The organism is Citrobacter amalonaticus (assembly GCF_037053465.1).
Lineage (GTDB): Bacteria > Pseudomonadota > Gammaproteobacteria > Enterobacterales > Enterobacteriaceae > Citrobacter_A > Citrobacter_A amalonaticus_H.
This window is the reverse complement of the sequence record NZ_JBALIF010000004.1, coordinates 288358-346028: the sequence shown is the minus strand read 5'-3', so window position 1 is coordinate 346028 and position 57671 is coordinate 288358. Positions and strand designations below refer to the sequence as shown.

Below are 57671 nucleotides of genomic sequence, written 5' to 3'. Positions count from 1 at the left end.
ACTGGCGCAGTGTGAAGAGAAGGTCTTTACCACCGCCAACCTGAAACTGTTGCGCCAGATTGCCGAGCGCGTAGCTATCGCCGTGGATAACGCGCTCGCCTATCAGGAAATTCATCGCCTGAAAGAACGGCTGGTGGATGAAAACCTGGCGCTCACCGAGCAACTCAATAATGTCGACAGTGAGTTTGGTGAAATCATTGGCCGCAGCGACGCCATGTACAGCGTGCTCAAACAGGTCGAGATGGTCGCGCAAAGCGACAGTACCGTGCTGATCCTCGGTGAAACCGGTACCGGAAAGGAACTGATTGCCCGCGCAATTCACAATCTGAGCGGGCGTAATGCACGGCGGATGGTGAAAATGAACTGTGCGGCGATGCCCGCCGGACTTCTGGAAAGCGACCTGTTCGGTCACGAGCGCGGGGCCTTTACCGGAGCCAGCGCACAGCGCATTGGCCGTTTCGAGCTGGCGGATAAAAGCTCATTATTCCTTGATGAAGTTGGCGATATGCCGCTGGAATTACAACCGAAACTTCTTCGTGTTTTACAGGAACAAGAGTTTGAACGTCTGGGTAGCAATAAACTGATCCAGACCGACGTACGGCTGATTGCCGCCACCAACCGCAACCTGAAAAAAATGGTTGAAGACCGCGAATTTCGCAGCGACCTCTATTATCGCCTCAACGTCTTCCCTATCCAGCTTCCCCCCTTGCGTGAGCGCCCGGAAGATATTCCGCTGCTGGTCAAAGCGTTCACCTTCAAAATTGCCCGACGCCTGGGACGCAACATCGACAGCATCCCGGCCGAAACCCTGCGTACCCTCAGTAATATGGAGTGGCCGGGCAATGTCCGCGAACTGGAGAACGTGATCGAGCGCGCCGTGCTGTTGACGCGGGGAAGTGTGCTGCAACTTTCATTGCCGGATATCGGCATACTCTCCCCCGTTGAACCGTCTGTTGCCACTGAAGTCGCGCAGGAGGGTGAAGATGAATATCAGCTTATTATGCGGGTGTTGAAAGAGACTAACGGCGTGGTGGCGGGCCCGAAAGGGGCGGCTCAGCGTCTGGGGCTTAAACGTACAACGCTGCTGTCGCGCATGAAACGATTAGGGATCGATAAAGACGCGCTGGTTTAAGCTGCTTTGCCTGATGGCGTCTTATTAGTCCGGGATCGGCTAAAGCAACCGCACTCTTCCAGGCCGGATAAGGCGCAAGCCGTCATCCGGCACGTCACTTCTTACGCTGATATTTTTCCGGCAGTTCCGGGACGGGACGTTTATCGTCGATAAGATGACGAACCGTCAGGACCGGATGCCGCCAGAGCATTCTCGGCCCCGCCCAGCGCATGATCTGCTTCATCTCTTCCCGTTTTGCAGGCTGATAGCAGTGAACCGGGCACTGCTTGCAGGCTGGTTTTTCCTCACCAAATACGCACTTATCCAGGCGTTTTTGCGCATAGGCATACAGCGCATCGTAATGTCCCGGCTCGTCAACAGCCTGCGGGCACTGACGCTCATACAGCGCGATCATCTTTTTAATCGTCAGTTTTTCGCGGGCGATACGCTTACCGGACATTCTGCGCCTCCACAACGTTAAAGTGCATTTATTCTACAACTTAAATTCCCCCGGCACTATCACCCGAAGGTGACACTTTTCAGCCTTCAAATAAGAATAATTTTCATTTAACCCTATCTTTATGTATACCTTGTGCTATATAACATAGCAAAGGCTATATTCGATGAATAATTAACCATTTCTTTATGAGGGATACTATGTCTCACCTGCCCCGCCTGAGGTCATCGCTGCTGCTTGTCCTGCTGAGCGTGTTCGCATTATCACCAGCGTATGCCGACAAGAAATTTAAAGTCGTTACCACTTTCACGGTCATCGCTGACATGGCGCAAAACGTGGCGGGTGATGCCGCAGAGGTCAGTTCCATCACCAAACCCGGCGCTGAAATTCATGAATACCAGCCCACGCCTGGTGACATCAAACGAGCTCAGGGCGCACAACTCATTCTCTCTAACGGGCTGAATCTGGAACTGTGGTTTGCCCGTTTCTATCAGAATTTGTCGGGCGTACCGGAGGTAACCGTTTCCGACGGCATTAAACCGATGGGCATCAGCGAGGGTCCGTACCGCGGTAAACCCAACCCTCACGCCTGGATGTCGGAAGAAAATGCGCTGATTTACGTCGACAATATCCGCGATGCGCTGACGAAGTACGATCCGGCGAACGCTGAAACCTATCAGAAGAATGCGGAACGTTATAAAACACAGATCCGCCAGACGATGGAACCCTTACGCGCGGCGCTGGCGGCCATTCCTGCCGATAAGCGTTGGCTGGTGACCAGTGAAGGGGCGTTTTCTTATCTCGCCCGTGATAACGGCCTGAAAGAGCTTTACCTCTGGCCGATCAATGCCGATCAGCAGGGAACGCCAAAACAGGTCCGTAACGTTATCGATGCGATCAGAACGCATCAGATCCCGACCGTATTCAGCGAAAGTACGGTGTCCGATAAACCAGCCCGTCAGGTTGCACGGGAATCTGGCGCACACTACGGCGGCGTGCTGTATGTCGATTCACTGAGTGCCGCTGATGGCCCCGTCCCCACCTGGCTCGACCTGCTACGTGTGACGACCGAAACCATCGTGAGCGGCATCAATGACGGTCTGAGGAGTCAACAATGAATCAATCCGCGATTACCGTGAATCAGGTAACGGTGACGTATCGCAATGGTCATACCGCGCTACGCGATGCAAGCTTTCAGGTGCCGGGCGGTTCTATCGCCGCGCTGGTGGGGGTGAATGGTTCAGGAAAATCGACGTTGTTCAAAGCACTGATGGGCTTTGTCCGTCTTGCGGGTGGGGAAATATCCATCCTGCAACAACCGGTGAACAATGCGCTGAAGCAAAACCGCATTGCTTATGTTCCACAATCCGAAGAGGTGGACTGGTCGTTTCCGGTGCTGGTGGAAGATGTGGTGATGATGGGCCGCTATGGACATATGGGCTGGCTGCGTCGCCCGAAAGCGCAGGATCATGCCAGTGTAGATGCGGCGCTGGCGCGCGTGGATATGCTGGAGTATCGTCATCGCCAGATTGGTGAGCTTTCTGGCGGGCAAAAAAAACGCGTCTTTCTCGCCAGAGCTATCGCCCAGGATGGTCAGGTCATTCTGTTAGATGAACCCTTTACCGGCGTGGACGTCAAAACCGAGGCCCGCATTATCGCACTGTTACGGGAACTGCGTGACGAGGGGCGTACAATGCTGGTCTCCACCCATAATCTCGGTTCCGTCACCGAGTTTTGCGATTATACGGTGATGATCAAAGGCACCGTACTGGCAAGCGGGCCGACGGAAACCACCTTTACCGCCGCCAACCTCGAATTAGCCTTCAGCGGCGTGCTGCGTCATGTTGCGCTCCGCGGTGGCGAAGAACACATCATTACCGACGACGAGCGTCCGTTTATCTCCCGCCGCGCCACGGGAAGTGGAGAGTCATCATGAACTGGCTGACAGAACCCTTTGGTTATCAGTACATGCTCAATGCAATGTGGGTTTCCGCGATGGTTGGCGGCCTGTGCGCCTTTCTCTCCTGCTATTTAATGCTGAAAGGCTGGTCGCTGATTGGCGATGCGCTCTCGCACTCCATAGTGCCGGGCGTCGCGGGTGCTTATATGCTCGGTATCCCCTTCTCGCTTGGAGCTTTTCTCTCCGGTGGCCTGGCGGCAGGCAGCATGCTGTTTCTGAACCAGCGCTCGCGACTAAAGGAAGACGCCATTATTGGCCTGATCTTCTCGTCATTTTTTGGTATTGGGCTGTTTATGGTGTCACTCAACCCAATGTCGGTAAATATTCAGACCATCATTCTCGGCAATGTTCTGGCCATTGCGCCGGAAGATATCGTGCAACTGGCTATTATCGGAGTGGTTTCCCTGCTCATTTTGTTGCTGAAGTGGAAGGATTTAATGGTGACCTTCTTCGATGAAAACCATGCCCGATCCATTGGCCTGAATCCGGGGCGTCTGAAGCTGCTCTTTTTCACCCTGCTGTCAGTCTCTACTGTTGCCGCGCTACAAACCGTAGGCGCATTTCTGGTTATCTGCCTGGTGGTGACGCCTGGAGCCACCGCCTGGCTGTTGACCGACCGCTTTCCGCGTTTACTTATCCTCGCCGTCGCAATAGGCAGCTTGACCAGCTTCTTCGGTGCCTGGCTCAGCTATTGGCTCGACGGGGCCACCGGCGGGATTATCGTGGTCCTGCAAACGTTATTGTTCCTGCTGACATTCGTTTTCGCCCCCAAACACGGTTTGCTGGCGAATCGTCGTCGAGCACGCAGTAAGGAGCCGTCATGTCCTTAAACACGTTACTGGAACCTTTCCAGTTCGACTTTATGGTGAACGCGCTTACCATTTCTGCCATCGTGGCGATTCCTTGCGCCTTACTGTCGGTATTTCTGGTCCTGAAAGGCTGGGCATTAATGGGGGATGCCATGAGCCATGCGGTCTTTCCGGGCATTGTGCTGGCGTATATCGTCGGTATTCCGCTGGCGATCGGTGCATTTATCGCAGGCCTGTTCTCCGCCATCGCGACCGGCTATCTCGACGACAATAGCCGGATCAAACGCGACACCATCATGGGGATCGTCTTCTCCGGGATGTTTGGCGCCGGGCTGGTGCTTTATGTCTCCATCCAGTCAGAGGTTCATCTCGACCACATCCTGTTCGGCGACATGCTGGGCATCTCGCTCAACGACATTCTGCAAACGGCGCTGATCGCCCTCGCAATCGCGCTCATCATCACCCTGAAATGGAAAGATCTGCTGCTCCACGCCTTCGATCCGCACCAGGCGAAAGCCAGTGGGCTTAACACGACGTTGTTACATTATGGATTACTGTGCATGATTGCATTAACCATCGTAGCCACGCTGAAATCGGTTGGGATCATTTTGTCGATCTCATTGCTGATAGCCCCAGGTGCGATTGCTGTGTTGCTCACCCGACGCTTTGCCCGGGCGCTGCTACTGGCGACAGGACTCGCGGTGCTCACCTCATTTTTGGGCGTTTATCTCTCTTTTTTCCTCGACAGCGCCCCCGCCCCTACGATCGTCGTGTTGTTTACGCTTTTCTTTATCGCAGCGTTTGTTTATGCCGTATTACACGATCGGCGTTCAGAAATGCGACAATCACAATCCGTGTAACATTCTGAAATGCAAAGAGGATCGAGAAGTCGACGATCCTCACTTTCCTTGAAATGCGTATCTCCGTTATCATGTGCCCCTTATGTGATAACAACGAAAACGAAAAAGATCGCAATCCATTTACATTCAGGGAACTGGACACAACTCCATGAGTACAATCGATAACCTCGACTCCCACACTCCGATGATGCAGCAGTATCTCAAGCTGAAAGCTCAGCACCCGGAGATCCTGCTTTTCTACCGCATGGGCGACTTCTATGAACTCTTTTATGACGATGCGAAACGTGCGTCGCAATTGCTTGATATTTCACTGACGAAGCGGGGCGCCTCCGCAGGCGAACCTATCCCGATGGCGGGCATTCCCCATCATGCGGTTGAAAACTATCTCGCCAAACTGGTCAATCAGGGAGAATCTGTCGCCATTTGCGAACAGATTGGCGATCCGGCGACCAGTAAAGGCCCGGTTGAGCGTAAGGTCGTGCGCATCGTCACGCCAGGTACCATCAGCGATGAAGCGCTGTTACAGGAGCGTCAGGACAATCTTCTGGCTGCCATCTGGCAGGACAGTAAAGGTTACGGTTATGCCACCCTGGACATCAGTTCCGGTCGTTTTCGCCTGAGCGAACCGGCCGATCGCGAAACGATGGCTGCCGAACTGCAGCGCACCAATCCGGCCGAATTGCTGTATGCAGAAGATTTCGCCGAAATGGCGCTCATTGAAGGTCGTCGCGGATTACGCCGCCGCCCGCTATGGGAATTTGAAATTGATACCGCGCGTCAGCAACTGAACCTACAGTTCGGGACCCGCGATCTGATTGGCTTCGGCGTTGAAAATGCCCCACGCGGACTGTGCGCCGCGGGCTGCCTGTTGCAGTACGTTAAAGATACGCAGCGCACATCCCTGCCGCATATTCGCTCTATCACCATGGAGCGTCAGCAGGACAGCATCATTATGGATGCCGCGACGCGCCGCAATCTGGAGATCACCCAGAATCTGGCAGGCGGTGTGGAAAATACGCTGGCCTCGGTGCTCGACTGCACCGTAACGCCGATGGGCAGCCGTATGCTTAAACGCTGGTTACACATGCCGGTGCGTGACACGAAAATCCTGACTGAACGCCAACAGACCATAGGATCGTTACAGGACGCCACCAGCGAACTGCAACCCGTACTGCGTCAGGTCGGCGATCTGGAACGTATTCTTGCCCGTCTGGCGCTGCGCACTGCCCGCCCGCGCGATCTCGCCCGTATGCGTCACGCCTTCCAGCAGTTGCCGGCGTTACGCGCTCAACTGGAATCGGTGAACAGCGCCCCCGTACAGACGCTGCGCGAAAAAATGGGCGAATTCACTGAGCTGCGTGAACTGCTTGAGCGCGCAATTATCGAGGCACCGCCAGTGCTGGTCCGCGATGGCGGCGTGATCGCTCCGGGATACAATGAAGAGCTTGATGAATGGCGGGCGCTGGCCGATGGCGCAACCGACTATCTCGACAGGCTGGAAATTCGCGAACGTGAACGTACCGGACTGGATACCCTAAAGGTTGGCTTCAACGCCGTCCACGGTTATTACATCCAGATTAGCCGTGGGCAAAGTCATCTGGCACCCATCAACTACGTTCGTCGTCAGACGTTGAAAAATGCCGAACGATACATCATCCCTGAACTTAAAGAGTATGAAGATAAGGTTCTGACCTCCAAAGGCAAAGCGCTGGCGCTGGAAAAACAGCTTTATGACGAACTGTTCGATCTGCTGCTGCCACATCTGGCGGAATTGCAACAGAGCGCTAACGCGCTGGCGGAACTCGACGTGCTGGTGAACCTTGCCGAGCGTGCCTGTACGCTGAACTACACCTGTCCAACCTTTAGCGATAAACCCGGCATTCATATTACTGAAGGCCGCCATCCGGTGGTGGAACAGGTATTGAACGAGCCGTTTATTGCCAACCCGCTGGACCTCTCGCCGCAACGCAGAATGCTGATAATCACCGGGCCAAACATGGGCGGTAAGAGTACCTATATGCGCCAGACGGCATTAATTGCGCTACTGGCGTATATCGGCAGCTATGTCCCGGCACAGAAAGTGGAAATTGGCCCTGTCGATCGTATTTTTACCCGTGTCGGCGCGGCGGACGACCTGGCCTCTGGACGTTCTACATTCATGGTCGAGATGACCGAAACCGCCAATATCCTGCATAACGCCACGGAGAACAGTCTGGTGTTGATGGATGAGATTGGCCGTGGGACCTCCACTTACGATGGTCTATCGCTGGCCTGGGCATGCGCGGAAAATCTGGCGAATAAGATTAAAGCGCTGACGCTATTCGCAACGCACTACTTCGAACTGACGCAGTTGCCGGAAAAAATGGAAGGGGTAGCCAACGTCCACCTGGATGCGCTGGAACACGGCGATACCATCGCCTTTATGCACAGCGTACAGGACGGCGCGGCAAGCAAGAGCTACGGCCTGGCCGTCGCAGCACTGGCGGGTGTTCCCAAAGACGTTATCAAGCGCGCCCGCCAGAAACTGCGCGAGCTGGAAAGTATTTCACCCAACGCCGCAGCTACGCAAGTGGATGGTACGCAGATGTCGTTGCTCTCAGTCCCCGAAGAGACCTCTCCTGCCGTTGAAGCGCTGGAAAACCTTGACCCCGATTCTCTGTCGCCCCGTCAGGCGCTGGAGTGGATCTACCGGCTGAAGAGTCTGGTTTAGTTCTCTGCGGTCTTCCGCCGGGTGGCGCTGCGCTTACCGGGCCTACCGTTTTTGTAGGCCCGGTAAGCGCAGCGCCACCCGGCAAAACAAAGCGCACGATATTATCGCCCGGTAAGGCGAAGACGCCTCCGGGCTTTTTTTTACAACAGCGGCGGAATGCTCGGCACCATCGGCGCGTCATCAATATCTTTCTGCGTCATACGAAACGCCTCCGGATAGTGCTCACGGCTGGTGCGGCGTAACGGTTCGGTATCACGCCAGGTGTACAGACAATGCTGGCACTGATACACCGTCCAGACGCCTTCTACTGGCGAAGTCGCCATCACTTCTATCTGTTCATCGGCACAACGTGGACAAATCATCGGTTACTCCTTATTTACGGTTGGCCAACATGGCGGTCAGCTTTTCAGACCAGGCTTTGGTTTCAGGTAGATCGCACACCGGCTGGCTATAGTGGCCGCGATTATCTGGCGCAACCGGCGTGGTCGCATCAATGATCAGCTTGTCGGTGATCCCCGCCGGGCTGGAACCCGGATCCAGCTCCAGTACCGACATGTTCGGCAACTGTACAAGGTCGCCTGCCGGATTCACTTTTGACGATAGCGCCCACATCACCTGCGGCAGATTGAACGGATCGACATCTTCATCGACCATAATCACCATCTTCACATAACCCAGGCCATGCGGCGTGGTCATCGCACGCAGTCCCACCGCGCGGGCAAAACCGCCGTAGCGTTTTTTGGTTGAGATGATCGCCAGCAGTCCGTGGGTATACATGGCATTAACCGCCTGCACTTCCGGGAATTCTGCTTTCAACTGTTGATAGAGTGGCACACAGGTTGCCGGCCCCATCAGATAGTCGATTTCCGTCCACGGCATACCGAGATAGAGTGATTCAAAAATTGGTTTCGTGCGATACGACACCTTATCAATGCGCACCACGGTCATGTTACGGCCACCAGAGTAGTGGCCGGTAAACTCGCCAAACGGTCCTTCTATCTCTCGTTTACGACTTTCAATCACCCCTTCCAGAATCACCTCCGATCCCCACGGCACATCAAACCCCGTCAACGGTGCGGTGGCGATGGGATAAGGGCTTTGGCGCAGCGCCCCGGCCATCTCATATTCCGACTGATCGTACTTCAGCGGCGTCGCCCCCATCAGCGTGATGATCGGATCGTTGCCCAGCGTAATCGCAATCGGCAAATCTTCCCCGCGCTCTTCCGCTTTATGTAAATGCAGCGCGATATCGTGCATCGGTACTGGCTGTAAGCCAAGCTTGCGCTTGCCCTTCACTTCCATACGGTAAATGCCGACGTTCTGCTTGCCGAAGTTATCCGGATCCAGCGGATCGCGGGAGACCACGCAAGCTTTATCCAGATAAAAGCCTCCATCACCGTCATTCAGGCGAAACAGCGGCAAAATATCGAACAGATTGATCGCCTCACCATCCACGCTGTTTTCTGCCCATGCTGGATTCGCCCGGCGCTCCGGTGCTACCGGGAAATGCTCCCAGCGGCGAATATATTCCTCTATCTGCTTTTTCACTGGCGTATTCGGCGGTAAACCTAACGAAATCGCATGGTTTTGCCAGGAGCCGATGGTGTTCATGGTCACGCGGGCATCGGTAAACCCACGAATATTATCGAACCATAATGCCGGCGCGCCATCGCCGATACGTCCGGTAGCGTTGGCAGCCGCCGCCAGATCGGGCTCGGCGTTCACTTCCTCACTAATTTTCAGCAGTTGCCCCTGATCGTCGAGCGCCTGTAAAAAGCTGCGTAAATCATCAAATGCCATTATTCATTCTCCTGTGAAAAATTCTGTGCCTGTGACAACCCCTGCCAGCGACGCGCAAGTGGATGCGCAAGCGCAAACTGATCCAGCACACGCGCCACAATGTGTTGCGTGATGTCTTCAACGGTCTGAGGATGGTTATAGAACGCGGGCATGGGCGGTACCATCGCCACCCCCATGCGAGAAAGAGCGAGCATGTTTTCCAGATGAATCGTACTAAGCGGCATTTCACGCGGTACCAGCACTAATTTGCGCCCTTCTTTCAGCACCACGTCAGCAGCACGCCCTACCAGCCCTTCTGCGTATCCCGCCCGAATCCCCGCCAGCGTTTTCATGCTGCAAGGGATAACGATCATGCCATCGGTGTGAAACGAGCCTGATGAGATGGTAGCGGCCTGATCGGCCGGGTTATGACAGTAATCAGCCAGTCCGGCGACCTCACGCGCACTGTAAGATGTTTCAAGTTCGATGGTCGTTTTGGCCCACTTCGACATCACCAGATGGGTTTCCACTTCCGGCATTTGACGCAGCGCCTGTAATAGCGCGACGCCCAGCGGTGCCCCTGTCGCGCCGGTCATTCCTACAATCAGTCTCATGCTTCACCCTAAACTTGTTCGTATGCGAACGTTATTTTAACAGGCTACGGCATAAAGACATGGCAAACAATATTGTTCGTATACGACAGCACTCAATGCTTAAAAATGAAGGATTAAAAATGTCCCCCATTGTGGCTATCATGGAGGACACGCTTTTTAAGATGGGGTTTTCATGCAGTTACGAAACGAAGCATTTCACTTGCTACGTCAGCTTTTTCAGAAGCATACCGCACGCTGGCAGCAGGCGTTGCCAGAGCTGACTAAACCCCAGTACGCCGTCATGCGCTCCATTGCCGAGCATCCTGGCATTGAGCAGGTTGAACTCACGGAAGTGGCGGTGAGTACCAAAGCGACGCTGGCGGAAATGCTGAGTCGCATGGAAAGCCGCAATCTGGTGAGACGTGAACACGATCCGGCCGATAAACGTCGCCGCTTTGTGTTTCTCACGCCGGAAGGCGAAGCTTTACTAAACACGAAAATATCGCTCGGAAATGGCGTCGATGAAGAATTTTTAGGGCGGCTGAGCAATAAAGAGCGCGAGCTGTTCACGCAACTGGTCAAGAAGATGATGGAATAGCGCTCGTCATTGACCACGAAAAAGGCCAGTCTCTCGACTGGCCTCAGATTGTTGACAGACCCTGTGAGGGTCTTGCCGGACGCTCGCTTACTCGCGGAACAGCGCTTCGATATTCAGCCCCTGCGTCTGCAGAATTTCACGCAGACGACGCAGACCTTCAACCTGAATCTGACGAACACGTTCACGTGTAAGACCGATTTCCCGGCCCACATCTTCCAGTGTCGCCGCTTCATACCCCAGCAGACCGAAACGACGTGCCAGCACTTCACGCTGTTTAGCGTTCAGTTCGAACAGCCATTTGACGATGCTTTGCTTCATATCGTCATCTTGCGTGGTATCTTCCGGGCCGTTTTCTTTCTCATCGGCCAGGATGTCCAGCAACGCTTTCTCGGAATCGCCAGCCAGCGGGGTGTCCACCGAGGTAATGCGCTCATTAAGACGAAGCATGCGGCTAACGTCATCAACCGGTTTATCCAGTTGCTCGGCGATTTCTTCCGCGCTCGGTTCGTGGTCCAGTTTATGGGACAACTCGCGTGCGGTACGCAGATAGACGTTCAGCTCTTTAACAATGTGAATCGGCAGTCGAATGGTACGGGTTTGGTTCATGATAGCCCGTTCAATCGTCTGGCGAATCCACCAGGTTGCGTATGTTGAGAAACGGAACCCGCGTTCCGGGTCAAACTTCTCGACGGCACGGATAAGTCCCAGATTGCCCTCTTCAATCAGGTCCAGCAACGCCAGACCACGATTGCCATAACGGCGGGCAATTTTCACCACCAGACGCAGGTTGCTTTCAATCATCCGACGGCGAGAGGCGACATCTCCACGCAGTGCGCGACGCGCGAAATAGACTTCTTCTTCGGCTGTTAACAGTGGCGAATAACCAATTTCACCAAGGTAAAGCTGAGTCGCGTCCAACACACGCTGTGTGGCCCCCTGCGATAACAGCTCTTCTTCAGCCAAATCGTTATCACTGGGTTCCTCTTCAACTAAGGCCTTTTCGTCAAAAACCTCAACTCCGTTCTCATCAAACTCCGCATCTTCATTTAAATCATGAACTTTCAGCGTATTCTGACTCATAAGGTGGCTCCTACCCGTGATCCCTTGACGGAACTCAAGTGTTAGCCTGGTTCCGCCACTTTATCGCTGCGGTAAATAGCGCAGCGGATTTACGGATTTCCCCTTGTAACGAATTTCAAAATGCAAGCGTGTAGAACTGGTTCCGGTGCTACCCATGGTCGCTATTTTTTGCCCCGCCTTCACTTCTTGTTGTTCCCGGACCAGCATCGTATCGTTATGGGCGTAGGCGCTCAGGTAATCATCGTTATGTTTGATGATAATAAGATTACCGTAACCACGCAGTGCGTTACCGGCATAGACGACGCGCCCATCAGCGGTCGCGGTAATAGCCTGTCCCTTACTGCCTGCAATGTCGATACCTTTATTGCCCCCTTCGGAAGCCCCAAAGTTTTCGATCACCTTGCCGTCAGTCGGCCAGCGCCATGTGGAGATTGGCGAACTGGTAGACGTACTGCTTGCAGTCGATTCGGTTGTGCTAACCGCTGGAGCCGTTACGGGCGCTGTGACAACTGTCCCAGCAGGCTTGTTGTTCGGCAACATTTTGTTAGCACTTTGTTCACCTGAGTCCTCAGAATACGTAATTGTCGGTTTCGACGCAACAGCGACGGCGGAATTTTGTGCAGGTTTGGTCACAACTCCTTGCTCTGCTGCATCCGCCTGGGTGATCGCGTTTCCACCGGTAATCGGTGTACCTGACGCATTGCCCACCTGGAGCGTTTGCCCGACATTCAGACTGTACGGGGCAGGCACATTATTGCGTTGCGCAAGGTCGCGGAAATCGTTCCCGGTGATCCAGGCGATATAAAATAACGTGTCGCCTTTTTTGACGGTGTATGTACTTCCGCCGCTGTAGCTGCCTTTCGGAATGTTCCCATACTGACGATTGTAAACAATACGCCCGTTTTCCATCTGAACCGGCTTTTCAGCCACTGGCTGGATCGACGTCGGCTGTGTGGTCGGACGTTGCACCGGCTGAATTTGCGGTGTCTGCGGGGCGGCGGTCGCCGTCCCCATTTTCGGTGGAGGCGTGATTAGCATGCCAGAACTGGTGTTCGCAGGCGCACTGCCATCAACTGAACTAACAGGCGCTGGCGGATTTGAAGTATTTGTACAACCAGCCAGCCAGAGCGAAACCAGTGACAATGCCGCGATGCGGCTAACGGTGAATGTTGGGCTTCCCGTGCTCATTTATCCCCCAGGAAAAAATTGGTTAACAACCAGTGATGTATCACCGTGCAAGGCACCCGGTGGACACTGGAAAATGTGACCACGATACGCTGACTGGTTCCAGAATATCCAGGAAAACTCCAGGTATTCGGAACGGTGTCTTACGCCAGTTCCCCTTTCACTAAGGGAACAAAACGTACGGCCTCCACGGTATCGATAATAAATTCGCCGCCCCGACGACGCACCCGCTTCAAATACTGGTGCTCATCCCCCACGGGCAGAACGAGAATGCCGCCTTCATCCAGTTGCGTCATCAACGCGGTCGGAATTTCCGGCGGTGCTGCCGTCACAATGATAGCGTCAAACGGCGCTCGCGCTTGCCAGCCTTGCCATCCATCACCGTGACGTGTTGAAACATTATGTAAATCCAGTTGCTTCAGGCGACGACGCGCCTGCCATTGCAGGCCTTTAATGCGTTCTACTGAGCAAACCTGTTGGACCAGATGCGCCAGTATCGCCGTCTGATACCCGGAACCGGTGCCGATTTCCAGCACCCGCGACTGCGGCGTCAGTTCGAGCAGTTCCGTCATTCGCGCCACCATATACGGTTGCGAAATCGTCTGCCCCTGACCTATCGGCAGTGCGATATTGTCCCAGGCCTTATGTTCAAACGCTTCATCAATAAATTTTTCACGCGGCACCGCAGCAAGAGCATCCAGCACCTGCTCGTCGCGAATTCCCTGTGCGCGCAATTGATCAAGAAGTGTCTGTACGCGTCTGCTTACCATTGCGTGCCAACTCCCACGCTTTCCAGCCAGTCGGAAACCACATCATGCGCGCTGTGCGCCGTTAAATCCACATGCAGCGGAGTAATGGAAACATAGCCTTCATCCACGGCGGCAAAATCGGTGTCGGGTCCGGCATCGCATTTACCGCCCGGCGGACCAATCCAGTAGAGCGTATTGCCACGTGGATCTTCCTGCGGGATCACCTTGTCTGCCGGATGACGGCTGCCGCACCGCGTCACGCGGATCCCTTTGATCTGATCCAGCGGCAAGTCAGGCACATTGATGTTCAGAATGCGCCCGGTACGCAGCGGTTCGCGACGCAATGCCCGCAAAATCTGGCACGTTATCGCCGCTGCGGTTTCATAATGCTGATGACCGTCTAACGACACGGCGAGCGCCGGAAAGCCAAGATGACGCCCTTCCATCGCGGCGGCGACGGTACCGGAATAGATAACGTCGTCGCCCAGATTGGGGCCGGCGTTAATGCCCGAAACCACGATATCCGGGCGCGGGCGCATTAGCGCATTGACCCCCAGATAGACGCAGTCGGTCGGCGTTCCCATCTGCACGGCGATATCACCGTTTTCAAAGGTGAATGTACGGAGAGAAGATTCAAGCGTCAGCGAATTCGACGCGCCACTGCGGTTTCGATCCGGGGCGACGACCTGTACGTCAGCAAACTCCCGCAGGGCTTTCGCCAGCGTTTGTATACCGGGTGCATGGACCCCATCATCGTTACTCAGCAATATGCGCATAATCACCCATTGTGTTGATCAGTTCCCTCACAACGCTGGTGGCAAAACTTCCCGCCGGTAGCCAGAAGCGCAACTCGACGGTGACATCATCCCACCAGTTCCAGCTTAATTGTTGTGGATAGAGCAGCATCGCTCTTCGCGCCGCGTCCACTTTTTCACGCAGCAGCAGCGATTGCAGTGCCGTTTCTTCCGCAATCGCAGACTGTTCAAACGCCAGCGCGTCACGCTGCGTCCCCCATTCGCCAGAGCCCGGGAGCGAAGCCGTTATCATCAGTTCTTTTGCATCGACGCGACGCTGTAATTCCGCCAGTTCTTCTTGTGTGGCGACAAACCAGCTTCCGCGTCCCGCTAATTGTAGCGCATCGCCGTCAACAACTTGATTAAAGTCTGTTTTTTTCAGGCGTTCACTGACAATTTGATTAAACAACGCACTGCGGGCCGCCGACAACCAAAAACTGCGTTTATTGCGATCGCGAACCGGTGCGTTACTTTCGGCCCAACGCAATGCGCCTTGCAGGTTGCTGCCGCCAATACCAAAACGCTGGGCGCCAAAATAGTTCGGCACACCGCTTACGGCGATCGCCTGCAGGCGCGATTCCACGTCCTCACGATGGCTGACTTCACGCAGCACCAGGGTGAACGCATTGCCCTTCAGCGCGCCTAAGCGTAGCTTGCGCTTGTGACGCGCATATTCCAGCACCTTGCAGCCTTCAAGCTGGAAGGCGCTGAGGTCGGGCATCTCTTTGCCCGGCACGCGGGCGCACAGCCACTGTTCCGTGACGGCGTGTTTGTCTTTTTGCCCGGCAAAGCTTACTTCACGGGCATGAATTTTTAGAAATTTCGCCAGTGCGTCAGCGACAAAACGGGTATTGCAGCCATTTTTGAGAATACGCACCAGAACATGTTCACCTTCGCCATCGGGTTCGAAACCTAAATCTTCGACCACCACAAAATCTTCCGGATTGGCTTTCAGCAGCCCGCGACTTTGCGGTTTTCCGAGGAGCCAGGTGAGATTTTCAAACGCTGTCATTTCGCGGCCTTAATCAGTAACGCCACCGCTTCGCAAGCAATCCCTTCTCCACGCCCGGTAAACCCCAGTTTTTCCGTGGTGGTGGCTTTCACGTTCACGTCATCCATATGGCAACCGAGATCTTCTGCGATAAACACACGCATTTGCGGGATGTGCGGCAACATCTTCGGCGCCTGAGCAATAATAGTCACATCGACATTCCCCAGGACGTAACCTTTGGCCTGAATGCGACGCCACGCTTCGCGCAGTAACTCGCGACTGTCCGCGCCTTTAAATGTCGGGTCCGTGTCCGGAAACAGTTTGCCAATATCACCCAGCGCAGCAGCGCCAAGCAGCGCGTCGGTGAGCGCATGGAGCGCAACATCGCCATCAGAATGCGCCAGCAGCCCCTTCTCATAAGGAATGCGCACGCCGCCAATGATAATTGGGCCTTCCCCGCCAAAGGCGTGTACGTCAAAACCGTGTCCAATTCGCATTACAAATTCTCCTGGTGGGTCGTTCGGGTCAGATAAAACTCAGCCAGCGTTAAATCTTCCGGACGGGTCACTTTGATATTATCAGCCCGTCCTTCAACTAACTGTGGATGGAAGCCGCAATATTCCAGCGCCGAGGCTTCATCAGTGATCGTCGCCCCTTCGTTCAGCGCGCGCATCAGACAATCATGCAGCAGCTCGCGAGGGAAAAATTGCGGCGTCAACGCATGCCATAAATCGTTGCGCTCGACGGTGTGGGCGATGACCACTTTACCCGGTTCGGCGCGCTTCATGGTATCGCGAACCGGCGCGGCAAGGATCCCACCGATACGGCTGGTTTCGCTAAGCGCAAGCAGGCGCGCTAAATCATCCTGATGCAGACAGGGACGCGCCGCATCATGCACCAGCACCCAGTCGGCGTCTCCGGCGGCCTGAAGGCCAGCCAATACTGAATCTGCGCGTTCATTTCCCCCGTCGACGACGGTGATTTGCGGATGCTGCGCCAGAGAAAGTTGAGCAAAGCGGCGGTCGCCAGGGCTGATGGCGATAATCACGCGGGTCACGCGCGGATTTGCCAGCAGCGCAAAGACCGAGTGTTCGAGGATGGTTTTATTGCCGATCGAGAGATATTGCTTAGGACATTCCGTTTGCATACGGCGGCCAAATCCGGCCGCCGGCACCACGGCGCAAACATCCAATAAAGTGGCTGCCATGTGATTTCCTGGGCTGGTTTAACGAGTGTTTTGCCCCGCAGTCTGCGCGCGTTTTGACGCGTCGGGCACCAGGCGATAAAAGGTTTCACCCGGTTTAGTCATACTGAGTTCGTTGCGTGCGCGTTCCTCAATCGCCTCCTGACCGCCATTGAGATCGTCAATTTCGGCGAAAAGCTGATCGTTACGCGCTTTAAGTTTGGCGTTTGTCGCCTGCTGCGCCGCCACGTCATCATTGACGCGGCTGTAGTCATGAATACCGTTCTTACCGAACCACAGCGAATACTGCAGCCAGACCAGTAAAGCCAGCAGCAGCAGCGTTAGTTTACCCATCCTGCCCCCTGAAAAACGGCATTATCATCCCATACTTCCCCAAACGACACGACGTTTGCGGGCGGGAATGCCGCAACAACGCGGGCAAATGTACCACATTTGCCCTTTATAACGTATACCCGGATCCCTGAGAACATTATCTGATTGTTGGTGATGGTTTGAATTATGGACCGTTGCCGCGCTTTAGCCGAGCAGCCACAGAAACAGCGCGCCGAACATGGCGCAAACGCACAGTAGCGTTGCGACAATGCTGTAGCGTAATTTCCCCTTGAGCAGAGAATGCAGCGCAATCCCTACTACGACCGCAACGGGCATTAACGCCAGGAAGAAAGGCCAGGTGTAGATGAAGAAAAACAACGTGTTAGGACCATACACCAGAAAAGGAATACCCAACGCCAGCAGCCACGAAGCGAATCCCACCACGGCGCCAGGCAGGGACCAGGTTGCTTCGTCATCGCCCGCAAAGGTGTCTGTCGTTGTGAGAGTAATGTTCTGGCTATTGCGCATATCAAATCCTGTAACGTTGACTCACCGGGCGCAAAGGCCCGGTGTCTCAGGATCTGATAATATCCTCCTGCCTCAACAGGTCTAATAATTGGGCGACCAAATTTGTTACTAATTGTTCGCCATTAAGATGAACTTCTGGCGATTCAGGCGCTTCGTATACCGAATCAATACCGGTGAAATTGCGCAACTCACCCGCGCGCGCCTTCTTGTACAGTCCTTTCGGGTCGCGCGCCTCGCAGATTGCCAGCGGCGTGTCGACAAAGACTTCAATAAAACGCCCTTCGCCGACGCGCTCGCGCACCATTTGACGCTCTGTACGGTGTGGCGAAATAAACGCCGTCAGCACCACCAGTCCGGCATCCACCATCAAATTAGCAACTTCACCCACGCGGCGGATGTTCTCTTTACGATCGGCATCGCTGAACCCCAGATCGCTGCATAAACCGTGGCGAACATTATCGCCATCAAGCAGATAGGTACTGACGCCCAGTTTATGCAGCGCCTCTTCCAGCGCACCGGCAACCGTCGATTTACCGGACCCGGAAAGCCCGGTAAACCACAGCACAACACCACGATGACCGTGGTGTTGCTCGCGCTGTTGCGGTGTGACGGGATGGGCATGCCAGACGACGTTTTCGTCATGCTGCGCCATTATTTTCCTCCCAACAAATCACGTGCGCCCCAGTGCGGGAAGTGACGGCGCACCAGCGCATTCAGCTCCAGTTCAAACGCGCTGAAATCTGACGGCGCGTCAGTCGCCTGAACAATTGGCTCGCGAACCAGACCCGCGCCCACGGTGACGTTGCTCAGGCGATCGATAAAGATCAGCCCACCGGTGACCGGGTTCTGCTGGTAGGTATCCAGCACCAGCGGTTCATCAAAGGTCAGATGCACCAGACCAATCCCGTTCAGCGGCAGCGTGTCCACCTCACGTTGCGTCAGGTTGTTGATATCCACCTGATACTGGATGCGATCAACGCGGGCCCGGGTCTTTTTGCCAGCAATTTTGATTTCGTAGCTCTGCCCTGATGCCAGCGGTTGCTCCGCCATCCAGACCACATCGACAGCAGCGCTTTGCACCGCCGGTAAGTTTTCTTCCGCTGCCAGCAGCAGATCGCCACGGCTGATATCAATTTCGTCTTTCAGTACCAGCGTAATGGCTTCACCCGCAAAGGCTTCTTGCAGGTCGCCATCGAAAGTGACGATGCGGGCGACGCTGGATTCCACGCCGGATGGCAGCACCTTCACACGCTGTCCGACCCGCACGCGGCCAGATGCCAGCGTGCCGGAATACCCACGAAAATCGAGGTTCGGGCGATTCACATACTGCACCGGGAAGCGCATCGGCTGGCTATCGACCACACGCTGGATCTCAACCGTTTCCAACACTTCAAGTAAGGTCGGGCCGCTGTACCAGGGCATGCTGACGCTCTGGGAGGCCACATTGTCACCTTCCAGCGCGGAAAGCGGGACAAAGCGAATATCCAGATTACCCGGCAACTGTTCAGCAAACGTCAGATAATCTTCCCGAATGCGCGCAAAGGTCTCTTCGCTGTAGTCAACCAGATCCATTTTATTGATCGCCACCACCAGGTGTTTGATCCCCAGCAGCGTGGAAATAAAGCTGTGACGACGGGTCTGATCCAGCACACCTTTGCGGGCGTCGATCAACAGGATCGCCAGATCGCAAGTAGATGCGCCGGTCGCCATATTACGGGTGTATTGTTCGTGCCCTGGCGTGTCGGCAATGATAAATTTGCGCTTCTCGGTGGAGAAATAGCGGTACGCCACGTCAATGGTAATCCCCTGCTCACGCTCGGCCTGCAGACCATCTACCAGTAGCGCCAGATCCAGCTTTTCACCCTGTGTGCCGTGCCGCTTACTGTCGTTATGCAGCGAAGAAAGCTGATCTTCATAAATCTGACGCGTATCGTGCAACAGACGACCAATCAGGGTACTTTTGCCATCGTCCACGCTGCCGCAGGTTAAAAAGCGCAGCAGACTTTTATGTTGTTGGGCGATCATCCAGGCTTCGACGCCGCCTTCATTGGCGATTTGTTGTGCAAGTGTGGTGTTCATGGCGGCTCCTTAGAAATACCCCTGACGCTTCTTCAGCTCCATCGAGCCCGCCTGGTCGCGGTCGATCACGCGGCCCTGACGTTCACTGGTGGTCGAAACCAGCATCTCTTCAATAATTTCCGGCAGCGTTTGCGCTGTGGACTCCACCGCGCCCGTCAGCGGCCAGCAGCCCAGCGTACGGAATCGAACCATCCGTTTCTTAATCATCTCGCCGGGCTGTAAATCGATGCGATCGTCATCAATCATCATCAACATGCCGTCACGTTCCAGAACCGGACGCTCAGCCGCCAGATAGAGGGGAACAATCTCAATATTTTCCAGCCAGATGTATTGCCAGATATCCTGTTCCGTCCAGTTAGAAAGCGGGAAGACGCGGATGCTTTCGCCTTTGTTAATCTGCCCGTTGTAGTTATGCCACAGCTCGGGACGCTGATTTTTAGGATCCCAGCGGTGGAAACGATCGCGGAAAGAATAAATGCGCTCTTTGGCTCGCGATTTTTCTTCATCGCGACGCGCGCCGCCAAACGCGGCATCAAAACCGTATTTATTCAGCGCCTGCTTCAGACCTTCGGTTTTCATAATATCAGTGTGTTTGGCGCTGCCATGGACGAACGGGTTAATACCCATCGCCACTCCTTCCGGGTTTTTATGCACCAGCAGCTCGCAGCCATATGCTTTGGCAGTACGATCGCGGAATTCATACATTTCACGGAATTTCCAGCCGGTATCGACATGCAGCAGCGGGAACGGCAGCGAGCCCGGGTAGAATGCCTTACGCGCGAGATGCAGCATGACGCTGGAATCTTTGCCGATTGAATAGAGCATCACCGGATTCGAGAATTCTGCTGCCACCTCGCGAATGATGTGGATGCTTTCGGCCTCCAGTTGTCGCAGGTGGGTGAGTCGTTTTTGGTCCATAGCCGTTCCTTTACAATACCGCGAATGTCGAGCACGTCAGATAACCCGACTATAGGGAGCGCCGGAGAGCGAATGAAATTACGAATTGGAATGAGTAGTTCCTCAAAGGAATAACGATCTGGCAAAGCAAATATCAAAAAGTGCTTAAGCCAGCGGATTTCGGGCATTTAAGAGCAAATGAAATTGTTTTAGCGCGGTCACGGTTTCATACTACGCGGACTAAAAATTTTGCTGTGTATTCAGGGTTTCCCCCGGTTGGCTATTAAGGACTCACTATGTTTTCCGCAACGCGCCGTCTTTTCGTCCTCCTGGCGCTCGGCGTATGTTTTATTGCCCCCGCACAGGCGACATCTCCTAAACCAGGCGAATTTGCGACATCCCAGACCCGTCATATAGCGACCGTTTTTCCGGGAAGGATGACCGGCTCTCCGGCAGAAATACTGTCTGCCGACTATCTTCGCCAGCAGTTTGAACAGATGGGGTATCGCAGTGATATCCGCACGTTCAACAGCCGCTATATTTATACCGCCATAAATAACCATAAAAACTGGCATAACGTCACGGGCAGTACCGTCATTGCCGCCCATGAAGGCAAGGCCCCGCAGCAGATTATTATCATGGCGCATCTGGATACTTACGCCCCGCAGAGCGATGCGGATGTTGATGCGAATCTTGGCGGACTGACGCTACAAGGCGTGGATGATAACGCCGCCGGTCTGGGGGTGATGCTTGAGCTGGCGCAACGGCTGAAAGATGTGCCGACCGAATACGGTATTCGTTTTATTGCAACCAGCGGTGAGGAAGAGGGAAAACTGGGCGCCGAAAATCTGCTGAAACGCATGAGCGCAGCAGAGAAGAAAAATACGCTGCTGGTGATTAACCTCGACAACCTGATCGTCGGCGACAAGCTCTATTTCAACAGTGGGCAAAGTACACCGGAAGCGGTACGCAAGTTAACCCGGGATCGGGCATTAGCCATTGCCCGCAGCCACGGAATAGCAGCAGCCACCAACCCAGGACTGAATAAGGACTACCCCAAAGGTACTGGTTGCTGTAATGACGCAGAACTATTTGATAAAGCAGGAATTTCGGTGCTTTATGTTGAAGCCACCAACTGGAATCTGGGTAAAAAAGATGGCTACCAACAGCGGGCGAAAACCGCCTCTTTCCCGGCAGGGACTAGCTGGCACGATGTGCGACTGGATAATCAACAGCATATTGATAAGGCGCTGCCAGGACGCATTGAACATCGTCATCGCGATGTGATAAGAATTATGTTGCCGCTGGTCAGAGAATTAGCGAAAGCGAGTTAGTAAAAAAGTCAGGATAATGACCCGACCATTATCCTGACTTTACTTAACGCTCGAAAATATTATGACGTTATATGTTCATTACAACATTAATATTTTTAATTATTTGATTATTTAATCGTTCAATTATTGAATTATTTAATTCCCATAGATTGTTTCATTTGCACCAGCGCTGCGGCGCCCTGTTTGCACCCCGTGTCCTGACTTTCAGTCGGTAACTCCGCGAGCTGCTTCTTAGCCTGTTCCAGCTGTGGCTTCATGGCTTCCATCTGCTGTTTGGCTTGTTCGCTGGTTTTTGATGCCTCTACGATCAGCGCATCAACATCGGCAAAATATTGCTGGCAGGTATCAGTAATTGCAGCAAAAGAAGAGCCTGAAGCCAGAGTCAGCGCCGCAATTAAAATAGTTTTTCTCATCTGTTTAATCCCTCAAAATTAAATTAATGTCATCACTCCCGGCAATAACCTCTCCAAGGGTAAAACAATTCAATTTATAAAACAGCCAGGGGTAATACTTTCAGACGTTTACTTCTTATAGTTAAGAAGTAAATTACATATTCGGCTTATTTTCGCTGTGTCGGGAAATACTACATTGATATCAGATCCCATTGTATGGAACTCGTTTTCCCCGCTAACGCGAGGAAAACGAATGGCGTAAAAGTGTAGCCGACTACTACAACGGTTTATCCCCGCTGGCGCGGGGAACACTAAACGGAGTATAAAATGGCACCACGAAAAGGCGGTTTATCCCCGCTGGCGTGGGGAACACCACCAGTGTCAAAACATGTTGTGCGGCTACTGCGGTTTATCCCCGCTGACGCGGGGAACACATCATCACCAGATTGCTGATATTCACATTATGCGGTTTATCCCCGCTGGCGCGGGGAACACACACCAGTTATAAAAAAATGAACCTGCCGCGCCGGTTTATCCCCGCTGGCACGGGGAACACCATCCCAATTAAAAGTTCCGTTATAATCAACCCGGTTTATCCCCGCTGGCGCGGGGAACACCCACGACTTATTAAACCCAATGGAGATAAATCCGGTTTATCCCCGCTGGCGCGGGGAACACTTTGTCATTTGTATATTTATCAATTACGTTACCGGTTTATCCCCGCTGGCGCGGGGAACACAAAATAATCATAAGTCAATTGCGCCATTAACTCGGTTTATCCCCGCTGGCGCGGGGAACACCTGTATCATATCCAAGAGAGTTAAATGTATTCCCGGTTTATCCCCGCTGGCGCGGGGAACACAACGCAGAAGTCGCAGAGATGACCGGTCGGAGCGGTTTATCCCCGCTGGCGCGGGGAACACTATCCGTCTGATTTGTGTACACCCAAAAGAGACGGTTTATCCCCGCTGGCGCGGGGAACACGTACGGCATGATTTCCGGAACGCAATTCCACCCGGTTTATCCCCGCTGGCGCGGGGAACACCATACCAAAAAACACGCTGTTATTAATCTGTCCGGTTTATCCCCGCTGGCGCGGGGAACACTCTATATGAGGAAAATTGTTTTATCACTCTTACGGTTTATCCCCGCTGGCGCGGGGAAGACCTACCCCGAAGAACGACGAGTTGAAAAAAGCGCGGTTTATCCCCGCTGGCGCGGGGAACACTTCGTTGAGTCTGCCGCCAGCTCTGATTGTTGCGGTTTATCCCCGCTGGCGCGGGGAACACCCATAGGTGGTCAAAGCGGCCGCCACTGGTCACGGTTTATCCCCGCTGGCGCGGGGAACACAATAGTCTGGTTTTTGTTGGTGCCAGCGCTACCGGTTTATCCCCGCTGGCGCGGGGAACACAGTTATAAAACAGTTTTCCTCGTACAAAGACGCGGTTTATCCCCGCTGGCGCGGGGAACACACACCCTCGTCAACGGGTTCACCGTTGGAATCCGGTTTATCCCCGCTGGCGCGGGGAACACTCTGACAGCTTGCGGAGTGAATGGATGTTTGACGGTTTATCCCCGCTGGCGCGGGGAACACGACCTTCAACGTACTCCAGACGCCAGCAAAGCCGGTTTATCCCCGCTGGCGCGGGGAACACGCATCGGCCGCGCACACTTAAAGTCAAAATAAACGGTTTATCCCCGCTGGCGCGGGGAACACGATTTCAGTCCGAACATTGGGTAACTTTCAGCCGGTTTATCCCCGCTGGCGCGGGGAACACAAAAATGAGTCGGGCGTCAGTGAAACAACGACCGGTTTATCCCCGCTGGCGCGGGGAACACTTCAATTAACTGATATATACGGTCCTTTGCTCCGGTTTATCCCCGCTGGCGCGGGGAACACTTACAGTAAACGCCGCGATATCCCAAGCCAGCCGGTTTATCCCCGCTGGCGCGGGGAACACTTTGATATTTGGGAGTCTGGAAAAGCCCACTGCGGTTTATCCCCGCTGGCGCGGGGAACACTGATTCAGGGAAAATTCATCAAGCTACAGAACCGGTTTATCCCCGCTGGCGCGGGGAACACTATTTTATATACCGCTCTGCGGCCCTCAGCCCCGGTTTATCCCCGCTGGCGCGGGGAACACCCTAAGAGTGAGAAAGATAAGATCGAAAGTTACGGTTTATCCCCGCTGGCGCGGGGAACACCCCCTGACTCTCGTGTTCAGCGTCCTGAATATCGGTTTATCCCCGCTGGCGCGGGGAACACTTGAATTTACGTCTTTAGAGCGTAAATTAATTCGGTTTATCCCCGCTGGCGCGGGGAACACCGCCGGTCGGCATCCCTCAATTTCGCCCACTGCGGTTTATCCCCGCTGGCGCGGGGAACACGAAGGCGCAGAAGATGACGACATCTTTGCTGGCGGTTTATCCCCGCTGGCGCGGGGAACACTGCCGTGGCCTCAAAAAGGGGATGGTGTCGAACGGTTTATCCCCGCTGGCGCGGGGAACACGTATTCGCGACCGGCGTCGGCCAGCCAGACAACGGTTTATCCCCGCTGGCGCGGGGAACACGCCACTACAGAACGACGGCCGCCGCCCCGCAACGGTTTATCCCCGCTGGCGCGGGGAACACTGAAATAGCGCACCGATTTTTGAAGTTGACTCCGGTTTATCCCCGCTGGCGCGGGGAACACTTTTGGCTGGCGCTCTCTACGAGTCCGGGGCGCGGTTTATCCCCGCTGGCGCGGGGAACACCACGTGGAAGGCAATAACGTCACTCTGCTCAACGGTTTATCCCCGCTGGCGCGGGGAACACCGGTATTTGCCATAATTACCTCGTCAAAAATTCGGTTTATCCCCGCTGGCGCGGGGAACACCTCGATCCGCAGTACGTCGCAACCCTGATGGGCGGTTTATCCCCGCTGGCGCGGGGAACACTCCAGTTAACGTTAATCAACACCATGTTAATTCGGTTTATCCCCGCTGGCGCGGGGAACACCCCCTCTTAAGGATGCATCGCCGATACCCAACCGGTTTATCCCCGCTGGCGCGGGGAACACGTAGCGAGAACGTTCATATCCATTAACTCGGTCGGTTTATCCCCGCTGGCGCGGGGAACACCCTCTTAGTGTTTCATTGGTGGAATCTTGGGGCCGGTTTATCCCCGCTGGCGCGGGGAACACGACTCCACCAGGCAAGGGATAATCGAATTAACCGGTTTATCCCCGCTGGCGCGGGGAACACACTTAGAAAATAGATCGATATATCAATTACCTGCGAACAAAAAACAATCTACCAACAGTTTACCTACAAATCCATAATATTAAAGAGCATCTAATTTGTTGATTTTAAACAGGAAGAAAAGAAACCAACCGAAGACCATCTAAATCTACCGGAATGCGGCGGTTTTCACCCCAGGTCTGAAACTCGAAACCCGACTCTGTATTGGTCGCCCAGGCCATTGCGACATTCCCCTCTCCGCCCAGTTGCGTGACCTGCTGCCAGATCATTTCACGTACGCGTTTCGATACATCACCGACATAAATTCCCGCGCGGATTTCCAGCAACCAGACTGCCAGCCGCCCCCGCAGTCGCGGAGGCACATTTTCCGTGACCACCACGACCATACTCATCCGCCGTGTCCCCGATGCCCTTCATCACCAATGGAAGAAGGTTCAGGTATCGCCGGAGGCAGCATATCCGGAGCAGGCTGCGGCGGCTCAATCTCTCCCGCGGCAAGCACCTCTTCAATCAGCGGAATCAGCTTCCCCGTCAGCCGGGTACTGCGGAAAATATCCCGACAGGCCAGCCTCACTTCCCTGTCTGGCTCTGCGGGATGTCGCGAAGCAATCTCGAACGCTTTCGGTACGACCGTATCGAATTTGACAATGTCGGCAATATCATAGACAAACGAGAGCGGTTTACCGCTATGGATAAACCCAATCGCGGGCGCGTAACCCGCAGCAAGCACCGCCGCTTCGGTAATCCCATACAAACAGGAGGTCGCAGCGCTGATGCACCGGTTCACCACATCCCCTTTTTCCCAGGCTTTTGGATCGTAATTCCGTCCGTGCCATTTCACGCCATAACGTTTCGCCAGCAGCGCATAGGTCTGGCGCACCCGCGCCCCCTCGATACCGCGCAGTTGCTCAACTGAACGGCGAGCGGGCGGAGGTTCGCGAAAACGTAGCTCGTACATTTTGCGCACCACCTTCAGACGGAGATCGTCATCCAGTGCCAGCTTTGCCTGATAAAGCAGCTTATCCGCCCGCGCGCCTCCCGGTTGACCAGAGGCATACACCCGAACTCCGGCCTCCCCCACCCAGACAAGCAGTGTTCCGACCGTCGAGGCGAGCCGGACAGCGGCGTGAGAAATGCGCGTGCCCGTCTCCAGCATAATGCAGGCCACCGACCCCACCGGGATATGGGTGCGCACGCCCGTTTTATCGATCAGCACAAACGCGCCGTCCAGTACATCCAGATGCCCATACTGCAGAAAGATCATCGAGGTGCGATCCTTTAGCGGAATTGGGTTGAGCGGGACAAAACTCATGCTGCGCTCTCAGGCTTTATGAGCATCAAACCACAGCCGAATGCGCGGCTTTTACCGTATCCCAGCGCGATCTGATGCAGAAAACGCTGGGGATCATTCACCGTCAGCACGCCGGAGTAATCGACACTGCTGAACTGGATAACGCGCGATTTTTCTTTACGGATCATCTGCTGGCGGTAAGCTTCAACGTTGACCTGAACCAGTCCGAAGCCACTCTGTTCCCCCTGCCGCTCAAGCCACTCCTGCGCCGCCTGCTGCTGATGTGACCAGATTTCCGCAGGCTCAACCTGCCCCCTTAAACGGTATTTCGCCTCCATAAGCAGATCGTGACGCTTGCCCGCCTTACAGATAGTCGGGTTTGCGCGCAGACTGAAACGTAGTAGTTGACCCGTCGCGATATCAGGTGAGAACGCGCGGGTCTCCACGGTGAAAATGTCGCTTTGCGCGGGAGCCTCAAGCGAAAGGACAAAAAAGCGAAACGCGCCCTGCAACTCTTCACGTCGGTAAAGAAACTGGCGCTGTTGTTGACCGGGAAACAGCGCCCACAACCACTGGTGCATGACGTATTCGCCGCTGTTGACCAGCTGTAACAACTGCGAAGGCGACAGCTCGCTGGTGTACAGCGTTATTTTTGAGAGGTACATAATCCCTCCTCGAACGACAGCGTCCCCTGGCTGACGGTTCTCTCGCCAAACAACCAGTGCTGACGGCTTAAGGGCTGGTCGCGACGACGATGAAGTTTGCTTTCCGTTAACCCGTCATGCTCACCCTCCCACCAGCATTCCGGCTGTAGTGCCGCCATTTTTACCTTTACGCTGTTGAGCGCGAGGAGCTTTTCGCGATAAACACGATGCGCCTCCTGCAAGACCTCAGGCGCATTTCCCTCCAGCAGCAAGGGAAGCAGAGGTAGCCCCAGCGGGTGGCTTTTTCTGCCGAGGTAGAGCGGAAAGACGGGCTTGAGTAGCGCGTCGCGTAATGCGTCAAGCGCAACTGGCGCGCCCGAGGTCGACTTAACCGCTACCATCCACCATGCATCGGTATAGTAGTCGCGGCGTGAAATGAGCGCGCTCAATAATTCCGGATTACTCAACTCTTCACGGCGACTAAAATACCGCGCTTTTCGTACTTCTCTCGGCATCTGTACCGTATGGTAATCCCGTGCCCAGCGGGGCTGAACGCTGGCGCAGATAACAAACTGATAATGCTGATTGAACGCATCCAGACGCGCCTTTTCGTCACGCCGAATACCCAACGCCGCCGCCAGTAATCCCAGCAGTGCGGAACGCGACGGCAGCTCATGCGTGTGGCGGACCTCGCCTGGCGCATCAACGCCCCAGGAGGCCATTGGCCCATGTAATTGAAATACCAGATACTGATTCATCCCGATCCGCCCCCTTATGCACAGATGAAATCAAGCACATCCGCCATGTTTCCCTCTTTGCGCTGCACATCAAAAGATGCAAAAGTCGGCTTCTGGCTGTACACCTCATTCATATTGTCCCGAAGCTGAGTGATATGACGAATCGCGGTCTCCAGTTGCTGAGTGCCGTTAACCGGGTTGTAAAACGCAGCAGCCAGCGAACGCGGCTGATCGTCGCCTTTTTCCACCAACGCCCAGGAGGCGTAAGCGCGGCTGGCAAAGCTGTTTTGTTTGCCAGTCGGGGAGATTTTAAAGGTCGCTTCGGTAAACGCGCGTAATGTACGGTTAGCCAGCGCTTCGTCCCCGTTAAGGTTTTTCACCAGCAGATCGCGATCGATGCAGATGTAGGTGTAGAAAAGCGCCGAACCAAACCCGGTTTCACCAAGATGCCCCGCCCCGGCGGTGTCTTTTGCCGCGTTACGCAAATCATCCACGGCGGTAAAGAAGTCATCTTCCACAATCGTTTCTCCAACCCCGAAGGCATGGGCGACCTGGCAGGCAGCTTCAACATTGAAATCCGGTTTGTCCGCCAGCATTCGGCCAAACATGGCAATATCCACCGCCATGCGATCGTGGCGCAGCAAACTCACCTCATCATCGGTGGGCGGGCGTTTTTCTTCTGCCAGTTTATGCGCCAGTGCGTGTACCGCATTTCGCTCAACCGGGCTGATATGAACCAGTTGCTCGGTTTCGGTATTGACTAATGGATCATCGGTTTTCTTTTCATTTTTGACTTTGCCGAAACAGGCGGCGATGGCTCTTGCCCACTCAATGGCTTTTTTCTCTTCAACGCCGCTGGCGATCATCATTTCTGCGGCTTCCCGCCCGATTCGCCCGCTACGAGTGCCAATATGCCCGGCGAGCGCAGACTCAAACAGTTCGGAAGTACGCCACGCGCGCTTGAGGCTTTGCGAAGAAATACGCAGCCGCGTGGCGCCGCCCAGCACTAACGTTTTGGGTGCGCCGGTATCGTCGCGGTTAAGGTTGGCAGCCGGGTATGCAGTCAGTAAATGGAGCTGAATAAAAGTCGTCATCTGAAAATCCTTATCCTTATGCGGTAATTGCTTTGTCATCGATATCGGTATTGCCAGCCTGGTAATATTCCAGCGCCCAGCGGATACGAATAAATTCTGTTGGCCTTTGCTGCTGGCGGATATGCTTCATCAGGTCGTCCTGCTCCCGACACCAGACGAAAATATCTTCCGCCAGCGAAATCAGGTTGACCGAGCCATTCAATAACCTGATGGCGCGGCGCAACTGGCGCAGCAGTTCATCCGGCGTTTTGACTGCGAGCAGACGCTTGAAACGCAGTTCAGACATTACTCCCCCACCAGACTGCCCCAATTGCGCAGCAAAACTCTGGCGCTCATCAATGGCGCGAACATGCGCGGCCAGCGCCGCGGTTATCGCCAGCGCCATAAAACGCCACTCCTGATGTTGAACTTTCCACAGCGTATGCGTTTCCATCAGCAAAGCGTGAAATCCGTCGCTCACGCAGCTTTCGTTGATCGTCACGCTACGCCGCAGACTGGCGCGCAGACCGCGTTTTTCCTGCAACATTGCGTGCCATTTACGCAACGTCGTTTTATGTTCGTCCTTCACAATACTCATTGCGCTGCCTCCTGCTTGTTCGCTTTGGCGGCTTTCGCGCGCTGCTTATCCGCCGATGAGGTGAAATATTTTTTACGTGCGAGCATGATTTGCTTTAGATCGCTACTTTCCTGAGGGTTGGTAAAAACGTGGTTATCAAAATAGTCCCGGGCAAATCGCCACAGCCATCGGTTCCATTCACTTAACGTGTCGCTGCTGTCTCTGCCATCCTCAAGCTGGCGGATCAGTTCGAGGAATCGTCCCTGGGTCAGATGCCAGAAGTCGATATCGATAAAGCTGTAATCGCCCCGCGCCTCGGAAAACCAGGCCTCTTTCAGCGCACTGCGCAACAGGCTCAGGATGCGGGAGGCGGTATCCGCGGCCTGGCGCAAATCAGACTTAATTTCCGGTGTTAACAGCAACGGAAGGTGGTGTTCATACCAGCAGCGCGCTTTCATATTGTCGAAGTCAAAGCCGAAGCCCCACATCCCAGTCACAGCATTCGCCGGGCGATAGAGTGAAAACAGACGCACCACCTGAGCAGGATGTTCGTTATTTCCGCCGCCCGTTGTCTTCTGAGACAGCCCCAGCCAGTCACGCCAGATAAGCCCGCCGGGTTGCGGCTTGACGGAGTACTTTTCCGCTTTTTCGTTCTCTTCAGCTTCTTTTGACGCCAACCGATATGCCGTTAGCGGGTGTTCCCACGCGGCATAATTGATGCCGTAGTTTTTAACGGTCATCGCACTAAGCAACTCGTCACTGTGAGCGCCACAGAGATCGCAACGTCCCGACTGCACGACCTTGAAATCAAGGCGAATGCGCCGTGGCATTCCCCAGTAGGCCTGAAGCTTGTTCACCTGCTCTTTGGTAACCACCGCGTCAGCCCGTTCGCTGGTACGCGTGGGGGCAAGCCACGGGAAAATCGCGTCATCGTACTGCGCGGGCAACGCCAGCCCAGATTCCTGTTGCGGCATCACGTTCAGCCACAACTTGCGCCACAGCGGTGTTTTCCTCTCGCCCTGAAACGAGTGCAGTTCCACCAGCGTGGTCATCGGCCCGCCGCCACGCAAGCCGGTGCGGTAGCCTTTCCCGCCGGAAGGGGCATTCAACTGCAACGAGAAAAGCGCCAGCGCGGCGCAGTGCGGACAGAAGTGTCGGGTCACGTCGCGCTTAATAAACAGGTCTTTGTTAAGTTTGATTGTTTGCGCGCCGGGTATTTCCGGCAAGAGGGACGCAATAGCAACCTTTTCCCCGCTTAGCGGCTCAAAATCCTGCATAAACGAGGGAAATACATCGCCAAACTGAAATGCGGCCTCCAGAGGCGCCAAAGCGCGGCGAACCGCTTCGTTTCGCAATCCATCTTCCCAGATCGCTTCCCAGTCATCACAGGTTTTCGGGGCCAGCGTGCTCTGTAGCAACCCCAGCAGAAACTGCCAGGCGGCCCCCTGTAAATCCGGCCGTGTGGCGACAATATCCGTGACGTTTTCATCCGCCAGATCGACTGGCGCAAGCTTTCCCGTGGAACCGTCCTTAAAACAGACGGGAAGCCAGGGCGTCGTTAAGAGTGAAAAAGATTCCATACAGGTATTCGTCAAACCTCCATTTTCCCGGTCAATCCTTCCTGTGCCGAATAGCCGCAGCCGGGCGATTCAGTCACCAGTATCACAATGGCAAATTCACTGTCTTTGCGTTGTTCAATGCACCACCTCTGGAAAGGCTCTCCTTCCAGCAAAGTGAATTCGTCGCGGTGTTTATTCCACCAACTCCTTCGAACCTTCAACGCACTCATCTCCCAGGCGTTATCACCCGGCGCATAAGGCGCTACACCGTCAGCCGTGTTTTTTGCCAGCCACAGGGGAACAGACTCTTCAGCAAGACGAGTGGACAGACTGTCCGGGAGATAGTTATGCACGCAGGGCTGATACCCCGCGTTGAGGTTAAGCGTGTTGTGGTCTGCGATAGCCCGATCGCAGTAATATTTCCCCAACTGCTGTTCGCTGGATTTCGCAAGCCCCGCAGGGACGGGAATGTCTTCGCCGTACACCGCTTCAATCAGCAAGCGGGCCGACTGTGGCATACGGATCTCCCCCTGTTCCCGCAGGACTCGCTGGGTCAGCCACAGCTTCCCGTGATCGGGATAGACAAAGGCGCTGTTACGCATTGCGCCGGAAAGCCATGTTTCATCAGGGTTTTCCTCCCACTCGGGCGCAAGAATAATCAGCTCCGGCGGACAACGCTCCTCGCAGCCAGACGCCTTTGCCTGACCGTGAATGTCGCGCACATGTCGCTGCAACCGCCCGGCCCGCTGAATCAGTAAATCCACAGGCGCTAAATCTGAAAGCATCAGGTCGACATCAATATCCAGACTCTGCTCGATCACCTGAGTCGCGATAATGATTTTGCCTGCGCGCTGGGTGGCGCTCTGTTTGCCAAAGAACGCCAGCGTCTGATCCTCAATCCTTTGGCGATCGTGAAAGGCAAAACGGCTATGAAACAGCAGCGTATTCTCAGTGTCCGCGCCCCCGGCAATCAGTTGACGCCAGCTACGAATGGCGTCATCCACCGAATTGCGCACCCACGCGACGCATTTCCCCTGGCTGACCGCCTCCAGAATATGCGCAACGCACGACTGCTCGCTGTACAGCCAGTTGATGCCAACGCTGCGCTCCACCTCTTTGCGCGCGCCAACACGCACCGAGATGACCTCCGCGGCGCTGACCTGCGTTAGCCAGGGATAATCGTCATAACCTAACAGCGGCGCTTCACCCGTGCCGCCAATGCCACGATGAAAGGCGGCGATCAGCCGATCGCGCTGCTGCTGGGATAACGTTGCGGAAAGTAAGATTGTCGGATTGCCATCACGAGCCTGCTTTTCAATCAGGCCTTCCAGAATGAACGACATATAAGCGTCACAGGCATGGATCTCATCAGCCAGTAACACCTTGTTTTTTAACCCCAGGAGACGCAGGTTGTTATGTTTAAACGGCATCACAGCCATCATGGCCTGGTCGAGGGTGCCCACACCGACGTCCGCGAGCAGCGCCTTTTTATTACTGTCGGTAAACCAGGCGGCGCAGCCCTGGCTGTAGGAGTGCCTGTCATCCGCCTCTTCCGACCCTGCGGCGTCAGCTATCCACACCGACTGGCTAAATTCCGGCACCAGATGGCGGGCGCTATGCGCCAGTATCAGACCGGGCCGCGAGCCGGGTTGATACAACGCCAGACATGTGTCAGACATTCGCCGAAACATAGCATTGGCGGTCGCCATCGTCGGCAGGCCGAAGTAGATCCCCTGCGCTTTTCCGGCCGCCATCAGCCGGTGCGTCAGGATCAGCGCCGCTTCCGTTTTGCCTGCACCGGTGATGTCTTCCAGAATGAACAACTGCGCGCCAGGAGTGGTGATATCGACTTCCAGCGCCTTCTGCTGTAATGGCGTTGGATGCTCGATAAAAGGAAAAAGCGCCTTTATCCCGCGAAATGGCGCAACGCTTGCCGCAGGCGGTAAAGCGGAAACCGCACGTTTCGCTTTCTCCAGCGTCTGCTGCCAGTAAGTTTCCAGCGGCATTTCAGACGCGATGCGCGGAAAATAGCGCGTAGCGGATCCGCTCCAGTCAGCCAGAACAATCGCGGCGGAGTAAATCCATGAAAGCGAGTTAAAACGAGCGTTTTCGTCGTCTTCCGCCCAGCACTCCGGCACTGCAAGCTGTGGGAAGAGCGCTTTTATGTTCAGGAGAAATTGATACGCGGCCTCTTTATCCTGCGGGCGAAAATTGGCGATTTCATCCGGAGAATCAGGCGGCTGACCATGATGCCCCGTGACCGCAGGCATCCAGCGTCCTGTGATTTGCCGCAGCTTACGCGGGGGTAACAAGGAGGCGGGAAATAAGGCGTCTCGCTCCCGCAGCACGTTTTTCCATAACCAATACCCCAGGGTGGCATGGGGTATTTTTTCGTAATGGCGGATTTTATCATCCAGGGTATTCAACCCGGCATGACGATAGAGTTGTTGAAATGAATGGGCGAATTTCCCGATATCATGCCAGCATAATAACCACGCGAAAAATTGTGCGGCGCGTTCGCGATCGTCAATACCTGACTGTAAAAAGAGATCGGCAAGGCCAAATGAATTATGCTGCACCATCCAGTATCCACACGCTGCGACATCCAGAGAGTGCCAGCACAACAGGTGATAATCATCGCCGCCCTCTTTTTCACGGCTATTACTTTTTCCCCAATAGTGGAACATAACCCGACGAACTCCCTTTCATTCCAACAGCATAATAATTAACGTTCTAATAATTAGCTTTACATGTCCAAAGAGGGCAGAGAGTGACGTAAGTCGCAACATTAATGATGGCAGGAACAAAAAAGTCCGATTGAAGACTTTTTTGTTATTAAATATCAATGGTATAAATATTAGTGGTAAAAGTTATTCACAAAAAGAGTAATTAATACAGAGGGGAAGATTGTTATTTTAAACGTTGAAAAGGTGGGGAGAGAGTGAGAGTCAAAAATACATTCCACCCATCAAAGATGGAATGTACGTAATCCAGTTACAGTTAACCTTCGTGCAATCCGCATTCCCGTTTCAGGCCAAAGAAGCGCGTCTCTTCTTCCGCCATGCCGGGTTCCCATTTACGCGTGGTATGCGTATCGCCGACCGAAAGATACCCCTGCTCCCACAGCGGATGGTATTTCAATCCGTGCTGTTGCAGGTACTGGTAAACCGTGCGGTTATCCCAGTCGATAATCGGCAGCACTTTAAAAACCCCGCGCTGGATAGCCAGCACAGGCAGATGCGCACGGCTGCCGGACTGTTCGCGTCGCAGTCCCGCAAACCAGGTTTGCGCGTTGAGTTCCTGCAACGCCCGGTTCATCGGTTCGACTTTGTTGATCTCATTGTATTTCTCAATGCCCTCAACACCCTGCTCCCACAGTTTACCGTAACGCGCTTCCTGCCAGGCGGCGCTCTCGGTGGCGCGATAGACTTTCAGATTCAGCTTGAGTTTGTCCGTCAACTCATCGATAAACTGGTAGGTTTCCGGGAACAGGTAGCCGGTATCGGTGAGGATCACCGGAATATCCGGGCGGATCTGATTAACCAGATGCAGGCTAACCGCAGCCTGAATCCCAAAGCTTGATGAGAGGACGTATTCGCCAGGCAAATTCTCCAGCGCCCATGCTACGCGGCCTTCGGCATCACGTTTTTCCAGTTGGCTGTTGATTTCAGCCAGCGCCATCACGCGCTCGACTTTCGGCAGAGCGTTAAGAGCGTGTAGATCGAGTCTGGACATAGATTCCTCACTGTTTGCCTTGCCTGATGGCGCTTCGCTTATCAGGCCTACAACGGCTTTGTCTGATGGTGCTCGCTTATCAGGTCTACAAAATTGGTAGGCCGGATAAGGCGTTCACGACGCCATCCGGCAATAAGACGTTACTCCCAGAAATCCCGCGCGGGATCGAGCACCGGACGAATAATGCCCGCACGCACCGTAAAGTCGCCGAAGCCTTCACCCGCTTCGCGCTCTTTCGCCCAGCGCCCAATCAGTTCATCGAGCGAATCAAGGATTTCCGGTTCCGTGATGTTCTCTTTGAACATGCGCGGGATACGCGTGCCGATACGGTTACCGCCCAGGTGCAGGTTATAACGACCCGGTGCTTTACCCACCAGCCCCACTTCCGCCAACATCGCGCGGCCACAACCATTCGGGCAGCCTGTGACGCGCATGACGATATGCTCATCGCTAACGTTATGTTTCGCCATCAGCCCGTCAATCTTATCGATAAACGTCGGCAGGAAGCGCTCGGCCTCCGCCATCGCCAGCGGACAGGTCGGGAACGACACGCAGGCCATGGAGTTTTCACGCTGCGGCGTCACGGTGTTCATCAACCCGCTTTCCTGCGCAATCTTCTCAATCTTCACCTTTTGATCTTCCGGAACGCCCGCAATGATCAGATTCTGATTGGCGGTGATCCGGAACTCGCCTTTATGGATTTTCGCGATCTCCAGCAGGCCCGTTTTCAGCGGACGTCCCGGATAGTCAAGGATGCGGCCATTTTCGATAAACAGCGTCAGGTGCCATTTATTGTCGATGCCCTTCACCCAGCCAATGCGATCGCCGCGACCGGTAAACTCGTATGGCCGAATCGGTTCAAATTTGATCCCTGCGCGACGTTCCACTTCCGCTTTGAACGTCTCCACGCCGACGCGCTCCAGAGTGTATTTGGTTTTCGCGTTCTTACGATCGGTACGGTTACCCCAGTCGCGTTGGGTCGTCACCACCGCTTCAGCAACGGCCAGAGTGTGCTCCAACGGCAGATAACCAAACTCACTCGCCGTGCGCGCATAGGTTTTCTTGTTCCCGTGCTCAATAGAAAGTCCACCACCCACCAGCAGGTTGAATCCCACCAGTTTGCCGTTTTCCGCTATTGCGACAAAATTCATGTCGTTGGCATGCAGATCGATGTCATTCTGCGGCGGGATCACCACCGTGGTTTTAAACTTACGTGGCAGATAGGTCTGACCGAGGATCGGTTCTTCGTCAGTGGTCGCCACTTTTTCCTGATCAAGCCAGATTTCCGCATAGGCGCGGGTGCGCGGCAGCAGATGCTCGGAGATCTTTTTCGCCCACTCGTACGCCTCAGCGTGCAGCTCAGATTCATACGGGTTCGAAGTACACAACACGTTACGGTTCATGTCGTTGGCGGTCGCCAGCGCGTCCAGCCCTACGGAATGCAGCATCTGATGAGCCGGCTTTACGTTCTTTTTCAGAATACCGTGGAACTGGAACGTCTGACGGTTGGTGAGACGAATGCTGCCGTAAATCGTATTTTCACCGGCAAATTTATCAATCGCCTGCCACTGTTTAGTGGTGATAACGCCTCCCGGCAGGCGGCAACGCAGCAGCATCGCATGACGCGGCTCCAGCTTCTGCTCGGCGCGTTCCGCGCGGATATCACGGTCATCCTGCTGATACATGCCGTGAAAACGGATCAGCAGAAAGTTATCACCGTTGAAACCGCCGGTGAGCCCATCATTCAGATCTTCAGCAATGGTGCCGCGCAGATAGTTGCTCTCCAGCTTCATGCGCTCGGCGTCGGTCAGTTTACCTTCGACCACCAGGGGTCCTGGATGTTTTTCGCTCATTAGTAGACATCTCGCTGATAACGGCGCTCAACGCGCAGCTCACTTAAAAATTCATCCGCTGATTCCGCGTCCATCCCGCCGAATTCAGCAATCACGTCCAGCAGTGCCTGCTCAACGTCTTTCGCCATGCGATTAGCGTCGCCACAGACATAAATGTGCGCACCGTCATTAATCCAGCGCCACAGTTCTGCGCCCTGTTCGCGCAGTTTGTCTTGTACGTAAACTTTTTCTTTCTGGTCCCGTGACCAGGCGAGATCGATACGGTTCAGTACGCCCTCTTTGACGTAACGTTGCCATTCCACCTGGTAGAGAAAATCTTCAGTAAAGTGGGGATTGCCAAAGAACAGCCAGTTTTTACCCGTGGCTTCCTCGGCGGCGCGCTGCTGCATAAAGGCGCGAAACGGAGCGATGCCGGTCCCCGGCCCAATCATAATCACCGGAGTTTCAGGATTCGTCGGCAGGCGGAAGTTATCGTTATGTTCGATGAACACACGTACTTCGCCATCCTCTTCAATGCGATCGGCGAGGAAACTGGATGCGCCGCCGGCACGCGCGCGGCCTTCGACTTCATAACGCACCGCGCCCACGGTGATATGCACTTCGCTCTCCACTTCGGCCTGTGACGAGGCAATGGAATACAGGCGCGGCGTCAACGGGCGTAACAGATCCACCAACGCTTGCGCATCGAGTTGCGCCGGGGAAAAGCGCAACATATCAACGACAGGTGTCGTGGTGGCGTAATGCTGTAACTTTGCTTTGTCGCCGACCAGCGGCAGCAACGACTCACTGCGCGTTAAGGTGGCATAATTTTCAACGATATTGGCGGTGTTGACCGTCAGTTCAAAATGCCACTGCAACGCTTCGGACAGCGGGAGTGACTTGCCCTCGACCGTCACCAACTCATCACCTTTCAGCCAGACCAGTTCAACAATCTCTTTTACCAGGGCAGGATCGTTTTGATACCAGACGCCCAGCGCATCGCCTGGCTGGTAGCGCAGGCCCGAATCACCGAGGTCGATTTCGATATGGCGCACATCTTTTTCAGAATCACGTCCGGTGATTTTTTGATTCACCGAAAGCGTAGCGCTCAGAGGCGCTTCTTTGCTGTACGGACTGGAGTGGATCTCGTTCACCGCGCCACTGGCAACCGCCTGAGCCTGTGTCGCAACCGGCGCACGTGCTTTCAATACGTCAACCACACGGGCACGCCACTCGACGGCCGCAGCCTGATATTCCACATCGGCGTCAACGCGATCTAACAAACGCTCAGCGCCAAGTTCCGCCAGCTTGCTGTCAAAATCCTTACCCGACTGGCAGAAAAATTCGTATGACGTGTCGCCCAGGCCAAATATGGCAAACGCAGTGTTGTTCAGTGCCGGGGCTTTTTTAGAGAACAGGAACTTGTGCAACGCGACGGCTTCTTCCGGCGGTTCGCCTTCTCCCTGCGTGGAGGTCACGATAACCAGCAGTTTCTCATTGGCGATCTGTTTGAATTTATAGTCGCCCGCGTTCACCAGCGTGACGCTGAGTTTTGCCGCCAGCAGGTCATCACGTAATGCTTCCGCCACACGGCGCGCATTGCCCGTTTGCGACGCGGAAATCAGCGTGATACCCGGCATTTCAACCACAGGGGCTGGCGTCGAGACGGCCGCGCCAGGCTGCTGATTCAGCACGCCCCAGAAATAGCCAGAAACCCATGCAAGCTGCGTAGGAGTAAGATCGGTTGTAGCCGCCTGGAGGCGTGCCAGTTGCTCCGGGTTCAGCGGAAGCAAAGCGGAAGGTGGGGCCTGTGTCGTCATGCGTCGTTATGTTCCAGTAAGCAAAGCGGATTTCAGTCATAAAACCCAAACTGATGATAAGGGTAACGGCGCTGATAGTAACAATTAAAGAAGGGTTGGAAATAACAAATAACCAAATGGACTAACCTGTTTTAGCTATTGTTATTAACGACAAAAGTGATTAAATAACTCAATGATATATAAACAGTTATTTAATATAAAGGTAGAAAATGTCCGCGTCGGCGACCAAAAGTCGTTTTAGTTAATGATAAAAAATGAGCTTTCCGCTACCCTACAGCGGTTTTTGCCTGACTGAGAATATAAAGATGACCACCACCCTGTTTAAAGATTTCACCTTCGAAGCCGCCCACCGTTTGCCTCATGTTCCGCAAGGGCATAAATGTGGCCGTCTGCACGGACACTCTTTTATGGTGCGCCTTGAAGTCACCGGTGAAGTCTGCCCACATACGGGTTGGATTATCGATTTCGCCGAGCTCAAAGCGGCGTTTAAGCCAACTTATGACAGGCTTGACCATTACTACCTGAATGACATTCCCGGTCTTGAAAACCCGACCAGCGAAGTACTGGCGAAATGGATTTGGGATCAGGTTAAACCGGTTGTCCCTCTGCTGAGCGCGGTAATGGTGAAAGAGACCTGTACGGCGGGCTGTGTCTATCGCGGGGAATAAGCGCGTTTTTTCTAGTGGATTAACCGGTAATCCTTTTTTTCTGTGTATTTTTCTTCAACGCATCTTTCTCTGTTGTCGGTTCCCCGCTGACGCGGGGAACACATATCGACGCAGTTACCCAGGATAAAACGGGACGGTTTATCCCCGCTGACGCGGGGAACATACCTCTAAATATAACCAATTGAATGCACTGTATTTTTACCAGCACCCAATTTCCACCGATTAAATCGCGACTGACAGTAATTCAGCTCAGGCGATATTCAGATACTTGTGCGTCTGCATTGACAGACGCCAGTTGCGTGCAATGCAGGTTTCAATGCACAGACGCGTGGCGTCTTCTTTCTGGCTGATGGGTTGCAGGGCAATCACTCGGGGCTTTTCATCACTCAGCGTAGCGAGCAGTTCATCCAGCGCTTCAATATCGCGCACGCGACCGACCGGATGTTTGATCTCATTCGCACGTTCCAGCGCCTGAGACAGAACCTCATAACCACCACGCATACTCACCTTCGGAGAAACCGTCACCCAGGTGTTTGGCGTACAACGTACTTCGTGCGTACCGCTGGTCTCAATCTGGCAGCTAAAGCCGTTCTTTTCGAGCAGGTCAGTGAGGGGCATCAGGTCATGAATGCAGGGTTCGCCGCCGGTAATGACGACATGACGCGCGGTGTATCCCTGTCGGCCAATCACGGCCAGCAGATCTTCGCTGCTCGCCGCTCCCCATTTATCGCTTTCTTTGGTTTTCGCCAGAATGCTGTACAGGGAAACTTCCCGATCCTCAAGCTTATCCCATGTGTGTTTGGTGTCGCACCAGGCACAGCCAACCGGGCATCCCTGTAAACGAATAAAAATGGCGGGGACGCCGGTAAAATAACCCTCACCTTGCAGGGTCTGGAACATCTCGTTAATCGGGTACTGCATAGCGTTCTCTGTTCAGGGGATAATCGTTAATTATCGCAGATTTCGCCTTTCTGGTCATGCGCAGCGGCTGCGCTAAAGAAAGACATAAAAAAACCCGCCGAAGCGGGTTTTCAGGAGAGTAAAGAGACAGTAAGAATTACTGGCCTTTGATCTCTTTACGACCGTTATACGGTGCTTTTTCACCCAGCGCTTCTTCGATACGAATCAGCTGATTGTATTTAGCAACGCGGTCAGAACGGCTCATAGAACCGGTTTTGATCTGGCCTGCAGCGGTACCCACAGCCAGGTCAGCAATGGTCGCATCTTCAGTTTCACCTGAACGGTGAGAAATGACAGCGGTGTAGCCAGCGTCTTTCGCCATCTTGATTGCAGCCAGCGTTTCGGTCAGAGAACCGATCTGGTTGAATTTAATCAGGATGGAGTTAACGATGCCTTTCTCGATGCCTTCTTTCAGGATCTTGGTGTTGGTTACGAACAGATCGTCACCAACCAGCTGGATTTTGTCGCCCAGAACTTTGGTCTGGTAAGCAAAACCGTCCCAGTCAGACTCGTCCAGACCGTCTTCGATAGAAACGATCGGATACTGTTTGGTCAGGTCTTCCAGGAAGTGCGTGAATTCTTCAGAGGTGAACGCTTTGTTGCCTTCGCCAGCCAGAACGTATTTACCGTCTTTGTAGAATTCAGACGCTGCGCAGTCCATCGCCAGAGTGATGTCTTTGCCCAGCTCATAGCCTGCTGCTTTAACCGCTTCAGCGATAACAGCCAGCGCTTCTGCGTTGGAACCCAGGTTCGGCGCATAGCCACCTTCGTCACCCACAGCCGTGTTCATGCCTTTCGCTTTCAGCACTTTAGCCAGGTTGTGGAACACTTCAGAACCCATACGTACAGCTTCTTTCAGGGTCTTCGCGCCAACCGGCTGAATCATGAATTCCTGGATGTCGACGTTGTTGTCAGCGTGCTCACCACCGTTGATGATGTTCATCATCGGAACCGGCATGGAGTATTTGCCCGGAGTACCGTTCAGCTCAGCGATGTGCTCGTACAGCGGCATGCCTTTAGCGGCAGCTGCTGCTTTGGCGTTTGCCAGAGACACAGCCAGAATAGCGTTCGCACCGAAGTTGGATTTGTTTTCAGTACCGTCCAGATCGATCATGATCTTGTCGATGCCAGCCTGATCTTTGGCATCTTTGCCAAGGATAGCCTGAGTGATCGGGCCGTTAACCGCGCCAACAGCTTTCAGTACGCCTTTACCCATGAAACGGGATTTGTCGCCATCGCGCAGTTCCAGCGCTTCGCGGGAACCCGTAGAAGCACCTGACGGGGCTGCTGCCATACCGACGAAACCACCTTCCAGGTGTACTTCGGCTTCAACAGTCGGGTTACCACGGGAGTCGATGATTTCACGACCGATGACTTTAACGATTTTGGACATTAGGTTTTCCTCAGTACAAGTTAAACTAAAACTCCAGACAAACAACGCGTACCTTTGGTACGCGTTGCCGTTCTAATACTTCGCCTGACGCTTCTGATGCTCACTGGCGGCTTTTACAAAGCCAGCAAACAGCGGATGTCCATCACGTGGCGTGGAAGTAAATTCCGGATGGAACTGACAGGCCACGAACCACGGATGATTCGGTACCTCAATGATCTCGACCAACTGATCATCACCGGAACGGCCTGCAACGCGCAGACCCGCAGCTTCAATCTGTTTCAACAGCATATTGTTGACTTCATAACGATGGCGATGACGCTCAACAATCGTCGGTGTGCCATACAACTGACGCACCAGACTGTCGTCGCTAAGCTGACACTGCTGCGCGCCAAGACGCATGGTGCCACCCAGATCGCTCTTCTCGGTACGGACTTCAACGTTACCGTCTTCGTCACGCCATTCGGTAATCAGCGCCACAACCGGGTACTTACAGTCTGGCACAAATTCCGTCGAGTTGGCGTTGTCCATACCTGCGACGTTACGTGCAAACTCGATCAACGCAACCTGCATACCCAGGCAAATGCCCAGATAAGGAATATTGTTCTCACGCGCATAGCGTGCAGTGGCGATTTTACCTTCCACACCGCGGTAGCCGAAGCCGCCCGGGATCAGGATAGCGTCCAAATCCTTCAGGATTTCGACGCCGCGCGTTTCAACATCCTGTGAATCAATCAGCTTGATGTTGACGGTAACGCGATTTTTCAGACCGCCATGTTTCAGCGCTTCAATCACCGATTTATAGGCATCCGGCAGTTCAATGTACTTGCCGACCATACCGATAGTGACTTCGCCTGCCGGATTCGCTTCTTCGAAGATGACCTGTTCCCATTCGGCCAGGTTAGCTTCCGGACACTCTAAGCTGAATCGTTTACAAATATAATCGTCCAGGCCCTGGGATTTCAACAGCCCTGGAATTTTATAAATGGAATCGACATCTTTCATTGAAATAACGGCTTTTTCCGGCACGTTACAGAATAATGCAATTTTTGCGCGCTCATTGGCCGGAACAGCGCGATCGGAACGGCAAATCAGAACATCAGGCTGAATCCCGATAGACAGCAGTTCTTTCACCGAGTGCTGGGTTGGTTTCGTTTTCACTTCACCCGCAGCCGCCAGGTAAGGCACCAGCGTCAGGTGCATGAACAGGGCGTGTTCACGACCGATATCAACCGCCAGTTGACGAATCGCTTCAAGGAACGGCAATGATTCAATATCACCGACGGTACCGCCGATTTCAACCAGCACCACGTCATGGCCTTCGCCGCCTTCCAGCACGCGTTCTTTGATGGCATTGGTGATGTGCGGGATAACCTGTACGGTCGCGCCCAGATAGTCACCACGACGCTCTTTGCGCAGAACGTCAGAGTAGATACGACCCGTGGTGAAGTTGTTGCGGCGGCTCATTTTGGTGCGAATGAAACGCTCGTAGTGACCCAGGTCCAGGTCGGTTTCAGCGCCGTCTTCAGTAACGAACACTTCCCCGTGCTGGATTGGGCTCATGGTGCCCGGATCGACGTTGATGTACGGATCCAGTTTCATGATGGTCACATTGAGGCCACGGGCTTCAAGAATGGCTGCGAGGGAGGCTGCGGCAATGCCTTTACCCAGAGAGGATACGACCCCGCCGGTCACAAAAATATAGTTCGTTGTCATGCTGAACCTGAGAAGTTAGGGTGAAACGATGGAATAACCAGGACGGGAAAGTAGTATACCCGAACATGACGTACGCCACAAACTTTCATTATCCCTCCTCTTCGTCAGCTCACATTTAACATCGGGAGTGAGAAAATAGCCCCTTTGGGGCAAATGTTTTTGACGCAAATCAAGCGCTTGTTATTTAAAAAATCACACAAAACGCCCTTGACCGCTCAATTTCCTTAGAGATCAATTTCCTGGCGTTTTACCTGTTGCCAGACCTCTTCCATGGTTTCCAGATCAACACCTGTCATTTCGAGGCCTCGCGCGGCGACAATCCGCTCGACCTCGCGAAAACGACGCTCGAACTTTTCGTTGGCTTTTTGCAGAGCGATTTCGGCTTTGGTGCCTAAATGTCGCGCCATATTTACTGTGGCAAACAGCAAATCGCCCATTTCCTCTTCCAGTTTAGCCTGGTTGACTACGGCCTGCCGGGCCTCATACATGACTTCGTCAATCTCTTCGTACACCTTGTCGACCACCGGCCCCAGCGTCGTCCAGTCAAAACCCACGTTTGAGCAGCGCTTTTGAATTTTCTGTGCCCGCATTAACGCGGGCAAACTGCGGGGGATATCATCCAGCGCGGAGTGCTGCGCCTTTTGCGCACGTTCTTCCGTTTTGATTTGCTCCCAACGGGCCAGTACCTCAGTGCTGTTGCTGGCAGAAACCTCTGCAAAGACATGCGGATGGCGGCGCTCCAGTTTGTCGCTGATTGCCGCGCAAATATCATTGAAATCAAAGCGCCCCTCTTCCTGGGCCATCTGCGCGTAAAACACCACCTGAAAAAGCAGGTCGCCAAGCTCACCGCGAAGATCGTCAAAATCTTCCCGCGCAATCGCATCAAGCACTTCATAGGTTTCTTCAAGGGTGTAAGGAGCAATGGTGGCGAAGGTCTGCTCTTTATCCCACGGGCAGCCGTTTTCCGGGTCTCGCAGGCGCTGCATAATGCCGAGCAGACGGTCAATCTGGTTCATTGGTGAGTCCTGAATACGTAGGCCCGATAAGCAAAGCGTCATCGGGCATTGCGATTTTGCCGGATGACGGCTGACGCCTTATCCGGCCTACAAATAATAAACGGCTAAGTCCTGAATACGTAGGCCCGATAAGCAAAGCGCCATCGGGCATTGCGATTTTGCCGGATGACGGCTGACGCCTTATCCGGCCTACAAATAATAAACGGCTAAGCCCCGAATACGTAGGCCCGATAAGCAAAGCGCCATCGGGCATTGCGATTTTGCCGGATGACGGCTGACGCCTTATCCGGCCTACAAATAATAAACGGCTAAGTCCCGAATACGTAGGCCCGATAAGCAAAGCGTCATCGGGCATTGCGATTTTGCCGGATGACGGCTGACGCCTTATCCGGCCTGGAAATCATTAATTGCCCTGCAGACGACGGGCGTCAATCACATCGGGCACCTGATTCAGCTTGCCGAGGACGCGTCCCAACACCTGCAGATTATAAATCTCAATGGTCATGTCGATGGTGGCGAGCTGCTGTTTGGTATCGCTACGGCTGGCAACCCCGAGCACATTGACCTTTTCGTTCGCCAGGATCGTGGTGATATCACGCAATAAACCACTGCGATCGTTGGCCTGAACGCGCACCACCAGCGAATAGCCCGCCGAGTAGCTTTCTCCCCAGACGGCATCCACAATACGCTCTGGCGCATGGGAACGCAGTTCTACCAGTTGTTCACAGTCCGCACGATGGACAGAAATCCCTCGCCCCTGGGTGATAAACCCAACGATCTCGTCACCAGGAATCGGCTGGCAGCATCGGGCAATGTGGTGCATCAGGTTCCCGACCCCTTCCACAACCACACGTCCATCATCTTTACGACGATTCTGCGGTGCGTGGGTTTTCTGCTGAAGCTGTTTCAGCGCCGCAGCATCTTCTTCAGCGGCGCTCGGCTTGTTGAACTGCGATTGCAGGAAATTCACCATCTGATTCAGACGGATATCGCCGCCGCCAATGGCCGCTAGCAGCTCTTCAAGCTCATTGAAGTTGTAGCGCGGCAGAAGATGCTTTTCCGCCTCTTTCAGGCTGATACCCAGATGGGACAGCTCGTCATCCAGAATCTGTCGTCCGGCGAGGATATTTTTGTCCCGGTCCTGTTTACGGAACCAGGCGTGAATTTTCGAGCGGCCACGGCTGGTCGTCACATAGCCCAGGTTCGGGTTCAACCAGTCACGGCTCGGGTTAGGTTGCTTCTGGGTGATAATTTCAATCTGATCGCCCATCTGCAATTGATAGGTAAACGGCACAATGCGTCCGCCGATTTTCGCCCCAATGCAGCGATGTCCGACATCACTGTGAATGTGATAGGCAAAGTCGAGCGGCGTGGAACCTGCGGGCAGATCCACCACATCCCCTTTCGGCGTAAAGACGTAAACCCGATCATCAAAGACCTGGCTGCGCACTTCATCGAGCATTTCACCCGAATCCGCCATCTCTTCCTGCCAGGCGATGAGTTTACGCAGCCAGGCGATGCGATCTTCATGACCAGAACGTGTTCCACCCGCCGCCGCACCTTCTTTGTACTTCCAGTGCGCAGCCACACCCAGTTCAGCATCTTCATGCATCTGTCGGGTGCGGATCTGAATTTCGACCGTTTTACCGCCCGGCCCTAACACCACGGTGTGAATCGACTGATAGCCGTTGGGCTTCGGGTTGGCAACGTAGTCATCAAACTCATCCGGCAAGTGACGATAATGCGTATGCACAATCCCCAGCGCGGCGTAGCAGTCCTGTAAACGCTCGGCCACAATTCGCACGGCGCGCACATCAAACAGCTCATCAAAGGCCAGATGCTTTTTCTGCATTTTGCGCCAGATGCTGTAGATGTGTTTCGGGCGTCCGTATACTTCCGCCTTCACGCCTTCGGTTTTCATCTCAGCGCGCAGATGCCCCACGAACTCTTCAATGTAATGCTCCCTGTCGATACGGCGTTCGTGCAACAGTTTGGCAATACGTTTGTATTCAGCAGGATGCAGATAGCGGAAGCAATAATCTTCCAGCTCCCACTTCAGTTGCCCGATACCCAGCCGGTTTGCCAGCGGGGCGTAAATGTTGGTGCACTCTTTCGCCGCCAGTACGCGCTCGTCTTCCGGCGCATCTTTCACTTCACGCAAATGAGCAATACGTTCGGCAAGTTTAATTACCACGCAGCGGAAGTCGTCGACCATCGCCAGCAGCATTCGCCGCACGTTATCGACCTGCTCAGAGGAAACGGAGTCGGTATGGGTCGCTTTCAACTGGCGAATCGCCGCCATGTCACGCACACCGTGGATGAGGTTGACGATGGATTTACCCACGCTTTCCTGCAAGGTTTCCTCGCTGACAACATTGGCATCAGCCAGAGGGAACAGCAACGCAGCCCGCAGCGTGTCGATATCCATACTCAGCGTCGAGAGGATTTCCACCATCTCCACGCCACGCCACAGCAGGAGTTCCGCATCCGGATGCCCTTGCGTCTGTTGCAGGCAATACGCCCAGGTTTCGGCTAAGCGTTCACATGACTGCTGGCTGGTGATCCCAAGGCTTTCGATCCACTTTTTCGGGTCAAATTCCCCAGCTTTGTTTAGATGTGCACTTCTTACCGCAACCATTGTCCTCTCCTTAAGGGACGTGACCTGTCGAAGTCGACAAGTCGTGATTCATTATGAATGCTCAAACAACACCATTGATTCCAGATGCCCCGTGTGGGGGAACATATCGAGCATCGCCAGCCGCTGAATGTGGTACCCTGCGCGTAACAGCGCCTCGCTATCACGCGCCAGCGTGGCTGGATTACAGGATACATAAACAATACGGCCAGGCTGCAATTTTATAATATGTTGCATCACACCGGCAGCCCCTGCGCGTGCGGGATCGAGCAATACTTTATCAAAACCATTCTTCGCCCACGGCTGTCGTGTGACATCCTCTTCCAGATTTTCATGAAAGAATGTCACATTCTGTAATGCATTTTGCCGTGCGTTTTCACGTCCTTTCTCCACCAGTTCGGGGACGCCCTCCACACCGACGACGCTTGCCGCCCGGGTTGCCAGCGGAAGCGTAAAGTTGCCCATCCCGCAAAACAGATCCAGTACGCGATCGTCTGGCTGTACGTCCAGCCACTCCAGCGCGCGGGCCACCATTTTCTGGTTCACCCCTTCATTCACCTGAATGAAATCTCGCGGACTGAAGTTTAAGCGTAGCCCGTTTGACTCATACCAGGGGGTTTGACCCGAAACCGCTTCCAGTCTCTCGCTTTGCGGAGCCAGATAAAGAGACAGCCCTTTTGAATGCGAAAAGCGTTCCAGTTTTTCGTTATCCTCGCGACTTAATGGCGCGGTATGGCGCAAAATCATCAGCGTGCCGCTGCTCGCCTGCACCAGTTCAACATGTCCCAGATGGCGAATTTCCTGCAGGCTGCTGAGACACGCCCTGAGATCGGGCAGCAATGCTTCAAGTTGGGGCACCAAAACAGGGCATTGCTTTACATCAACAATGTCGCTGGAGGCTGACTTGCGAAACCCCATCTGCAACTGCTGAGTTTTCGGCTGATAGTGAAGACTCAGACGCGCCCGCCGGCGATAGCCCCACGGCGTATCGGCGATCACTTCAGCGACCTCGTTTTTCATTAAACGCGACAACGCAGCGCGTTTGCTGCGCTGCTGTAGTTCGATACTGGCATGTTGCTGCTGACATCCACCGCAGACGCCAAAATGCGGGCAACGCGGCGTCACCCGATCCGGACTATCATTCAAACGGCGCTTCACCTGCGCTTTCGCATACTGCTTTTTATCTTCGGTGATCGTCACGTCCGCACTTTCCTGGGGCAGCAATCCGGGGATAAACAGCGTCTTTCCGTTATGCCGCGCTACCCCCTGGCCAAAAGCGTCGAGGTCATTGACAGTAACGGTTATGATCTGGCGCGTCGTCACGCGCCGTTTTGCAGAGTAGAATTGCGCCATCGACGAGATTATTCTCAATTTAACAGTGTGACCCTAATTGTCCCATAACGGAACTCCATGACCAACTACAGCCTGCGCGCTCGCATGATGATTCTGATTCTGGCTCCGACCGTGCTTATCGGTTTACTGCTCAGTATCTTTTTTGTTGTGCATCGCTACCACGACTTGCAGCGTCAACTGGAAGATGCCGGAGCCAGTATTATCGAGCCGCTCGCCGTCTCCACCGAATATGGCATGAGCCTGCAAAACCGCGAATCCATAGGTCAACTCATCAGCGTTTTGCATCGCCGCCATTCCGATATTGTGCGGGCAATTTCGGTGTACGACGAGAATAATCGACTTTTCGTCACCTCCAATTTCCACCTCGATCCGGCGGCGACGCAACTTCCGTCAGGTTCATCCTTTCCGCGTCGACTGAGCGTTGAGCACCACGGTGACACTCTCGTTCTGCGCACGCCCATTATTTCGGAAAGCTATTCGCCGGATGAATCCGCCATCAGCGAAGCCAAAAATGAACATAATATGTTGGGATATGTGGCGCTTGAACTGGATCTCAAGTCAGTGCGCCTGCAACAGTACAAAGAAATCTTCATTTCTACGGTGATGATGCTGTTTTGTATCGGCATCGCGCTGATTTTTGGCTGGCGTTTAATGCGCGACGTAACGGGTCCGATTCGCAACATGGTGAATACCGTTGACCGTATTCGACGCGGGCAGCTCGACAGCCGCGTTGAGGGCTTTATGCTCGGTGAACTGGATATGCTGAAAAACGGCATTAACGCTATGGCCATGTCGCTCGCCGCTTATCACGAAGAGATGCAGCATAATATCGATCAGGCGACCTCTGATTTGCGCGAAACGCTCGAACAGATGGAAATTCAGAACGTCGAGCTGGATCTGGCAAAAAAACGCGCTCAGGAAGCGGCACGTATTAAATCCGAGTTTCTGGCGAATATGTCCCATGAGCTGCGTACACCGCTCAACGGCGTGATCGGCTTTACCCGCCTGACGCTGAAAACCGAGCTTAATACCACACAACGCGACCACCTGAATACCATTGAGCGGTCAGCCAATAACCTGCTGGCGATCATCAACGACGTGCTGGATTTCTCGAAGCTGGAAGCCGGCAAACTGATTCTGGAAAGTATTCCTTTCGCGCTGCGTAATACGCTGGATGAAGTGGTGACGCTTCTGGCGCATTCATCGCATGACAAAGGCCTGGAGCTGACGCTCAATATTAAAAACGATGTCCCGGATAACGTCATTGGCGATCCCCTGCGTTTGCAGCAGGTGATCACCAATCTGGTGGGTAACGCGATTAAGTTCACCGAGAATGGCAACATCGACATCCTGGTAGAGAAGCGCTCGCTGAGTAACACCAAAGTACAGATTGAAGTGCAGATCCGCGATACCGGTATCGGCATCCCGGAGCGCGATCAGTCGCGCCTGTTCCAGGCCTTCCGCCAGGCCGACGCCAGTATTTCCCGCCGCCACGGCGGAACCGGGCTGGGGCTGGTGATTACGCAGAAACTGGTCAATGAAATGGGCGGCGATATCTCTTTCCACAGCCAGCCAAACCGCGGTTCGACCTTCTGGTTCCACATCAATCTTGACCTGAACCCCAATGTGATTATCGACGGTCCTGACACGGGATGTCTGGCGGGTAAACGTATTGCTTACATCGAGCCAAATGCCGCCGCCGCGCAATGTACACTGGATATCCTCAGTGAAACGCCGCTGGAGGTGGTTTATAGCCCCTCATTTTCCGCGCTGTCGGTTGAGCATTACGACATTATGCTGGTGGGGGTTGCCGTCACCTTCAAAGAGCCGCTGACGATGCAGCATGAGCGATTGATTCAGGCAACCAAAATGTCCGATGTCCTGATGCTGGCCCTGCCCTGCCATGCTCAAATCAACGCTGAAAAACTCAAACAAGATGGCGTGGCGAGCTGTTTATTGAAACCGCTTACCTCCACCCGCTTGCTTCCGGCGCTCGTCGATTTATGCAGCCAGAACTGCCATGATGATTTACTGTTGTCAGACAACAGTAAGATCGCCATGACGGTAATGGCCGTGGATGATAACCCTGCCAACCTGAAGCTGATCGGCGCACTACTGGAAGATCAGGTGCAGCACGTTGAACTTTGCGAGAGCGGTCACCAGGCCGTTGATCGCGCAAAACAAATGCAGTTTGATCTGATCCTGATGGATATCCAGATGCCGGATATGGATGGCATCCGGGCCTGTGAGTTAATCCATCAGCTCCCTCATCAGCAACAAACGCCCGTCATCGCCGTCACTGCGCACGCCATGGCGGGTCAGAAAGAGAAGTTGTTGAGCGCCGGGATGAACGACTATCTGGCAAAACCGATCGAGGAAGAGAAACTGCACAACCTGTTGCTGCGCTATAAACCCGGCAGCGGGGTGTCCACACGTTTGCTCATGGCGGAATCGATCGAACCAGTCATTAACCCCAACGCGACCCTGGACTGGCAACTGGCGCTGCGCCAGGCTGCAGGTAAACCGGATCTGGCGCGCGATCTGCTGCAAATGCTGATCGATTTCCTGCCGGAAGTTCGTAATAAAATTGAAGAACAACTGGTTGGAGAAAATCCGGAAGGTGTCATTGACCTGCTGCATAAACTGCATGGCAGTTGCAGCTATAGCGGCGTTCCACGCTTGAAGAATCTTTGTCAGTTACTGGAAAGTCAGCTCCGTGAAGGAACATTGGAAGAGGATCTGGAACCCGAGTTTCTGGAACTGCTCGACGAAATGGATAACGTGGCGCGCGAAGCGAAACGCGTATTAGGCTAATCATACCTGTAGGCCCGATAGCGACACGAAGTCGCTTATCGGGTCTCGGGAGACTACATTATTGATTGTCCCATTTTGAGCGTTGCCGCGACGTTGCGCGCGGTCATACGCACATTCTCTGCCGCATTTTGCAGCGCCTCTTCCAGCGTACAGACGCTATAGATCACGCTGAAAACAGCATCCAGTCCATGATCATGAACCACGCCAACATCTGCCGTCAGGCTTCCGGCAATACCAATAACCGGTTTGTTATAGCGCTTCGCGACCTTCGCCACCCCGAACGGCACTTTACCGTGAATGGTCTGGCTGTCGATACGCCCTTCACCGGTGACCACCAGGTCAGCGTCGGCGACACAATCATCCAGATGCAGGGCGTCAGTCACAATCTCAATGCCACGCCGCAACTGGGCGCCACAAAAGGCATACAGCGCTGCCCCCATCCCTCCTGCCGCTCCGCCGCCCGCCAGCGCCAGAACGTCCACAGCCAGATCGCGGGCGATAAGCTTCGCATAGTGCGCTAGCGCGTTATCAAGACGTGTAATCATCTCTGGCGTTGCCCCCTTCTGAGGACCGAACACCGCAGATGCCCCTTCCTTACCGGTCAACGGATTAGTGACATCGCAGGCCACTTCAATCCGGCAGGCCGCCAGACGTTTATCCAGTTGGCTAATGTCTATCTGCTCAAGCGTCTCAAGGGCCGCACCGCCCAGGCCAATCTCACGATGATGCGCATCGAGCAATTTTGCCCCCAGCGCCTGCACCATGCCCGCACCGCCATCATTAGTGGCACTACCGCCGAGGCCGATTATGATGTGGTCAACACCGGTATCCAGCGCGTGACGAATCAGCTCTCCGGTTCCCCAGGAGGTTGTTTTTAACGGATCGCGTAAAGAGACCGGAACCCGCTCCAGGCCGCTCGCCGCTGCCATTTCAATGAACGCGGTGCGCTCGTCGCCGGATAAACCATAGAATCCTGAAACAGGCTCCCCCAGCGGACCCGTGACGTTGACCTCAACAATGCGTCCAGCCGTCGCGGCGACCATCGCTTCGACGGTTCCTTCTCCCCCATCAGCAACCGGCAATTTTACGTAATCCGCATCGGGCCAGATTTCCCGAAAACCCTGCTCAATGGCGCTCGCCACCTCAAGCGCACTCAAACTTTCCTTATACGAGTCCGGTGCGATCACTATTTTCATAAGCCGTCCTTACGCATGTTGACTCTGTTAAGCATACACCCGGTTTGCCGATAAAAAATAACCGGTCCCTTTCAGAACCGGCTTGCACCTCAACGTACCATGCAGGGGCGTTTATTATCGAAGGTCCAGTTCGGGATCAGATACTGCATCCCCATTGCGTCGTCACGCGCGCCCAGACCGTGCTTCTGATACAGCTCATGCGCTTTCATCACCTGGTCCATATCCAGCTCAACACCCAGACCCGGTTTCGACGGCACCTGTACCATACCGCCTTTAATTTCAAACGGCGCTTTGGTCAGGCGCTGGTTACCTTCCTGCCAAATCCAGTGGGTGTCGATCGCCGTGATCGTGCCCGGCGCGGCCGCTGCCACATGCGTGAACATCGCCAGCGAAATATCAAAGTGGTTGTTGGAGTGTGAACCCCAGGTCAGGCCAAATTCATGGCACATTTGCGCGACGCGAACCGAGCCCTGCATGGTCCAGAAGTGCGGATCGGCCAGAGGAATATCCACCGATTGCAGTGACAACGTATGTCCCATCTGACGCCAGTCGGTGGCTATCATGTTCGTCGCCGTTGGCAGACCCGTCGCGCGACGGAACTCCGCCATTACCTCACGGCCCGAGAAGCCCTGTTCTGCCCCACACGGATCTTCCGCATAGGCCAGCACCCCCTTCAGGTATTTACCAATCTTGATCGCTTCATTCAGTGACCATGCGCCATTCGGATCCAGGGTGACACGCGCCTGTGGAAAACGTTTTGCCAGCGCAACAATGGACTCGGCCTCTTCTTCCCCAGCCAGCACGCCGCCTTTCAGTTTGAAGTCATTAAAACCGTATTTTTCATAGGCCGCTTCCGCCAGGCGAACGACGGCATCTGGCGTCATCGCTTCATCATGGCGCAGACGATACCAGTCACATTTTTCATCCGGCTGGCTCTGATACGGCAGCGGCGTGGCTTTACGGTTACCGACGAAGAACAGATAGCCGAGCATTTCGACTTCGCTACGCTGCTGACCATCGCCCAGCAGAGAGGCTACGTTCACCCCCAAATGCTGGCCGAGCAAATCCAGCAGCGCCGCCTCGATCCCGGTCACCACGTGGATAGTGGTACGCAGATCGAACGTCTGCAGGCCGCGTCCTCCGGCGTCACGGTCAGCAAATTCATTGCGTACGGCGTTCAGCACGTTTTTGTACTCGCCCAGAGTTTTGCCCACCACCAGCGGAATGGCATCTTCCAGCGTCTTACGGATTTTCTCGCCTCCGGGGATTTCACCCACCCCCGTATGGCCTGAATTATCTTTGATAATCACAATATTACGTGTGAAGAACGGAGCATGTGCGCCGCTCAGGTTCATCAACATACTGTCGTGGCCCGCCACCGGGATAACCTGCATTGCAGTCACAACAGGGGTAGTGAATTGTGTGCTCATCATTTAGTCCTTATGCAAAATCAGTGACGGTCGAAAATATCGCCAGGTAAATATCAACGTGGTTGTGCAAATGGCAACTGGATTGTGTCGTCATGAGCGTTGCCCCGCGACAGGTTTCAGTTCGATACGTTTAATATCGCCCACCAACACCAGATAACTCAGTACCGCCACCAGCGCGTGCACACCCACGTAGATCAGCGCACCGTTGAACGAGCCGGTGGTCCCGACGATGTAACCAATCGCAATCGGCGTTACGATACCGGAGATATTGCCAAACATATTGAACAGCCCACCGCTCAGGCCGCTGATCTCTTTCGGCGCGGTATCCGCCATTACCGCCCAGCCCAGCGCGCCAATGCCCTTACCAAAGAACGCCAGCGCCATGAAGCCAATGATCATCCACTCAATATTGACGTAGTTACAGAACACCATCACCATCGACAGCAGCATCCCCATCACGATCGGCGTTTTACGCGCGATGTTCAGCGAGCCGGTACGACGCATCAGCCAGTCGGAAATAATTCCCCCCAGCACGCCGCCGATAAATCCGCATACCGCCGGGACAGAGGCAACAAAGCCCGCTTTCAGAATCGACATCCCGCGCGCCTGCACCAGATAAACCGGGAACCAGGTGATAAAGAAGTAGGTCAGCGCGTTGATACAGTACTGCCCGATGTAGACACCAATCATCATGCGGGAACCCAGCAATTGCTTGATCTGTCCCCATTTCACGCTAAACGGCACTTTGGCTTTGGCGTCTTTCTGATCCATGTTGATCAGCGCCCCGCCTTCTGCAATGTATTCCAGCTCTTTCTTGTTCACACCCGGATGCTGATTTGGTTCGTGGATCACTTTCAGCCAGATAAAGCTGATAACAATTCCGAGGCCGCCCATAAAGAAGAACACATGCGACCAACCCACTTCGTGCGTCAGCCAGCCCATGATCGGCGCAAAAATAACGGTGGCAAAGTACTGTGCAGAGTTAAAGATCGCGACCGCCGTCCCCCTCTCCTGCGCCGGGAACCAGGCCGCAACAATACGACTGTTGCCGGGGAAGGACGGCGCTTCTGCCAGACCGACGAGGAAACGCAGGGTAAACAGCGCGACGATAATGCCGAATCCGCTGAAGATATCGACGAAGCCCTGTAACAGGGTAAACATAGACCAGATGAAGATGGACCAGAAGTAAACGCGTTTGGAACCAAAACGGTCCAGCAGCCAACCGCCCGGGATCTGCCCGATAACGTAGGCCCATGAGAACGCGGAGAAAACGTAACCCATGCCGACGGGATCCAGACCAATGTCTTTGGCCATTTCCGAACCCGCAATGGATAAGGTGGCACGGTCGCCGTAGTTGAATGAGGTGACGATAAACAGCATCACCACTATCCAGTAGCGGGCATTAGTGCGTTTTTCCGCACTGCTCGCAGCCTGACTTAATGAACTCATTGTTGCACTCCTGAATTTTCGCGTTAGCCACGCTCACTCTGAACAGCACAACCGGTAGGGATCAGAGATGACGTTTCGTGTTTTTTGGCAGCTTTTATAGGGTCGTTCGCCTTACTTACTGCATTTTTTATAACTGGCAGGAGAAGTATAAAAAGCACCAGGTTCTTGCTCACCGTGCAACAACACAACATTTAACCGGCGTATCACGTATGTTTGTGGCAAAAGCCCAAGGGAATGGAATCGACTTCACGGAAATGAAAACCGCCAACAGAAATAGCGCAGTGCAAGCGCAGAAAAGGCAGGAGTGTGAAACAGGTCGCTTGACCCTATGAAAACGCCAGTAAAAACCGTTAATAGTGAAAGGGTTTTACTGGCGTTTGCCTGAAACTAACACGATTTCGTGTTATGAAACTTAAAACAGACCGTTTTCTTGCTGAGAAGGTTACCGCTCAGGATAAGAGCGTTCCCCAGCGTTCAACCCAGGGATTGGATTCACTTTCAGGTTCCGGATGCTCGCTGGCATCAATCAGCAACATTTCCCCAACACGTTGGGCGCTTTGCTCCTGCAACAGGGCATCGAATTGTTTCCCACCGTTGCAGAAATTGACGTAGCTGCTGTCGCCGAGCGCAATTACGCCGTAACGCAGATTAGGCTGGAAGCCGAGCGTGTCTTTTATGCCCTGAAACAATGGCACAATGCTGTCCGGTAAATCGCCCTGCCCGGTGGTAGAAGTGACTACCAGCGCGACTTTATCCTGATATTCCTGCCAGTCCGACAGTTCAGGGTCTTCAAAAACGGTCGCTTTATGCCCCTGCGCCGTCAGGATCGCTTCAGCTTCCTCGGCAACCAACAGCGCGTTTCCGTACATCGTACCGACAAAAATCCCAATTTCCGCCATGCTGACTTACTCCCTGAATAAAGAACAGATGTCTTCATCCTGACCTGCTGGCTCGCTTAACTCAACCCTTTCATTATCAGGGAGATGTCCCAACCAGCCAAACTGTGATAGCGCCTGCATCCATACCGCATCCAGCCCCGCGTGAATCGTCAACGGTTCACCGGTGAATGGATGCGTCAGCGAAAGCTGGCTTGCGTGCAGCATCAGTCGGTTACAGCCAAAATGGTTCGCCGCGCTACGGTTTTGCCGCAAATCGCCGTGCTTGCTGTCACCTATAATCGGATGACGCAGATGGGCCAGATGGCGTCTCAGTTGATGTTTTCGTCCCGTTTGCGGATCCAGCTCAACCAGTCCATAGCGCGTCGTCGGATAGCGACCGGTTGCCACCGGCATCTCAACGGTGGCAAGACCGCGATAATGGGTCACCGCAGGCTGCGGGTCCTTATTCTCACGGGCAAACTTATCGGCGATTTTATCGAGCTCTTCGACAAGAGGATAATCGAGCACGGCGTCATCCATTAACCAGCCGCGGACAACAGCGTGATAGCGCTTTTGGATCTGATGCTGCTCAAACTGTTGTGCGAGACGGCGACCAGCTTCGCTGGAAAGCCCCATCAACAGCACGCCAGATGTCGGCCTGTCGAGACGATGCGCGGTAAAGACATGCTGACCAATCTGATCGCGCACCGTCTGCATCACCACCACTTTTTCGTCGCGATCCAGCCAGCTCCTGTGGACCAGCCAACCGGAAGGTTTATTGACCGCCACCAGCCACTCGTCCTGATACAAAATTTCCAGCATCAGGATTCATCTTGCGCGAAAAGCGCATCCAGTGCCTGCAGCGTCTCCAGCAGGATTTCGCGCTGTGGATGATCGGCGCTCAACGCCATTTCATAGTAGGGTGCGACGGCAAAAGCGTCAGGCAACGGCTGCGCACTGTCCAAAAGAGCATGCATCCGGGGGAGCAGCACCCACTGCAACCACTCAAGCGGCTCCATGGTATCCATGCAAAAAGGCTGAGTGCTGGAAAACAGATGGGCTTCGGGTTCATCCATCCGCCAGTGTTGATGCTCGCGCAGCAGTGCTTCAAGCGCGTGAAGCTGCTGGCGCACACGGTCATGAGCCGTCATGAAAGTCACCTCAATGATGAAAAATCTGGCGCGAAGAATACCACCAGTAAAAAAGAAATAAAAAAAGGGAGCACTGTAAAAACAG

51 protein-coding genes and 1 CRISPR repeat array (1 of these 52 running past the window's edge) are annotated in these 57671 nt (G+C 54.2%); of the genes, 11 read left to right on the top strand and 40 right to left on the bottom strand.

Annotation, left to right across the window (positions count from 1 at the left end):
- Positions 1–1132 carry the 3' portion of a formate hydrogenlyase transcriptional activator FlhA gene (gene flhA / locus WB371_RS09320; RefSeq protein WP_336219779.1) on the top strand. 947 nt of this gene lie to the left of the window's left edge, so only the last 1132 of its 2079 coding nucleotides appear in the window; the start codon falls outside the window, past its left edge; the stop codon is at positions 1130–1132.
- A gap of 94 nt (positions 1133–1226) precedes the next feature.
- Here the strand turns inward: flhA and WB371_RS09315 are convergent, their stop codons facing one another.
- Complete coding sequence (locus WB371_RS09315; RefSeq protein ID WP_336219778.1) at positions 1227–1571, bottom strand: nitrous oxide-stimulated promoter family protein; 345 nt, start codon at positions 1569–1571, stop codon at positions 1227–1229.
- A 197-nt stretch (positions 1572–1768) separates the two neighbouring features.
- Here WB371_RS09315 and WB371_RS09310 point away from each other — a divergent pair, with 197 nt between their 5' ends.
- From WB371_RS09310 to mutS, 5 genes are all read left to right on the top strand, one after another.
- Positions 1769–2686, top strand: coding sequence for a metal ABC transporter substrate-binding protein (locus WB371_RS09310; protein ID WP_336219777.1), 918 nt, complete (start codon positions 1769–1771; stop codon positions 2684–2686).
- Positions 2683–3504 (top strand): iron/manganese ABC transporter ATP-binding protein SitB, encoded by an 822-nt coding sequence (sitB, locus tag WB371_RS09305; protein ID WP_336219776.1) that lies wholly within the window; start codon positions 2683–2685, stop codon positions 3502–3504. Before WB371_RS09310 ends, sitB begins: the two co-directional genes overlap by 4 nt.
- A complete protein-coding gene (gene sitC / locus WB371_RS09300; protein ID WP_336219775.1) occupies positions 3501–4358 on the top strand; it encodes an iron/manganese ABC transporter permease subunit SitC in 858 nt (285 codons plus the stop codon). Before sitB ends, sitC begins: the two co-directional genes overlap by 4 nt.
- On the top strand, positions 4349–5197 hold the full coding sequence (sitD, locus tag WB371_RS09295; protein ID WP_336219774.1) for an iron/manganese ABC transporter permease subunit SitD: 849 nt from the start codon (positions 4349–4351) through the stop codon (positions 5195–5197). The genes sitC and sitD overlap by 10 nt, the downstream gene beginning before the upstream one ends.
- Positions 5198–5345: 148 nt before the next feature.
- Positions 5346–7907, top strand: coding sequence for a DNA mismatch repair protein MutS (mutS, locus tag WB371_RS09290; RefSeq protein ID WP_336219773.1), 2562 nt, complete (start codon positions 5346–5348; stop codon positions 7905–7907).
- A gap of 140 nt (positions 7908–8047) precedes the next feature.
- Here mutS and WB371_RS09285 read toward each other — a convergent pair whose 3' ends face one another.
- Genes WB371_RS09285 through WB371_RS09275 form a run of 3 tightly spaced genes read right to left on the bottom strand, consistent with a single transcriptional unit; the run spans position 8048 to position 10300 of the window.
- Positions 8048–8269: a non-oxidative hydroxyarylic acid decarboxylases subunit D gene (locus WB371_RS09285; RefSeq protein ID WP_336219772.1), complete on the bottom strand. Its 222-nt coding sequence runs from the start codon at positions 8267–8269 to the stop codon at positions 8048–8050.
- A 10-nt stretch (positions 8270–8279) separates the two neighbouring features.
- Positions 8280–9707 carry a non-oxidative hydroxyarylic acid decarboxylases subunit C gene (locus WB371_RS09280; RefSeq protein WP_336219771.1) on the bottom strand — a complete coding sequence of 476 codons (1428 nt, stop codon included), beginning with the start codon at positions 9705–9707 and terminating at the stop codon, positions 8280–8282.
- Positions 9707–10300, bottom strand: a complete 594-nt coding sequence (locus WB371_RS09275) for a non-oxidative hydroxyarylic acid decarboxylases subunit B (RefSeq protein WP_336219770.1) — start codon at positions 10298–10300, stop codon at positions 9707–9709. The genes WB371_RS09280 and WB371_RS09275 overlap by 1 nt, the downstream gene beginning before the upstream one ends.
- A 172-nt stretch (positions 10301–10472) precedes the next feature.
- Between WB371_RS09275 and WB371_RS09270 the strand changes: the two genes are divergently transcribed.
- Positions 10473–10877: a MarR family winged helix-turn-helix transcriptional regulator gene (locus WB371_RS09270; protein ID WP_336219769.1), complete on the top strand. Its 405-nt coding sequence runs from the start codon at positions 10473–10475 to the stop codon at positions 10875–10877.
- A gap of 87 nt (positions 10878–10964) precedes the next feature.
- Here WB371_RS09270 and rpoS read toward each other — a convergent pair whose 3' ends face one another.
- Positions 10965–11957, bottom strand: a complete 993-nt coding sequence (gene rpoS / locus WB371_RS09265) for an RNA polymerase sigma factor RpoS (protein WP_336219768.1) — start codon at positions 11955–11957, stop codon at positions 10965–10967.
- A gap of 60 nt (positions 11958–12017) precedes the next feature.
- Complete coding sequence (gene nlpD / locus WB371_RS09260) at positions 12018–13100, bottom strand: murein hydrolase activator NlpD (RefSeq protein ID WP_336219767.1); 1083 nt, start codon at positions 13098–13100, stop codon at positions 12018–12020.
- Between nlpD and WB371_RS09255 the strand changes: the two genes are divergently transcribed.
- Complete coding sequence (locus WB371_RS09255; RefSeq protein WP_420704037.1) at positions 12994–13224, top strand: hypothetical protein; 231 nt, start codon at positions 12994–12996, stop codon at positions 13222–13224. The genes nlpD and WB371_RS09255 overlap by 107 nt on opposite strands.
- A gap of 61 nt (positions 13225–13285) precedes the next feature.
- On the opposite strand, the gene pcm is transcribed toward WB371_RS09255, so the two are convergent.
- The 10 genes from pcm to cysD form a co-directional block, all read right to left on the bottom strand.
- Positions 13286–13912: a protein-L-isoaspartate O-methyltransferase gene (pcm, locus tag WB371_RS09250; RefSeq protein WP_336219766.1), complete on the bottom strand. Its 627-nt coding sequence runs from the start codon at positions 13910–13912 to the stop codon at positions 13286–13288.
- Positions 13906–14667, bottom strand: a complete 762-nt coding sequence (gene surE / locus WB371_RS09245; RefSeq protein ID WP_336219765.1) for a 5'/3'-nucleotidase SurE — start codon at positions 14665–14667, stop codon at positions 13906–13908. Before surE ends, pcm begins: the two co-directional genes overlap by 7 nt.
- Complete coding sequence (gene truD, locus WB371_RS09240) at positions 14648–15697, bottom strand: tRNA pseudouridine(13) synthase TruD (RefSeq protein WP_336219764.1); 1050 nt, start codon at positions 15695–15697, stop codon at positions 14648–14650. The genes surE and truD overlap by 20 nt, the downstream gene beginning before the upstream one ends.
- On the bottom strand, positions 15694–16173 hold the full coding sequence (gene ispF, locus WB371_RS09235; protein ID WP_336219763.1) for a 2-C-methyl-D-erythritol 2,4-cyclodiphosphate synthase: 480 nt from the start codon (positions 16171–16173) through the stop codon (positions 15694–15696). The genes truD and ispF overlap by 4 nt, the downstream gene beginning before the upstream one ends.
- Positions 16173–16883 (bottom strand): 2-C-methyl-D-erythritol 4-phosphate cytidylyltransferase, encoded by a 711-nt coding sequence (gene ispD / locus WB371_RS09230; RefSeq protein ID WP_336219762.1) that lies wholly within the window; start codon positions 16881–16883, stop codon positions 16173–16175. The genes ispF and ispD overlap by 1 nt, the downstream gene beginning before the upstream one ends.
- 18 nt (positions 16884–16901) lie before the next feature.
- Positions 16902–17213 (bottom strand): cell division protein FtsB, encoded by a 312-nt coding sequence (gene ftsB / locus WB371_RS09225; RefSeq protein WP_042288707.1) that lies wholly within the window; start codon positions 17211–17213, stop codon positions 16902–16904.
- Between the two features lie 183 nt (positions 17214–17396).
- Complete coding sequence (locus tag WB371_RS09220; RefSeq protein ID WP_336219761.1) at positions 17397–17720, bottom strand: DUF3561 family protein; 324 nt, start codon at positions 17718–17720, stop codon at positions 17397–17399.
- Between the two features lie 46 nt (positions 17721–17766).
- Positions 17767–18372, bottom strand: a complete 606-nt coding sequence (gene cysC / locus WB371_RS09215; RefSeq protein ID WP_336219760.1) for an adenylyl-sulfate kinase — start codon at positions 18370–18372, stop codon at positions 17767–17769.
- Complete coding sequence (cysN, locus tag WB371_RS09210) at positions 18372–19799, bottom strand: sulfate adenylyltransferase subunit CysN (protein WP_336219759.1); 1428 nt, start codon at positions 19797–19799, stop codon at positions 18372–18374. Before cysN ends, cysC begins: the two co-directional genes overlap by 1 nt.
- Before the next feature lie 9 nt (positions 19800–19808).
- On the bottom strand, positions 19809–20717 hold the full coding sequence (gene cysD, locus WB371_RS09205) for a sulfate adenylyltransferase subunit CysD (protein WP_336219758.1): 909 nt from the start codon (positions 20715–20717) through the stop codon (positions 19809–19811).
- A 275-nt stretch (positions 20718–20992) separates the two neighbouring features.
- Between cysD and WB371_RS09200 the strand changes: the two genes are divergently transcribed.
- On the top strand, positions 20993–22030 hold the full coding sequence (locus tag WB371_RS09200; RefSeq protein ID WP_336219757.1) for an aminopeptidase: 1038 nt from the start codon (positions 20993–20995) through the stop codon (positions 22028–22030).
- 131 nt (positions 22031–22161) lie between these two features.
- On the opposite strand, the gene WB371_RS09195 is transcribed toward WB371_RS09200, so the two are convergent.
- From WB371_RS09195 to cysJ, 12 genes are all read right to left on the bottom strand, one after another.
- On the bottom strand, positions 22162–22443 hold the full coding sequence (locus tag WB371_RS09195; RefSeq protein WP_336219756.1) for a DUF5339 domain-containing protein: 282 nt from the start codon (positions 22441–22443) through the stop codon (positions 22162–22164).
- A 262-nt stretch (positions 22444–22705) separates the two neighbouring features.
- A CRISPR array of direct repeats spans positions 22706–25665; the repeat unit is 29 nt; unit sequence CGGTTTATCCCCGCTGGCGCGGGGAACAC.
- Between the two features lie 104 nt (positions 25666–25769).
- The gene (cas2e, locus tag WB371_RS09190) at positions 25770–26054 is read right to left on the bottom strand and encodes a type I-E CRISPR-associated endoribonuclease Cas2e (RefSeq protein WP_336219755.1); all 285 of its coding nucleotides are present in this window, start codon (positions 26052–26054) and stop codon (positions 25770–25772) included.
- The gene (gene cas1e / locus WB371_RS09185; protein ID WP_336219754.1) at positions 26051–26974 is read right to left on the bottom strand and encodes a type I-E CRISPR-associated endonuclease Cas1e; all 924 of its coding nucleotides are present in this window, start codon (positions 26972–26974) and stop codon (positions 26051–26053) included. The genes cas2e and cas1e overlap by 4 nt, the downstream gene beginning before the upstream one ends.
- Positions 26971–27618: a type I-E CRISPR-associated protein Cas6/Cse3/CasE gene (gene cas6e, locus WB371_RS09180; protein WP_336219753.1), complete on the bottom strand. Its 648-nt coding sequence runs from the start codon at positions 27616–27618 to the stop codon at positions 26971–26973. The genes cas1e and cas6e overlap by 4 nt, the downstream gene beginning before the upstream one ends.
- On the bottom strand, positions 27600–28355 hold the full coding sequence (cas5e, locus tag WB371_RS09175) for a type I-E CRISPR-associated protein Cas5/CasD (protein WP_336219752.1): 756 nt from the start codon (positions 28353–28355) through the stop codon (positions 27600–27602). Before cas5e ends, cas6e begins: the two co-directional genes overlap by 19 nt.
- Positions 28356–28369: 14 nt before the next feature.
- Positions 28370–29428: a type I-E CRISPR-associated protein Cas7/Cse4/CasC gene (cas7e, locus tag WB371_RS09170; RefSeq protein ID WP_336219751.1), complete on the bottom strand. Its 1059-nt coding sequence runs from the start codon at positions 29426–29428 to the stop codon at positions 28370–28372.
- Positions 29429–29444: 16 nt separating this feature from the next.
- The gene (casB, locus tag WB371_RS09165; protein WP_336219750.1) at positions 29445–30005 is read right to left on the bottom strand and encodes a type I-E CRISPR-associated protein Cse2/CasB; all 561 of its coding nucleotides are present in this window, start codon (positions 30003–30005) and stop codon (positions 29445–29447) included.
- Positions 30002–31564 (bottom strand): type I-E CRISPR-associated protein Cse1/CasA, encoded by a 1563-nt coding sequence (casA, locus tag WB371_RS09160; protein ID WP_336219749.1) that lies wholly within the window; start codon positions 31562–31564, stop codon positions 30002–30004. The genes casB and casA overlap by 4 nt, the downstream gene beginning before the upstream one ends.
- 11 nt (positions 31565–31575) lie before the next feature.
- Positions 31576–34230, bottom strand: a complete 2655-nt coding sequence (gene cas3 / locus WB371_RS09155; RefSeq protein WP_336219748.1) for a CRISPR-associated helicase Cas3' — start codon at positions 34228–34230, stop codon at positions 31576–31578.
- A 313-nt stretch (positions 34231–34543) separates the two neighbouring features.
- A complete protein-coding gene (gene cysH / locus WB371_RS09150) occupies positions 34544–35278 on the bottom strand; it encodes a phosphoadenosine phosphosulfate reductase (protein WP_336219747.1) in 735 nt (244 codons plus the stop codon).
- A gap of 140 nt (positions 35279–35418) precedes the next feature.
- Complete coding sequence (gene cysI / locus WB371_RS09145) at positions 35419–37131, bottom strand: assimilatory sulfite reductase (NADPH) hemoprotein subunit (RefSeq protein WP_336219746.1); 1713 nt, start codon at positions 37129–37131, stop codon at positions 35419–35421.
- Positions 37131–38930, bottom strand: coding sequence for an NADPH-dependent assimilatory sulfite reductase flavoprotein subunit (gene cysJ, locus WB371_RS09140; RefSeq protein WP_336219745.1), 1800 nt, complete (start codon positions 38928–38930; stop codon positions 37131–37133). Before cysJ ends, cysI begins: the two co-directional genes overlap by 1 nt.
- Positions 38931–39235: 305 nt before the next feature.
- On the opposite strand from cysJ, the gene queD reads away from it, so the two are divergent.
- Positions 39236–39598 carry a 6-carboxytetrahydropterin synthase QueD gene (gene queD / locus WB371_RS09135; RefSeq protein ID WP_336219869.1) on the top strand — a complete coding sequence of 121 codons (363 nt, stop codon included), beginning with the start codon at positions 39236–39238 and terminating at the stop codon, positions 39596–39598.
- Between the two features lie 249 nt (positions 39599–39847).
- On the opposite strand, the gene queE is transcribed toward queD, so the two are convergent.
- From queE to rlmD, 6 genes are all read right to left on the bottom strand, one after another.
- Complete coding sequence (queE, locus tag WB371_RS09130; protein ID WP_336219744.1) at positions 39848–40519, bottom strand: 7-carboxy-7-deazaguanine synthase QueE; 672 nt, start codon at positions 40517–40519, stop codon at positions 39848–39850.
- Positions 40520–40655: 136 nt separating this feature from the next.
- A complete protein-coding gene (gene eno / locus WB371_RS09125; RefSeq protein ID WP_336219743.1) occupies positions 40656–41951 on the bottom strand; it encodes a phosphopyruvate hydratase in 1296 nt (431 codons plus the stop codon).
- Positions 41952–42023: 72 nt separating this feature from the next.
- Entirely contained in the window at positions 42024–43664 is a 1641-nt protein-coding gene (pyrG, locus tag WB371_RS09120; RefSeq protein WP_336219742.1) for a glutamine hydrolyzing CTP synthase, read from the bottom strand.
- Between the two features lie 224 nt (positions 43665–43888).
- Complete coding sequence (gene mazG, locus WB371_RS09115; protein ID WP_336219741.1) at positions 43889–44680, bottom strand: nucleoside triphosphate pyrophosphohydrolase; 792 nt, start codon at positions 44678–44680, stop codon at positions 43889–43891.
- Between the two features lie 403 nt (positions 44681–45083).
- Positions 45084–47318, bottom strand: a complete 2235-nt coding sequence (relA, locus tag WB371_RS09110; RefSeq protein WP_336219740.1) for a GTP diphosphokinase — start codon at positions 47316–47318, stop codon at positions 45084–45086.
- A gap of 51 nt (positions 47319–47369) precedes the next feature.
- Positions 47370–48668, bottom strand: a complete 1299-nt coding sequence (rlmD, locus tag WB371_RS09105; RefSeq protein WP_336219739.1) for a 23S rRNA (uracil(1939)-C(5))-methyltransferase RlmD — start codon at positions 48666–48668, stop codon at positions 47370–47372.
- 57 nt (positions 48669–48725) lie between these two features.
- Between rlmD and barA the strand changes: the two genes are divergently transcribed.
- Positions 48726–51482, top strand: coding sequence for a two-component sensor histidine kinase BarA (gene barA / locus WB371_RS09100; protein WP_336219738.1), 2757 nt, complete (start codon positions 48726–48728; stop codon positions 51480–51482).
- 53 nt (positions 51483–51535) lie between these two features.
- Here barA and WB371_RS09095 read toward each other — a convergent pair whose 3' ends face one another.
- From WB371_RS09095 to WB371_RS09070, 6 genes are all read right to left on the bottom strand, one after another.
- A complete protein-coding gene (locus tag WB371_RS09095) occupies positions 51536–52678 on the bottom strand; it encodes a glycerate kinase (protein WP_336219737.1) in 1143 nt (380 codons plus the stop codon).
- An 89-nt stretch (positions 52679–52767) separates the two neighbouring features.
- Positions 52768–54108 (bottom strand): glucarate dehydratase, encoded by a 1341-nt coding sequence (gene gudD, locus WB371_RS09090; protein ID WP_336219868.1) that lies wholly within the window; start codon positions 54106–54108, stop codon positions 52768–52770.
- Positions 54109–54198: 90 nt separating this feature from the next.
- On the bottom strand, positions 54199–55557 hold the full coding sequence (gudP, locus tag WB371_RS09085; protein WP_336219736.1) for a galactarate/glucarate/glycerate transporter GudP: 1359 nt from the start codon (positions 55555–55557) through the stop codon (positions 54199–54201).
- 449 nt (positions 55558–56006) lie between these two features.
- Entirely contained in the window at positions 56007–56456 is a 450-nt protein-coding gene (locus tag WB371_RS09080) for a flavodoxin (RefSeq protein ID WP_336219735.1), read from the bottom strand.
- A gap of 6 nt (positions 56457–56462) precedes the next feature.
- Complete coding sequence (truC, locus tag WB371_RS09075; RefSeq protein WP_336219734.1) at positions 56463–57257, bottom strand: tRNA pseudouridine(65) synthase TruC; 795 nt, start codon at positions 57255–57257, stop codon at positions 56463–56465.
- Positions 57257–57586, bottom strand: coding sequence for a YqcC family protein (locus WB371_RS09070; RefSeq protein WP_336219733.1), 330 nt, complete (start codon positions 57584–57586; stop codon positions 57257–57259). The genes truC and WB371_RS09070 overlap by 1 nt, the downstream gene beginning before the upstream one ends.
- Positions 57587–57671 lie beyond the last annotated feature (85 nt).

Coding starts and splice junctions, on each gene's coding strand:
- WB371_RS09315 (WP_336219778.1), bottom strand. CDS start 1,571: ATGTCCGGTAAGCGTATCGCCCGCGAAAAACTGACGATTAAAAAGATG.
- WB371_RS09310 (WP_336219777.1), top strand. CDS start 1,769: ATGTCTCACCTGCCCCGCCTGAGGTCATCGCTGCTGCTTGTCCTGCTG.
- sitB (WP_336219776.1), top strand. CDS start 2,683: ATGAATCAATCCGCGATTACCGTGAATCAGGTAACGGTGACGTATCGC.
- sitC (WP_336219775.1), top strand. CDS start 3,501: ATGAACTGGCTGACAGAACCCTTTGGTTATCAGTACATGCTCAATGCA.
- sitD (WP_336219774.1), top strand. CDS start 4,349: ATGTCCTTAAACACGTTACTGGAACCTTTCCAGTTCGACTTTATGGTG.
- mutS (WP_336219773.1), top strand. CDS start 5,346: ATGAGTACAATCGATAACCTCGACTCCCACACTCCGATGATGCAGCAG.
- WB371_RS09285 (WP_336219772.1), bottom strand. CDS start 8,269: ATGATTTGTCCACGTTGTGCCGATGAACAGATAGAAGTGATGGCGACT.
- WB371_RS09280 (WP_336219771.1), bottom strand. CDS start 9,707: ATGGCATTTGATGATTTACGCAGCTTTTTACAGGCGCTCGACGATCAG.
- WB371_RS09275 (WP_336219770.1), bottom strand. CDS start 10,300: ATGAGACTGATTGTAGGAATGACCGGCGCGACAGGGGCACCGCTGGGC.
- WB371_RS09270 (WP_336219769.1), top strand. CDS start 10,473: ATGCAGTTACGAAACGAAGCATTTCACTTGCTACGTCAGCTTTTTCAG.
- rpoS (WP_336219768.1), bottom strand. CDS start 11,957: ATGAGTCAGAATACGCTGAAAGTTCATGATTTAAATGAAGATGCGGAG.
- WB371_RS09255 (WP_420704037.1), top strand. CDS start 12,994: ATGCCAGAACTGGTGTTCGCAGGCGCACTGCCATCAACTGAACTAACA.
- pcm (WP_336219766.1), bottom strand. CDS start 13,912: ATGGTAAGCAGACGCGTACAGACACTTCTTGATCAATTGCGCGCACAG.
- surE (WP_336219765.1), bottom strand. CDS start 14,667: ATGCGCATATTGCTGAGTAACGATGATGGGGTCCATGCACCCGGTATA.
- truD (WP_336219764.1), bottom strand. CDS start 15,697: ATGACAGCGTTTGAAAATCTCACCTGGCTCCTCGGAAAACCGCAAAGT.
- ispF (WP_336219763.1), bottom strand. CDS start 16,173: ATGCGAATTGGACACGGTTTTGACGTACACGCCTTTGGCGGGGAAGGC.
- ispD (WP_336219762.1), bottom strand. CDS start 16,883: ATGGCAGCCACTTTATTGGATGTTTGCGCCGTGGTGCCGGCGGCCGGA.
- ftsB (WP_042288707.1), bottom strand. CDS start 17,213: ATGGGTAAACTAACGCTGCTGCTGCTGGCTTTACTGGTCTGGCTGCAG.
- WB371_RS09220 (WP_336219761.1), bottom strand. CDS start 17,720: ATGCGCAATAGCCAGAACATTACTCTCACAACGACAGACACCTTTGCG.
- cysC (WP_336219760.1), bottom strand. CDS start 18,372: ATGGCGCAGCATGACGAAAACGTCGTCTGGCATGCCCATCCCGTCACA.
- cysN (WP_336219759.1), bottom strand. CDS start 19,799: ATGAACACCACACTTGCACAACAAATCGCCAATGAAGGCGGCGTCGAA.
- cysD (WP_336219758.1), bottom strand. CDS start 20,717: ATGGACCAAAAACGACTCACCCACCTGCGACAACTGGAGGCCGAAAGC.
- WB371_RS09200 (WP_336219757.1), top strand. CDS start 20,993: ATGTTTTCCGCAACGCGCCGTCTTTTCGTCCTCCTGGCGCTCGGCGTA.
- WB371_RS09195 (WP_336219756.1), bottom strand. CDS start 22,443: ATGAGAAAAACTATTTTAATTGCGGCGCTGACTCTGGCTTCAGGCTCT.
- cas2e (WP_336219755.1), bottom strand. CDS start 26,054: ATGAGTATGGTCGTGGTGGTCACGGAAAATGTGCCTCCGCGACTGCGG.
- cas1e (WP_336219754.1), bottom strand. CDS start 26,974: ATGAGTTTTGTCCCGCTCAACCCAATTCCGCTAAAGGATCGCACCTCG.
- cas6e (WP_336219753.1), bottom strand. CDS start 27,618: ATGTACCTCTCAAAAATAACGCTGTACACCAGCGAGCTGTCGCCTTCG.
- cas5e (WP_336219752.1), bottom strand. CDS start 28,355: ATGAATCAGTATCTGGTATTTCAATTACATGGGCCAATGGCCTCCTGG.
- cas7e (WP_336219751.1), bottom strand. CDS start 29,428: ATGACGACTTTTATTCAGCTCCATTTACTGACTGCATACCCGGCTGCC.
- casB (WP_336219750.1), bottom strand. CDS start 30,005: ATGAGTATTGTGAAGGACGAACATAAAACGACGTTGCGTAAATGGCAC.
- casA (WP_336219749.1), bottom strand. CDS start 31,564: ATGGAATCTTTTTCACTCTTAACGACGCCCTGGCTTCCCGTCTGTTTT.
- cas3 (WP_336219748.1), bottom strand. CDS start 34,230: ATGTTCCACTATTGGGGAAAAAGTAATAGCCGTGAAAAAGAGGGCGGC.
- cysH (WP_336219747.1), bottom strand. CDS start 35,278: ATGTCCAGACTCGATCTACACGCTCTTAACGCTCTGCCGAAAGTCGAG.
- cysI (WP_336219746.1), bottom strand. CDS start 37,131: ATGAGCGAAAAACATCCAGGACCCCTGGTGGTCGAAGGTAAACTGACC.
- cysJ (WP_336219745.1), bottom strand. CDS start 38,930: ATGACGACACAGGCCCCACCTTCCGCTTTGCTTCCGCTGAACCCGGAG.
- queD (WP_336219869.1), top strand. CDS start 39,236: ATGACCACCACCCTGTTTAAAGATTTCACCTTCGAAGCCGCCCACCGT.
- queE (WP_336219744.1), bottom strand. CDS start 40,519: ATGCAGTACCCGATTAACGAGATGTTCCAGACCCTGCAAGGTGAGGGT.
- eno (WP_336219743.1), bottom strand. CDS start 41,951: ATGTCCAAAATCGTTAAAGTCATCGGTCGTGAAATCATCGACTCCCGT.
- pyrG (WP_336219742.1), bottom strand. CDS start 43,664: ATGACAACGAACTATATTTTTGTGACCGGCGGGGTCGTATCCTCTCTG.
- mazG (WP_336219741.1), bottom strand. CDS start 44,680: ATGAACCAGATTGACCGTCTGCTCGGCATTATGCAGCGCCTGCGAGAC.
- relA (WP_336219740.1), bottom strand. CDS start 47,318: ATGGTTGCGGTAAGAAGTGCACATCTAAACAAAGCTGGGGAATTTGAC.
- rlmD (WP_336219739.1), bottom strand. CDS start 48,668: ATGGCGCAATTCTACTCTGCAAAACGGCGCGTGACGACGCGCCAGATC.
- barA (WP_336219738.1), top strand. CDS start 48,726: ATGACCAACTACAGCCTGCGCGCTCGCATGATGATTCTGATTCTGGCT.
- WB371_RS09095 (WP_336219737.1), bottom strand. CDS start 52,678: ATGAAAATAGTGATCGCACCGGACTCGTATAAGGAAAGTTTGAGTGCG.
- gudD (WP_336219868.1), bottom strand. CDS start 54,108: ATGAGCACACAATTCACTACCCCTGTTGTGACTGCAATGCAGGTTATC.
- gudP (WP_336219736.1), bottom strand. CDS start 55,557: ATGAGTTCATTAAGTCAGGCTGCGAGCAGTGCGGAAAAACGCACTAAT.
- WB371_RS09080 (WP_336219735.1), bottom strand. CDS start 56,456: ATGGCGGAAATTGGGATTTTTGTCGGTACGATGTACGGAAACGCGCTG.
- truC (WP_336219734.1), bottom strand. CDS start 57,257: ATGCTGGAAATTTTGTATCAGGACGAGTGGCTGGTGGCGGTCAATAAA.
- WB371_RS09070 (WP_336219733.1), bottom strand. CDS start 57,586: ATGACGGCTCATGACCGTGTGCGCCAGCAGCTTCACGCGCTTGAAGCA.